The organism is Flavobacterium sp. NRK F10 (assembly GCF_024054235.1).
Classification (GTDB): domain Bacteria; phylum Bacteroidota; class Bacteroidia; order Flavobacteriales; family Flavobacteriaceae; genus Flavobacterium; species Flavobacterium sediminis.
The window spans coordinates 1-57,671 of record NZ_JAMXLC010000001.1 but is presented as its reverse complement, the minus strand read 5'-3'; the positions used below and the strand labels follow the sequence as shown (position 1 = coordinate 57,671).

The 57,671-nt window shown below is 32.2% G+C and carries 35 protein-coding genes and 2 pseudogenes (1 of these 37 running past the window's edge); 17 read left to right on the top strand and 20 right to left on the bottom strand.

Translation table 11 applies throughout. The annotated features are described in order from the left end of the window. The 8 genes from NHF50_RS00180 to NHF50_RS00150 all read left to right on the top strand — a co-directional run. Positions 1-5,667, top strand: partial view of a hypothetical protein gene (locus tag NHF50_RS00180; protein WP_252774621.1) — the 3' portion only. Its footprint begins 114 nt before the window's first position; 5,667 of the gene's 5,781 nt are visible here — the last part of the coding sequence; its start codon lies off the left edge, out of view; the stop codon is at positions 5,665-5,667. A 14-nt stretch (positions 5,668-5,681) separates the two neighbouring features. Continuing rightward, a complete protein-coding gene (locus NHF50_RS00175) occupies positions 5,682-9,722 on the top strand; it encodes a hypothetical protein (RefSeq protein WP_252774620.1) in 4,041 nt (1,346 codons plus the stop codon). A gap of 4 nt (positions 9,723-9,726) precedes the next feature. Next, on the top strand, positions 9,727-10,434 hold the full coding sequence (locus NHF50_RS00170) for a hypothetical protein (RefSeq protein ID WP_109567826.1): 708 nt from the start codon (positions 9,727-9,729) through the stop codon (positions 10,432-10,434). 18 nt (positions 10,435-10,452) lie between these two features. Further along, on the top strand, positions 10,453-22,104 hold the full coding sequence (locus NHF50_RS00165; protein WP_252774619.1) for a thrombospondin type 3 repeat-containing protein: 11,652 nt from the start codon (positions 10,453-10,455) through the stop codon (positions 22,102-22,104). A gap of 3 nt (positions 22,105-22,107) precedes the next feature. Further along, on the top strand, positions 22,108-22,524 hold the full coding sequence (locus tag NHF50_RS00160; RefSeq protein ID WP_252774618.1) for a hypothetical protein: 417 nt from the start codon (positions 22,108-22,110) through the stop codon (positions 22,522-22,524). A 261-nt stretch (positions 22,525-22,785) separates the two neighbouring features. Continuing rightward, positions 22,786-23,238 (top strand): RHS repeat domain-containing protein, encoded by a 453-nt coding sequence (locus NHF50_RS15830; protein WP_374672840.1) that lies wholly within the window; start codon positions 22,786-22,788, stop codon positions 23,236-23,238. Positions 23,239-23,333: 95 nt separating this feature from the next. After that, positions 23,334-23,861 carry a hypothetical protein gene (locus NHF50_RS00155; protein WP_252774617.1) on the top strand — a complete coding sequence of 176 codons (528 nt, stop codon included), beginning with the start codon at positions 23,334-23,336 and terminating at the stop codon, positions 23,859-23,861. Beyond that, a complete protein-coding gene (locus NHF50_RS00150; protein ID WP_252774616.1) occupies positions 23,845-24,627 on the top strand; it encodes a toxin-antitoxin system YwqK family antitoxin in 783 nt (260 codons plus the stop codon). The genes NHF50_RS00155 and NHF50_RS00150 overlap by 17 nt, the downstream gene beginning before the upstream one ends. Positions 24,628-24,995: 368 nt before the next feature. On the opposite strand, the gene NHF50_RS00145 is transcribed toward NHF50_RS00150, so the two are convergent. From NHF50_RS00145 to NHF50_RS00100, 10 genes and pseudogenes are all read right to left on the bottom strand, one after another. Continuing rightward, positions 24,996-25,487, bottom strand: a complete 492-nt coding sequence (locus NHF50_RS00145; RefSeq protein WP_252774615.1) for a hypothetical protein — start codon at positions 25,485-25,487, stop codon at positions 24,996-24,998. A 1-nt stretch (position 25,488) separates the two neighbouring features. After that, on the bottom strand, positions 25,489-26,445 hold the full coding sequence (locus NHF50_RS00140; protein WP_252774614.1) for a hypothetical protein: 957 nt from the start codon (positions 26,443-26,445) through the stop codon (positions 25,489-25,491). Between the two features lie 11 nt (positions 26,446-26,456). Continuing rightward, positions 26,457-26,978 (bottom strand): hypothetical protein, encoded by a 522-nt coding sequence (locus NHF50_RS00135; RefSeq protein ID WP_109570530.1) that lies wholly within the window; start codon positions 26,976-26,978, stop codon positions 26,457-26,459. Then, positions 26,978-28,144: a PilN domain-containing protein gene (locus NHF50_RS00130; RefSeq protein ID WP_252774613.1), complete on the bottom strand. Its 1,167-nt coding sequence runs from the start codon at positions 28,142-28,144 to the stop codon at positions 26,978-26,980. Before NHF50_RS00130 ends, NHF50_RS00135 begins: the two co-directional genes overlap by 1 nt. Positions 28,145-28,155: 11 nt before the next feature. Next, a complete protein-coding gene (locus tag NHF50_RS00125; protein WP_109570528.1) occupies positions 28,156-30,081 on the bottom strand; it encodes a type II secretion system protein GspD in 1,926 nt (641 codons plus the stop codon). 3 nt (positions 30,082-30,084) lie between these two features. Beyond that, positions 30,085-31,488 carry a GspE/PulE family protein gene (locus tag NHF50_RS00120; RefSeq protein ID WP_252774612.1) on the bottom strand — a complete coding sequence of 468 codons (1,404 nt, stop codon included), beginning with the start codon at positions 31,486-31,488 and terminating at the stop codon, positions 30,085-30,087. A 2-nt stretch (positions 31,489-31,490) separates the two neighbouring features. Further along, on the bottom strand, positions 31,491-31,979 hold the full coding sequence (locus tag NHF50_RS00115) for a hypothetical protein (protein ID WP_252774611.1): 489 nt from the start codon (positions 31,977-31,979) through the stop codon (positions 31,491-31,493). After that, positions 31,976-32,413 carry a type IV pilin protein gene (locus NHF50_RS00110; protein ID WP_109570525.1) on the bottom strand — a complete coding sequence of 146 codons (438 nt, stop codon included), beginning with the start codon at positions 32,411-32,413 and terminating at the stop codon, positions 31,976-31,978. The genes NHF50_RS00115 and NHF50_RS00110 overlap by 4 nt, the downstream gene beginning before the upstream one ends. Before the next feature lie 568 nt (positions 32,414-32,981). After that, entirely contained in the window at positions 32,982-33,671 is a 690-nt protein-coding gene (locus tag NHF50_RS00105; RefSeq protein ID WP_252774610.1) for a hypothetical protein, read from the bottom strand. A gap of 3 nt (positions 33,672-33,674) precedes the next feature. Next, positions 33,675-34,646: pseudogene (locus NHF50_RS00100) on the bottom strand (hypothetical protein); the annotation flags it as partial. 209 nt (positions 34,647-34,855) lie between these two features. Between NHF50_RS00100 and NHF50_RS00095 the strand changes: the two are divergent. Genes NHF50_RS00095 through NHF50_RS00065 form a run of 7 tightly spaced genes read left to right on the top strand, consistent with a single transcriptional unit; the run spans position 34,856 to position 40,110 of the window. After that, entirely contained in the window at positions 34,856-35,911 is a 1,056-nt protein-coding gene (locus NHF50_RS00095; RefSeq protein ID WP_109570536.1) for a tyrosine-type recombinase/integrase, read from the top strand. Between the two features lie 57 nt (positions 35,912-35,968). Next, complete coding sequence (locus NHF50_RS00090; protein WP_252774608.1) at positions 35,969-36,688, top strand: toxin-antitoxin system YwqK family antitoxin; 720 nt, start codon at positions 35,969-35,971, stop codon at positions 36,686-36,688. Further along, the gene (locus tag NHF50_RS00085) at positions 36,689-37,906 is read left to right on the top strand and encodes a hypothetical protein (protein WP_252774607.1); all 1,218 of its coding nucleotides are present in this window, start codon (positions 36,689-36,691) and stop codon (positions 37,904-37,906) included. Then, a complete protein-coding gene (locus tag NHF50_RS00080) occupies positions 37,881-38,207 on the top strand; it encodes a hypothetical protein (protein WP_252774606.1) in 327 nt (108 codons plus the stop codon). The genes NHF50_RS00085 and NHF50_RS00080 overlap by 26 nt, the downstream gene beginning before the upstream one ends. Beyond that, positions 38,200-38,685, top strand: coding sequence for a hypothetical protein (locus NHF50_RS00075; RefSeq protein ID WP_252774605.1), 486 nt, complete (start codon positions 38,200-38,202; stop codon positions 38,683-38,685). The genes NHF50_RS00080 and NHF50_RS00075 overlap by 8 nt, the downstream gene beginning before the upstream one ends. Then, positions 38,682-39,806, top strand: coding sequence for a type II secretion system F family protein (locus tag NHF50_RS00070; protein ID WP_252774604.1), 1,125 nt, complete (start codon positions 38,682-38,684; stop codon positions 39,804-39,806). Before NHF50_RS00075 ends, NHF50_RS00070 begins: the two co-directional genes overlap by 4 nt. 34 nt (positions 39,807-39,840) lie before the next feature. Beyond that, on the top strand, positions 39,841-40,110 hold the full coding sequence (locus NHF50_RS00065; protein WP_252774603.1) for a hypothetical protein: 270 nt from the start codon (positions 39,841-39,843) through the stop codon (positions 40,108-40,110). A 79-nt stretch (positions 40,111-40,189) separates the two neighbouring features. Here NHF50_RS00065 and NHF50_RS00060 read toward each other — a convergent pair whose 3' ends face one another. From NHF50_RS00060 to NHF50_RS00020, 9 genes and pseudogenes are all read right to left on the bottom strand, one after another. Beyond that, positions 40,190-41,185, bottom strand: a complete 996-nt coding sequence (locus NHF50_RS00060; protein ID WP_252774602.1) for a hypothetical protein — start codon at positions 41,183-41,185, stop codon at positions 40,190-40,192. Positions 41,186-41,635: 450 nt separating this feature from the next. Further along, entirely contained in the window at positions 41,636-42,037 is a 402-nt protein-coding gene (locus NHF50_RS00055) for a hypothetical protein (protein WP_252774601.1), read from the bottom strand. After that, positions 42,034-43,038 (bottom strand): annotated as a pseudogene (locus NHF50_RS00050) (hypothetical protein); the annotation flags it as partial. The pseudogene NHF50_RS00050 and the gene NHF50_RS00055, both read right to left, overlap by 4 nt. A gap of 499 nt (positions 43,039-43,537) precedes the next feature. Next, positions 43,538-44,047, bottom strand: coding sequence for a GNAT family N-acetyltransferase (locus NHF50_RS00045; protein ID WP_252774600.1), 510 nt, complete (start codon positions 44,045-44,047; stop codon positions 43,538-43,540). Positions 44,048-44,154: 107 nt separating this feature from the next. Next, the gene (locus NHF50_RS00040; protein ID WP_252774599.1) at positions 44,155-45,591 is read right to left on the bottom strand and encodes an amidohydrolase family protein; all 1,437 of its coding nucleotides are present in this window, start codon (positions 45,589-45,591) and stop codon (positions 44,155-44,157) included. Between the two features lie 96 nt (positions 45,592-45,687). Continuing rightward, on the bottom strand, positions 45,688-46,719 hold the full coding sequence (locus NHF50_RS00035) for a S9 family peptidase (protein ID WP_252774598.1): 1,032 nt from the start codon (positions 46,717-46,719) through the stop codon (positions 45,688-45,690). Then, on the bottom strand, positions 46,719-47,903 hold the full coding sequence (locus NHF50_RS00030) for a serine hydrolase (RefSeq protein WP_252774597.1): 1,185 nt from the start codon (positions 47,901-47,903) through the stop codon (positions 46,719-46,721). The genes NHF50_RS00035 and NHF50_RS00030 overlap by 1 nt, the downstream gene beginning before the upstream one ends. Positions 47,904-47,914: 11 nt before the next feature. Then, positions 47,915-48,529 carry a DUF3575 domain-containing protein gene (locus NHF50_RS00025; RefSeq protein WP_252774596.1) on the bottom strand — a complete coding sequence of 205 codons (615 nt, stop codon included), beginning with the start codon at positions 48,527-48,529 and terminating at the stop codon, positions 47,915-47,917. Between the two features lie 182 nt (positions 48,530-48,711). Continuing rightward, positions 48,712-50,514 (bottom strand): helix-turn-helix domain-containing protein, encoded by a 1,803-nt coding sequence (locus NHF50_RS00020; protein WP_252774595.1) that lies wholly within the window; start codon positions 50,512-50,514, stop codon positions 48,712-48,714. A 358-nt stretch (positions 50,515-50,872) separates the two neighbouring features. Here NHF50_RS00020 and NHF50_RS00015 point away from each other — a divergent pair, with 358 nt between their 5' ends. Next, on the top strand, positions 50,873-51,487 hold the full coding sequence (locus tag NHF50_RS00015) for a response regulator transcription factor (RefSeq protein ID WP_252774594.1): 615 nt from the start codon (positions 50,873-50,875) through the stop codon (positions 51,485-51,487). On the opposite strand, the gene NHF50_RS00010 is transcribed toward NHF50_RS00015, so the two are convergent. After that, positions 51,468-54,413 carry an ATP-binding protein gene (locus tag NHF50_RS00010; RefSeq protein ID WP_252774593.1) on the bottom strand — a complete coding sequence of 982 codons (2,946 nt, stop codon included), beginning with the start codon at positions 54,411-54,413 and terminating at the stop codon, positions 51,468-51,470. The genes NHF50_RS00015 and NHF50_RS00010 overlap by 20 nt on opposite strands. A 567-nt stretch (positions 54,414-54,980) precedes the next feature. Between NHF50_RS00010 and NHF50_RS00005 the strand changes: the two genes are divergently transcribed. After that, positions 54,981-57,671, top strand: a 2,691-nt coding sequence (locus tag NHF50_RS00005; protein ID WP_374672833.1) for a beta strand repeat-containing protein, incomplete at its 3' end; no start/stop codon positions are given.

The following is a 57,671-nucleotide window of genomic DNA, read 5'->3' as shown; positions in this document are numbered from 1 at the left end:
TCGCAGCCGGAGTTTAATGCGTTTACTCCTATAGGTACATCAGACATGGTTGATTTGGCAAGTGGAGATTTTAACTATAATATTCCGATAATGGATGTCGGAGGTTATCCGATTAATCTGGCTTATAACTCAGGAATAACAATGGATCAGGAAGCTTCATGGGTAGGATTAGGCTGGAATTTGAATGTCGGACAGATCAACAGACAAATGAGAGGTATTCCCGATGATTTTAACGGAGACCAAATGTTGTATGAGAATAATCTGAAAGATAATATCACTGTGGGGGCTAATTTCGGTGTTAATATAGATTTATTCGGAGGAGGTGAAAGTGGAGAAAAAGGAGGAAACAGTGGAGGAGATTCAAGTACTTCTAGCGGAGGAAGTGGTAGTTCCGGAGGTAGTGAATCAGGGGGGGATTCAAACGGAGCTACACCAATTACAAGTCCAAATCAAGTGGGGAACGTAAGTTTTGGTTTGGGAGTAAAATTTAACAATTATGATGGTGTCGGTTTTTCTGTTACCGGAGGATTAAGTTATGATGTAAGTAATTCATTAAGCGTTGGAATGCAAATGGAATCTTCTGTACAAGATGGTGTATCTGCTTCTCCAACACTTTCATTTAGCAATAAATTAAAAACGAAAAATTCTTCAACGTATAATTTAGGGACGTCTTTGGGAGTTTCTTATAATAGTAGAAAAGGTATAGAATCCATGACATTTTCGCCTAGTATAAAAAAAGGAATACATACTAAGTGGACAGAGGATAGTAAAAAACTTAAAGGAAGTAATAGTGTAGGGATAGGCGCTACATTATCGGTAAATCCGGATGCATCATATACGCCCACAAAAAGAGTAGGGATGAAATCATCAAACTATATGTTTAATATGGATATTGATGGTGCAATTTGGGGAGCTCATACCGGAATAAAGTTTTCTGGTTATAGAGTAAAGCAAGGAATTGATGATGCAGAAAAGATTAAAAACGAAAAAGCTTTTGGTTATCAACATACATATAATGCTTCGGAAAGAGATGTTTTAGATTTTAATAGGGAAAAGGACAGAACGATTAATAAAAACGCGACAGTTCTTCCTATGACAAATTATACGTATGATATATATAGTATACAAGGACAAGGGGTTTCAGGAATGTTCAGACCATACAAAGGCCAAGTAGGTTATGTGTATGATAAGTATATTGAAGATAAAAGTAGTGGAGGAAGTTTAGGAGGAGAATTTGGAGTTGGAACCAGTCAGGAATGGGGTTTTAATGGAAGTGTTACCAGAGCAGATAGTAGAACAAAATTATGGGGTAATACTGCTTTAAGTAGGTTTAAAGAGAAGAAGAATAATGATCCTGATTATGAAAAAATCTTTTTTAAAAATGTAGGAGGAACTCATGTTGACACGGAATTAGATTTGCTAAATGATAAATTAGGTAAATACAGTGCTATAAAACTTTCGTTGGCAGGATCAAAGTTCGGGAGAAATACAACTCAGGATTATTATAAGAAATCTAACGGTGGCAATATGAGCCTGATAGATTTTAAAGGTAAAGTCGTAAGAAGTGAAAGGGTGAATAGAGGTCAACCGATTCAGGTATTGACCCTGTCAGAAGCTAAAAAGTTTGGTTACAGTAGACAATTCAGCCAATATGCTAGAGATCACCATACTGCCGAAATAAGAATTGTGAAAGAAGGAGGAGATCAATATGTTTTTGGTAAAGCATTGTATAATACAATAAAAAAGGAAACTACTTTTGATGTTAGTGGTAGAGAAGTAGATTGCTCAAGTGGTTTGGTAAATTATAATCCGGGAAGTGATAATTCAGTTAACAATAGCAGAAGTGGTGACCAATACTTCAATAGAGTTACTACTCCGTCTTATGCACATACATTTCTTTTAACAGAAATATTATCTTCTGATTATCAGGATATTGATGGAGTTAAAGGACCTTCTGATGGAGATTTAGGTACTTATACAAAATTCGTATATCAAAATTTTTCTGATGATCCGTACAAGTGGAGAGTTCCTTTTGGAGAAAATAAGGCAAATTATGATGAGGGATTAAAGTCTAGTAGTAAAGATGATAAAGGTAATTATATCTACGGAGAAAAAGAATTAGCTTACATAGAAAAAATTGAGACAAAAACTCATATTGCAATTTTTGAGCTTTCAGAAAGAAAAGATGGTTATGGAGTTAAAGGTGAAAACGGAGGATTAGGAACAACTTCTAAATCTTATAAATTAAATGCAATTTATTTGTATTCAAAACCGGAATACGAAGCTCTTGGAAATCAGGCAACGCCTATAAAAGTAGCTCATTTCATGTATGATTATGATCTATGTCAGGGAATTGAAAATAACAATGGAGGAACAACGGATAATTATGAGATGGCGAATCAAGGAGGAAAATTAACACTGAAAAAAGTGTATTTTACTTATAGAGATTCCAGAATGGGACGATATACTCCATATTTCTTCAGCTACCAAAATAATTATGATTATAATATGAAGGCTTATGATGTTTGGGGAAATTATAAACCTGTAGGTTCAAATGTAAGTTGTAAACCGTTTGATGATACAAAAGATATGTCAAATGCTGAATATCCTTTTGTAGATCAAAGTGATAGAGCATCAGCCGATAATTACGCTACGGCTTGGCATTTAAATTCTGTAAAGTTACCTTCCGGAGGAACAATTGAGGTTAATTATGAATCAGATGATTACGCTTATGTTCAGAATAAAGAGGTAATGCAGATGTTTAAAGTAATGGGGATTGGGAACGGACAATTTAATAGCAGTTCTATTTCTAATAATTTGTTTAATTCTGATTACAAATACCTATATGTTAATATCCCCGACGGAGTGACTGCATCCGAATTCAAAGCTAAGTATCTTGGGGATTTAATAGACGAACCGGTTTATTTCAGATTTTTACTGAATATGTTTGATCCAAATCCCTTACCGGGAGCAAGTACAACAGATAAATATGATTATGTTACAGGATATTTAAGACTTGCTAATGAAATGCCTCTTGTAGGTAAACTAAACGGAACCGGTCAAAATCTGGCAGCTATTAAGATTCAAACGGTTAATAAAGGAGACGGTCTAAATAGTAATAAACAAGTAAATCCTATTTCAAAAGCGGGATGGTATTTCGGGCGATCTTATCTGAATAAGCTAGTGTATGGTATTACCAATGAGGAAGATACAAATGATTTGAAAAGTATAGTTATGGAATTGATTGCAACAGTGCCTTCTATACGTCAGATCTTTCAGAGTCCCAATGGACGATTAGAAGATAAAAAGATAGCCAGTAGATTTATACCGAATAAATCATGGATTCGATTAATGCAACCAGACCGTAGAAAAGTAGGTGGCGGTAGCAGGGTAAAAGAAGTTCAGCTACATGATGAGTGGGATGTAATGACAGGAAATACAAATGATCCGGTTTATGCTCAGTTCTATGGGCAACAATATTCTTATGTTACAGAGAACAAAGGGACTTCTGGTGTCGCTACGTATGAACCTTTGGGTTGTAAAGAAAATCCATTTGTAAAACCTTTCTATGACAAAGGAAATCCAGGTTTATTATTAGGTCCTGACGAACAAAATTATGTGGAAGAACCTTTTGGAGAATCTTTCTTTCCCAATCCTAAGATTACATATAGTAGAGTAGAAGTAAGGAATTTGCCTAGAGAGAAAACGGTAACGGAGAATAACGAAACAAAAACGTTAATGGTTAAAAAACATGCTACGGGTAAAGTGGTTACCGAATTCTATACGTCTTTCCAATATCCGACAGTAGTGGATTATACACCTATTTCTTTCCATTATGATAAATCACCTTTAGCAAGTTTGATCCGAATAAATGATAAGCAACATTTAACGATGTCTCAAGGTTTTTCAATTCATACGAACGATATGGATGGAAAAATGAAAAGTCAAAGAGTATATGCCGAAGGACAAACAGGTTTTATATCCGGAGTAGATTATAATTATTATGATAATACAACAACGAGTATTAAAGAAAATGGTTTGTTAAACAATGAAGTAGTAACTATTGATAGAAATGGTAATGTATCAAATAATGTAGTCGGAGTAGATTACGATGTAATTAATGATTTCAGAGAAAATAAATCAGTATCGGAGACAACAGCTATTCGATTTAATACTGAGGGGATACCTTTACCGATTATATACCTTGTTGTTCCGATACCATTACCGAGTTATTCAAGGCATGAAGAGTTATTGAAGACTGCAATAACAACAAAATCAATTCATTCAACAGGTATTTTAAGAGAAACAGTTGCTTATGATGCCGGTTCGGTTGTTTCGACTAATAATTTAGCTTGGGATGCAGAAACAGGACAGGTATTGCTTACAGAAACTGTTAATGAATATGATGACAAATATTATAGTTTCAATTACCCTGCTTACTGGGCAAAGAATTACAACAGTATGGGGCAAGCAGCCAAAAACTTGGATTTACAATGGGGAATAGAGTTAACCGGGAATGGAGAATATTACACATTTGTAAATAACGGTACTAGTGCGGTAAATGCAAGTAATTATCTGATACCCGGAGATGAGTTATGGGTGACACAAAATGATGACAATGGTTTTTCTACCCCGGTATATGGAGATTATCCACGACCTTTTAAAGCTTGGGTCTATGAAGTTAATTCGAATGGAGAAATTCTTTTAATCGATAAAGACGGTCTTCGGGTAGATCAATACAAAGTAACAAACGGAAGGATAAAAGTAGTTCGTTCAGGCTATAGAAATTTACAAACGGCTAGTATGGCCTCAGTAACTTCTATGCACAATCCTTTACCGGTACTTGTTGACGGACAAGGACTTTTAGAGCAAAACTTGTTTGAAACGGACAGTTGGGATGATTATAGGATTGTTAATACGGCAGCGATAGAATATTCTGATTTATGGCCGGGACAATGTGAATGTAATTTGCCTAAAATAGAAATAGCAAACGGAGCATTGACTATTGATTTTCCTTTGATTGATTATAATGATGTATCTGTTGATATTGATGCAATTTATGAAAATTCATACAACCCTTATGTATATAATATTTTAGGAAATTGGAGAGCTAAAAAATCGTATGCCTTCCTTACAGGAAGATATCATTCTGAGCATGTTACGCCTAGGGTTTCCGGTTTTTATAATGATTTTTCTCCTTTTTATATTTTGGATGCCAATCGTGAATGGGTAAGAAATGAAGCCGATCTGGCTCGTTGGACCTTTGCTTCAGAAGTCACTCAGTACAATCCTTATGGACAAGAAGTGGAAAATAGAGATGCTTTGAATCGATATTCATCAGCGTTATATGGTTACAATTATAGATTCCCGTTAGCAGTAGCTTCCAATACGAAGTATACTGAATTAGGCTATGACGGATTTGAAGACTACGATTTTTCAACCTGTGATTCTCTTTCGCATTTTAATTTCGAAGGAAGTTTGGAGTTACACAATATAGAAGTTTCAGAAAGTCATTCGCATACCGGTAGAAGAAGTCTTAGAATTGCGCCTTCGTCTGATGTTGAAGGAAGAAAAGCCTTATTGAGAAAAAAGATTATTACATGTGATGATGCTTCTTCAACTTCAAATAAACAGAGAAAAGCAGTACGAACAACAACTATTAAATAATAAGCTAAGAACAGATGAAAAAAATTAAAACGAATTTTATACTTTCTATATTTTGTTTGTTAGTAACAAATAGTTTGTTTGCTCAGGTTCCGCAAAGTGAGAAAGATGCGCTTATTGCTTTTTACAATTCTACTAATGGTGATAATTGGACAAATACAATTAATCAGAATGGAGCTTGGCCTGTCACTGATCCTTTAGCGGATGTAACATCATGGAATTCATCTTCACAAACGGGATGGTATGGGGTTACTGTTTTGAATGGACATGTTTTTTCAGTTACATTAAATAATAATTCATTAAATGGTAACATTCCAAGTGGATTAAGTGATCTACAAAATTTACAAGGATTGACTTTAATGAATAACAATCAACTAACAGGGAATATTCCAGTTGAATTAGGAGGTTTACAAAATTTACAGTCTTTAAATTTGATGAACAATCAATTAAGTGGTATAGTTCCAACCCAATTAGGAAATTTACAGAATCTATTGTCTTTATATTTAGGTCAAAATCAATTAACAGGTACTATTCCCATAGAATTGGGAAATTTACAGAATTTACAGACGTTAAATTTAGTAGATAATCAGCTAACAGGTACTATTCCAACGGATTTAGGAAATTTGCAAAGTTTGAAAATATTGGGACTATCACATAATCAATTAACAGGGACTATTCCTGTAGAATTAGGTGATTTAAACAATTTGGAACAATTGCTTTTAGCTGATAATCAATTAACAGGTACTATTCCTGTAGAATTAGGTAATTTACTGAATCTGATAAAGATGGATGTTGAGCTTAATCAGTTGACTGGTAATATTCCAATTGAGATAGAAAATTTGCATAGTTTACAATATTTATTTTTAACAAATAATAAATTAAGCGGAGGAATTCCGGTTGAGCTAAAAAATTTGCAAAATTTAGTAGGTTTTAGTGCAGCAAATAATCAATTAAGTGGTTATATTCCTTTAGAATTGAATAATCTTTCAAATATAACAAGTTTTGTTATTCGTGAAAATAAATTTACATTTAACGATATTGAAGATACTTTCAGTTTTTTTAATGCAATAAATAATTATCAGTATGCTCCTCAGGCAAAAGTAGATGCTGTAAGAAATGATATAGTATCAGAAGGAACTTCTTATACTATGACGATGCACGAAGATGGAAATTATTCCGCTAATGAACAATACCAATGGTATAAAGGAGTATATCCGAATGGAGTTGCTATAGCTGGTGCAACAGCAAGGCAATATACTATTAATCCTGTTAGTTCAACAGATAGCGGTAGTTATTATTGTTTATCAGATCATCCAACTATTACAAAGCCGGGTGTGTTATTTAAGGATCTTGTTTTAGAAAGGGAGCAAATTAATTTAACGGTTACAGTTTCTGCAGCTTCTTGTACTGAGACCAATCCTAATTCTGTAACTGTAAATGAATTATTAGTAGATCTGTTAACTCATCTAATTCAAAGAAAATTAGCCGGTGATTCAGATTTGGATATTGAAGGTTCAACTCCTCCTGAATTAATAGCTTTAGCACCTTATGTGACTGATCCGGATCCGGTTGCAATTTATAATTTCAGTTCAATTATTAATACTGATGGGACTGTTGACGCTGTTCAGTTTTCATTTTCTCCAACAGAAACTTATGATATCTTAATCAATAGTGAAGAAGGTAATACCCTTGATAGTTTAAATTCAAATAATTTTCAATTTGATTTATCGAATTATAATAATGCGAATGAGGAATTACTTGATATAGGATACTCATATAATATTTTTGATATAAAAGTAAGTTCTCTGAAACATATTGAATTTTGTCCAAGTCAACTAGTAAGTTGCACAGCTACAAATCCTTATACAGATTACGTTGTAGACTTGTTTTTATCTTTAATAAATGATATGACCTCAATACTTCAAGGTGGAGGAACTATCGATAGTTCTTATAACTCTGTATATTTACAAAACCTTACACCTTATATTACTGTAAGTAATCCCGGAATATATAATTTTAATTACGATAGTAACCAAGGAATTTTTCAGTTTTCTTTTTCAAATACAACTTCTTCTCCAAATTATGACGTGTGGGTATGGAGTACAATGGGAAATAATTTAGATAATTTGGACACTTCAACATATATTAATCCTGATACTTTTTTGGATTATGTTGGAGCATGGAGTAGTTCAGGAAATGATGTAGCTAAATTTTATATCCGCAATATAAATTTTTGTCCGGATGCACTTACGAATTGTGCTATAACAAATCCTCATTCCGCAACTATAAATAAGTTATTAGTAAATCTGTTAAGTCATTTAATACAAAGAAAATTAGCCGGTGATTCAGATCAGGATATTGAAGGTTCAACTCCTTTGGAGTTAATAGCTTTAGCGCCTTATGTTACAGATATGGATCCGGTAGCGATTTATAATTTTGTGTCAACATATAATAGCTATAATCAGTTGACGAGTATTTCATTTTCTTTTTCTATTGATCATTTGTTGGATATAAGTATAGGAGGAGGTAATTTTTATGGAATTAATGGAAATAATTTTCAATTTGATTTGTCTAATTATTCCGATCCAGAGCAAGAAATAATAATAGATGCTTATGCTTATGATAATTTTTTAATTAAAAATGGTATTATAAAACACATTGAGTTTTGTCCGGATGAACTATTTTGTAAACATCATATAGCTATTGTGGTAGATGAATCCGGTTCAATTGATGATAGAGAAGCATTTAAAATCAGAAAGCAGATAAATAGTTTTATTGAAAAGCAAGCAGCTGATAATGATGGTTTAGGGGCTAATATATATGTATCTTTAATAGGATTATCTGATTCTGATACTTTTGATAGAACAGATGATGATCAATTGTTGAATGTTAAAGTAACAGGACAAGGGGCGAACCCTAACATTAATTTATTTAATGATTGGTTGCTTAATTACAGAGGCAGAGATTATACAAGCCCTGGTATATCTCCGAGTTCAGATTATTGGAAAAGCGGTTTAGATGTGGCACTTGCGACAGATGCTGAATTAGTGATCCTCATTACGGATGGTTGTGAAACAGATAATGCTGCTGAACTTAAAGAAACAGTACGAATGTTTAATAATAATTTGGGAGGAACAAATAACACTAATGATCCCATTCCTCACTTGTATGTAATAGGATTGAATGAGGGTTTCTATGTAGATACAGATACTAATCCTTATAGTAAGTCGAGCTTGGCTCATAATGAGGATCCGAATTATAATTCTGAATTAGTAGCATCTGTTTCCTTGACCTCAAGAGTTGCATCTAATCTTCGAACATCTCTGAAGTATTTAATGGAGTATACTGGTACAGATTTTCCGGTTAATGACAAATATAAATTTATATATAGACCTGTAACTGCGGGAGGAGTTTACGAAATGGTAGACTATTACGGAGCAGAGGATTTCCGCTTTTTTACTGACGAAATAAATTATTTATCGAATGGGTTAGTTGATGAAGTTTCTCCGGCAACTTGTGGCGATCTAATTCCGTTAGAGTTGTGTAATAATTGTATCAATTTTAAATTGGACATAGGTCAAAAGTATATAATCAGTGCCTGGGTTAAAGAAGAACAAAGAATTCAGGTTCCTACTTATTCAAATGCTGAGATACAAATCAGTTTTAGAGATGAAAATGATTATCCGATTTCCGGCTCACTTACAGTTTGCGGAACAAGTGGAGATATAATTGATGGATGGCAAAGAATTTTTAAAGAATTTACAGTACCACAAGGTGCTGCCTATATAGATATCGAATTGGTGAACAAAAGCCAAGTTACTCCCTTACCGATTTATTTTGATGATATTAGAATACATCCTAAGGACGGAAGTATGAAATCTTTTGTATACGATCCGGAAACTTTCCGCTTAATGTCGGAACTAGATGAGAATAATTATTCTACCTTTTATGAATACGATAATGAAGGAGGTTTAATAAGGGTTAAGAAAGAAACCTCAAGAGGAGTTAAAACAATACAGGAAACCCGATCAGGTAATTTCATATTTAAAGAGGAGTAAAATAATGAAGAAGTTTTTTTTAATAGTAATAGTTCTGTTTTCCCAACTTTTTGTTGCTCAAACCGTTCAGGAAGTCTTGAATAATGTTAATAAAGAGTATACGAAAGCATTACCGCTCAATTATAGTGTAAAATATAATTTGTACAAGAACAAAGATTCCAAAAAAATCACAGAGAGTTATAGTGGAATTTTTAAGAAGAATGAAAAGAACGAGATCTACCAGAAGATTGATGAAGTTGAATTTATTTGGAATAATAATTTTTGTTTGAAAGTAATTCATCCAGATAAATTAATGACTTTGACTTCCTCCCAACCTATAATTACAGGTGAGATAGATATGAAGAGTCTCGAGCAGTTCTGTAAAGTGAAAACATTTTATAAAAAAGGAGATTCTTGGGAATTGACTTTAGAGCCCAATCAGTTTTCAGGACTACCGTATTCAAAAATGGTTATTTGGATTGATAAAAGGTATTTTATAAAAAAACAGCTATTTTATTACAATACAGGAATAGACTTTTCAAGTGATTATAGGAAGCAAGATATCAGTTTACCTGTTTTAGAGATAATATATTCTGATTTTTCGAGGAATTCTGTTCCTAACGATTTATTTGATGTTAAAAAATACATTGCTGTCACTAAAGATAATATCATAGTTACAGAGAAGTATAAGGAATACTATTTAGAAGATCAAAGAGAAATTACAATTAAATAAGACATAACTTTCAATAGGATGAAAAAAATATTTTCAGTTTTAACGGTACTTTTTTTACTAACTGGTTTTTTCTCTTTCGGTCAAGAGAAAGTCTATATTGAATCGACTATTTTGACAGAAAGTTCCTTGCAGCAAGCGGCAACTTTGTCAGTTGAGGATGATAAATTCAATGATCTTGAGCAAAATTACACTTCTACCTCGCCGGCAGATTTGGGATATGCTTACAAGGATCCTGCAACTTATGTTCATTTTGGTTTTCAGGATGATGCGGCAAATTCAGTGAAATTTGCTTCTGTTTATTCTTGTGAACTTACATTAGATATAACCCGATATAATTTAGATGGAACTTCTTTTGTTGAGGACAATCAAGAGTTAACGATCGTTCATAATAATGTATCAGATGATATTAAGTACAACGATTATGCAAAAGTTAAACTGCCCAATACCCATAAAGCAGAAATTTATATTGAGAGTATAATTTATAAAGATGTTAATGGAAATGTTATCAGTAGTTTTAGTAATACTTTAAACTCAACATATCTCAAATTAACGTTTGAAGCCGATAGATATTACAATATTGGATCAACAGTATTAAATGTTACACATAATTTAATTGAATACGGACCAACAGGTGAAAACAATTTAGGATTTAATACAGTTTCCGGAAATGCAGATGAAGTGGAGATTGTTTGGAATATTGATGGTGCTGGAAATCCTCCTGTAGAATACGAGTTAGAATGGACTTGGATAGACAATTATGATGAGCCATACTATTTTAATAACGGTGCCAATGCAGTATTCTTAACTGAAACAGATTTTCTTAGAAATAGTACTAGAATTCAAACAAAAGAAACAAGTTTTAGAATTCCGCTGATTTATAATAAAGGATTTTTGGTTTACAGAGTAAGACCAATTGGAAGATTTCTGGACGATCTTTCTAAAAATTATTATGGTAGTTGGACTACTTTTCAGCCGGAAACGTACCAAACTGTACAAGATTGGGGAAATTACTTAGAAATAGATCAAGAGCATGAGAACGGAGAATTGAATTGGCAATATCAGGCTTCTTATGCTGAAGACGGCAAGAAAAAAGATGTAGTAAGTTATTTTGACGGTAGTTTAAGAAACAGGCAAACGGTTACTAAAACGAATACTAATAACCAAACTATAGTTGGCGAAGTGATTTATGATAATCAAGGAAGACCTGCTATAGAAGTTTTACCGACACCGGTTGGCGTTACCGGAATTCAACATTTTGATTTGTTGAATAAAAAGCAAGATAATACAACAATTTATACCCATAATGATTTCGATTGGGAAGATCCGAATGAATTAGTCCTATCATGTGATCCTCAATTGGTAGAAGGGATGGGAACTGATTCAGGAGCTAGTAAATATTATTCAGGTAATAATGATTTAGAGAATAATCACCAGGATTTTGTACCGGATGCTCAAAATTATCCTTTTTCACAGATAGAATACACGCCGGATAATACCGGTAGAATCAGAAGAAAGGGAGGAGTAGGATTGACACATCAGATTGGTAACGGTCATGATATGAAATATTTTTATTTGACTCCGGCTCAAGAAGAGTTAAATAGATTATTCGGGTATAAAGTAGGAGATTTTAAACACTATAAGAAAAATATGGTGATCGATCCTAACGGACAAGTTAGTATCAGTTATTTAGATCCTCAGGGGAGAACTATTGCTACTGCACTAGCAGGAGAGACCGCTGGAAGCTTATTGCAATTAGACGGAGTTTTAGACGGAACTTTAGCCACTAATTTATTAGGAAATAATGCAGTTTACGCATCCGGACTTAATGGCGTTCTATACGACGGAATTAGACTAAATTCTCAAATAGGAATTGCTAAAGATGGTAATACTGTTTTTGACTATATTTTTACAAATCAAAATAATGGTTTGTTTACTTCTGATTGTGAAAGTAAGACCTATCCGTTTGTTTATGATTGGAGTGTTAGTTTGATGGATGATTGTGGGAATGAAAGAATGGAAGGAACGTTAAGTGCTCAGATTGGAACCGAAGATATAAGCGGTACAAGTTCAGGAACACCAACTTTTCATCCGACAGATTTAGAAGCAAATGGTTTAACAGTTGGTTCTTATACTTTAAATAAAAATTTAAAGATCAACCAAGATGCCTTGGATACTTATGCAGATGATTACATTGCAAGATTAAGTGAAGAAAACGGCGTATGTTACCCTAACCTTAATTTTGATACCGGAGCAGGTATTGTCGATTGTAATGTGTCTTGTTTGGGGTGTGAGCTTTCTTTAGGTGAAAGGTATTTGAGTAGTGAGGACTATGCTGAATTTGAAACTCTTATCAATATTACCGAATTTAACCAAACACCGGAAGACTTTGCAACGTACGAGGAGTATTTAACGGCATATTATGCCTATTTAAATTCTACTGATTATGCTGAGCAGTTTGTTTTAGGAAATGTTTCAGGTAGAGAAGCTTATGTGAACTTAATGATGCAGCAGTATGTTCTTGAGAATTTGGAAATTTTATTTTCGGATTATGATTTTTCATATAGCGGAACAAATTTAGTAGTCACTCCTTCTGCATCCTCTACTACACAAGCGGAAATAATTGTTGCAGAATCACAATTACAAAATGAGTTTTTAGCCTTGTTAAAAACATGTAGAGATTTATGTGACCAACCTTTAGATGCGTGTAGTGTAAATTACCAATTGCTATTAGCAGATGTAAGCCCGACCGGACAATATGGAGGATTGGATAAATTTTCTGACGGAGGAGAAGAAGCAGATGATGATACAACTGGTGAAGAAGGAACAGCTACTCAAACAGATTATAATAGTTTAAGTGTTTTTGATGAATATAATGGATTAATTTATGAAGGAATTGATGGAACTTCAGGCTATACAACGGCAAGTTGGAGATTTCCTTTAACTCCTTATGCTGACGAATATGGAGTAGAGGCTTATATTGAAGTCGAAGAAACAGATGATGGAGGATATGAGCCGCCTATTCTTCCGGGGGTAGTTGTTGTGGATGGTAAAGTAAAGCCAGAAGAGTTAGCTTATATTGACGATTTTTTAAACAATTATTGGCAACCTTCATGGGCTAATTCATTAGTACCATATCATCCGGAATACCATTATTATAAATATTTCCTGGCGATTTGCGATCAAATATATCCTTTTAGTACAGGAGTTAACTCTGATACTTATGATGAGATACTTAGAAATTATACAACTTTTGCTGATGCTTATGCAAGTAATGAGTTTCATAATCTAGTTTCTTTTGAAGGAGCTTATTCCACTCAAGATCCTTTCTATAATATTCAATATTCTACAGAAGCGTTAGAAGAAAAGACTATCCGTAGAAATTTAATGAAAGAAGCATTACTATATAATTATGATGGTTTTATGCTCGACAATCCAAGTGGTATTTCAAAAAATATGCACATGCTTGGCACCGCTTATTATACAATTATGTTGAGTAATGGTTTGGCACCTAATACAGCTAGTGTATACAGCATTTTGTTTACAGCAACAGGAGAAACAAAAGATCCGGTTACTTTATTAAATGATATTAATAGTTCTTCAACGATAACCGATTATCAGAAGAATAGAATTTGGCAAACTTTCAGAGATAACTATATTTCTCTGAAAGAAAAGACAAAAACAGTTTTTTCACATATTTATGCTATTCAGCATAATGGATATAATGATTGTATTGGAAATACAGAGAATACAGATACTTTTGAGACTTTATTCAGAAAATATAATTCTGTTCTTTCTCCTGATTTTGTTGACACAGTAAATAATTTATATGATAATAATTATGATAGATTATTGAATTTGATTCAGAGTGTTAAATCAGGGGCTACTACGATAACATTGAATAATCCGTTTGAAAGTGATGTATGTCAAAATAGTACATTACAATATTATTTAGAGAAAGAGAAGCGTTTTATACCTGCTGATTATGGATACGATTCAGGTGTGCCGGATGATGTTGCAGCAGCTAATTCAGAATTGGATGCAGATTCATCTTATTTTTTAGAAACCGGAAAATGTCCGTTATTATTTGATATAGAAAATCTTTTAAATGGACTAATTGATACGAATTGGAATAGTTATGGATTAAATTTATCATCTTCATTAACAGATCCTGAGTCTTTACATCTATATGAAATGCCTTATTTGGCAACAGATTTGTATGTTGCCTTGGGAGGGAATACTACGATATTAACAGGTAATGAAGTGATTACCGGTGAGCAAGATTCAGTTGATCCTGAATTATGGAATTTAACAGTGGGAACCGGTCAGGCAATTGTATTAGATATAAAAGAGCCGCAAAATTATTACAACCCTTGTGATCCTTCATTAACTCAGTCTCCGTCATGGAGTGATTATGCAAACGGAGATTTTTATATCACTAAGTTTAAAGAAATTTATTATGTTTCCGGAACGAATTCAACTTTTAGAATAATAGCGGAAATAGAACGAAATAATGTGACTCCTTCTGAAGATTGTCCAACAGAAGAGATTATTATTGAGGGAACAACGATTGCACCTATCGGTGATTGTCAGTTTGATGAAAACGGAGGAGACCTTACAACAAGTTCAGAAACTGATGCAGGAAGCGGGTGTGCTAATAAAACAAGGTTTGAAAGAGGTTTAGTACGTTTAATGAATGAGTTAAATACTGCTGGTTTACTTAGTTCAGCAACAGCTATAAGTTTACTTGATGATTCAGATCCGGCTAACGTAGTTACTTACGGTTATGAGCAAGGGATTTTACCTCAAATTTTAGAAGATGAAGATTTTGTAGCAACTTGGTCTTCAAGTGCTAATAATTATACTATAAATGTAAATGGAATACAAACAGTTTTAAGTCTGAATTCGTCTTTTACAGCACTTGATAAAATAACAAGTATACAGATCAGTAATGATTTAGACGTTTCAAATAATTTCCTAATAACTCTTTATTATTTGAATGACAGTGGAGAAATTATTCCGATTTCAGGAACTTTAAGTAATTTAGATTTCGGTTGTCAATGTACAGAGAGAGTTTATATTAATCAGAAAAATATTGATGATTTTTTACCGGAGTTTACTAATTTCTTAAATGATTTATGGCATTATCAGATTGTAAATAATGGAGTGGTTCCTCAAAATTTCGGAGATAATTATCCTTTTTTAAGTGAAATGTTCCATACGTATGAGGGTATTTTCAATTTCCAAAATTATATTTACGATCCTACATACGATTTAGGAATCCTTTTTTACCTTGACAAGGAGCAAAATTGTCAAATTAAAATTCCGATAAAAGAATATATAAAAGGATGTAAAGTTTACAGTACTTTTCCGGAAAGTATAACACGTTTTTCTCATTTAGAAATTACAAGTATCAATGAGGACGGAACTTTTGAATTTTGTATGTTGGTTGAGCACGAAGCATATAATGAGTGTATCGATTGTAAAGGAGACTGTGAGAAATATCCTAGTGAAGGAGATTATTATCCGGCAGATAAGTTAAAAGTATGTGGCGGTGGCTCATGTTTATTAACAGAGTGTAAATCCTTATATGAAGCGCAAAGTAGTCTAACAGCATTGTTGCAAGAATTGATCAATCTTTCAAATGTAAATGACGGTTATACTTCAGGTAGTTTTAATACATTATCACAATTTTTAACAAATTCTCCGACTGGAATTTATAATTATTATGAGGTAGAAAATGAAAACGGATCTCAAATAGGTTTTACATTCGGTGATGAATCTTCTTGTGAAGTAATATTTAATATTCCTACTTTAAGTTTAAGCCAAGTGGCTAATATGATAGGTTTAGAATTTGACGAATATCTAAACACTTTTACAGTCACTGTAACAGATGGAAAAGAAGACTATATTGGTACAGGTACGATTTCATGCATGGAAATTAACGAATGTTATCAGGACATATTAGTACCTTGTGAAACATGTATCCCAGATCAGATAGAACCGGTAGCATGTTATGAAAAGTGGAATGAGTTCTTAGTTGGGCTTGGGTTAAACAATGGTTCGTTATTGAAAGATGTTGTGGCAAAAAGTTTTACAGGACAAATTAACTTTGATGATTTTGAGATAAGTACTACAGAAGAATTATTGGCTGCAAAGTTCTTTTGTGAAGCCAGATACGGTCATATATCATCAGATTATTTGTATTATTTACATACTTTCGGATTGGATGACGGACAGATAAATGCAACGAATCAGTATGGAAACGGGATTCTAACAGATATAGATAATCCTTTATTCTTAACATTGGGAGAATTCGGAGCTTCTAAGTTGAATTATGGATATTCAGGTACAATTAATGCTATTGATGCATATAAGAATTATATAGACCAACAGATACTTAACCCTACAGGAACAACCTTAACTTGGGTTCAGTTTATAGATCAGATTTACACAAAAGAAAATCAAATATGTCCGCCGGCGCCAATAGTGCCTGATTTTAGTCCGATAGCTTTTGATGTTCTGACGCCTTGTGAAGTTTTTAATCAAAATATACAAGGAACTTATAACTCACAATTGTTAGAGGATTATTTCGAAGAAGCTCGCCAACAATTCAGAACGGATTATATCAATGCTGCTATGGATAATATCCATGAAACCTTTACTAAGAGTGGTTTTGACGGGGAATATCAGTATACGTTATATTATTACGATCAGGCAGGAAATTTAATTCAAACAGTACCTCCTAAAGGAGTTAACAGAATTGATAATAGTACAACGACTTATCCGTCGACTATTGATACGGGAATTAATGACATAAGAGACGATCAGCCATTAGCAGATAGTGCAAGTGACGGAACGACTGTGCCTAGTCATACAATGGAAACGAAATACAAATACAATTCCTTAAATCAGTTAGTATGGCAATCCACTCCGGATGGAGGTGAAACACGTTTTGCGTATGATGCTTTAGGAAGAATTGTTGCTTCTCAAAACGATAAGCAGTCTGAACAAGTTAATTATTCTACTCAATTTACTTTAGGTGAAAAATTAGAACAGAAAGGTAATAATATTGTTGTAAAAAGTAATGCAGGAACCTCTTGGACCACAGATAAATATGCTTATACAGGGGAAGTGGTAGATTCAAACGGAGGATACGTAGAGCGTACTATTTCTGGTGATTTAAGTTCAAATCAATATACAGCTTTAGGTTTTAGCTATAATTCTTTACCAATAATAGGAGGAACTAGTGCAGGAAATAATGTCAGATACGGTCTTTATGTTGTAGGAGGATCTTACAGAATTTATGTTTCTTATTATAATAATAGTAATGGATCAACTGTATTTTGGCAATCTCCGTATACTGCTCAGTTGGAAGATAAGTTAAGAGTAGAGCGTAAAGATGGAAAGTATTACTATTTTGTAAATGATACTCAGATATTGATAAACGGAATAGAAGAATATAAAACAGATTATTTCCCAGCCGAAACAGCAATAGTAAATTGTGCTGCACTACTTTCGGGAGAGGCTTTTTATAATATCAAAATTGTACCATATAATGATATTCAGAATTATAGTTATACCCGTTACGATGGTTTAGGCAGAATTTTTGAAGCAGGAGAGTTCTCAACAGATCAAGATGTTTCTATTGATGATAACGGAAAATTAGTTTATAATAGTAATAGCAATTGGGTTCCTGTGGATGCTGTTGCTGATGATTATCCTCGTAATATTTCAGATGCTTTCAGACAAGTTACTTCAACAAAATATGATGATGAAGCAATTGAGGGAACAAGTGCAGCTTATTTTACCAATTATAGCGGTAATTCACATAAAAGGGTAACAGGTGTATTGTATTACGATAATATGACCGGTACAACAGCTGAAGAAGATTATGATAATGCAATCTTTTATGATTATGATGTACATGGTAATGTTAGAGAATTAGTAAATCGTATAAATAATGCACAATTAACAGATAATCAAAAAATAAAACGGGTACTATATGATTATGATTTGATAAGCGGAAATGTAAATCAGGTAACCTATCAACCTAATACTATTAATGAACAATTTATTCATAAATATGAATATGATGCAGACAACAGAATTACACAGGTTTTAACAAGTAAGGATAATGTTGTTTGGGAGAAAGAAGCTAATTATTTGTATTATGATCACGGACCTTTAGCCAGAACAGTTATCGGGGATAAAGAAGTGCAAGGAGTAGATTATGTATACACACTTCAAGGCTGGTTAAAAGGTGTTAACTCTGAGGAAGTAGGACAAACTACAGATATCGGACAAGATGGATTGAACGTTGCACAAGATGCCTTTGGTTTTGCTTTGAATTATTATAGTGGCGATTATACTTCAAGAACTTCAAATGATACTCCTTTTGTACATTCTAAAGGTAATGGTCTGGAAGGAAACGGAGATTTGTTCAATGGAAATATAAAAGAAATGGTTACATCATTAATCGATGAAAACCAAAATTTATTAACGTCTCAGTATAATTATTATACGTACGACCAATTGAATAGAATAAAGAATATGAATTCTTTAGCAGCCAATGGCTCATCAAGTACTAATTCTTACTCTAGTTCTTATTCTTATGATAAAAATGGAAATCTGACAAATCTGAGAAGAACTCTACAGAATGGAACAGTGATGGATGATTTATCCTATAATTATCCTAATCCTAATGGTAATAACCAATTGGGTAATGTTGATGATAGTGTTTCTGATACTGTTAATACTACTGATATTGATGATCAGGATTACGGAAACTACACTTATGATGAAATAGGACAATTAGTAAGGGATAATGCTGAAGGATTAACTATAGAATGGAGAGTAGACGGTAAGGTAGATCGAATTAGAAAAGATACCGGAGAAGTAATAGAATTTGAATACGATGGATTAGGAAATCGTTTGGCTAAGCGAGTTATAGATAATGGAAATACAACGACTACTTATTACGAAAGAGATGCACAGGGAAATGTTTTAGCTGTTTATCGTTTAGAAAATGATAATAGTTTATTCTTAGAAGAACACCATATATATGGTAGTAACCGTTTAGGTATTGAACAAAATGAGGTTGCTTTAACAAATCAGACGGGTAAAGTTAATCAACAAGTACAAGTAACTAACTTATCTGTTCAAAAACAAGTATCTGTATTGACCATTAATCCGGTTACCATACCTAATCTTGCAGGAATAGAATTTTATTCAAGTGTATATCCGAATTTTGAATCTTTAAAATGGTTGGATCAGAATTCAAAAATTAACTTTTTTGATGAAGCAGGATCAAAAACCGAAAGTATCCATGTTTCTTCTCATTTTAAAATAAATGATGGAATTAATTTTTCAGGAGGATATAGAAATCTTGTGACGCTACATGGAGAAAAATTCAAAGATGTTAATGACGGAAGGTATTACAATAGTATTGTAAAAATTCTGGTACACCAAATGGGAACAGAATATGTTCCGGTCATTTCAATTGAAAAGCATAGTAGAAATTACAATAAATATAAGATTTTTAAATGTAGACGTTGGAGATGTAAAAAGTATACAAGATGGTCATATAGAACTTATTTAAAGACAGATTCGTATGTGTTAAGAAGTGAGAATGCTCTTCCTGAAACTGAATGGGATTTTGATTTAGAGTTAGTGTTGAATGGAAATAAATATGTGCCTAAGCTGACATTAAATGGTAATGTTTTTAATGTAGACGATTTTGTAGGAAATACTAATAATACAATAATTAATGGTGACGAAGATAAGGGTATGAGTTCTAGAATACTACCTAATACTAAGTATTCTACCCTTGGAGATGTAAATGTAGTTTATAGAGATCCTAACACAAGTAATGCATTCTATAGCTTTTTACCGGCTCAAATATGTGATTTCACATATTCAATTGATGAACATTTAAAAGATATTGATGATCCTGCAGCTGAGAATGTATTTACATTTGACGAAACGTATACTTCTCAGAATAATTTAATAACAATGAATTATGTTGGGTTGAATAATTCGACAGAAGGTTTTATCCAATCCTATTGTGGTCCGGAAGCACTTGATAGCGATGGTGATGGTGTGGTAGATGTAGATGATAATTGTCCATATACATTTAATCCGGGGCAAGAAGATGATGATTTTGATGGGGTAGGAAATGTTTGTGATAACTGTATACATATTCCTAATGGTCCAGACAAAGACTTCTATGTAGTTGAAGGTGTGACAATTTATACAGACAATCATCAATTAGATACCGATGGTGATGGAGTAGGAGATGCTTGTGACAACTGTATTACCACTCCAAACTACGACCAAACGGATAATGATGATGATGGAGTAGGAGATGTTTGTGATAATTGCCCAACAATGGCAAATGAAAACCAAACCGATGTCAACCAAAACGGAGTAGGAGATATCTGTGAAGGATTCGATCAAGGTGTTGGAGAAATTGGTCTGGTTGGAACAACATTAGAGAATTATTACCGTTATGTTGGAGATAAGCGTTATGAATTATCGAATCATTTAGGAAATGTATTATCGGTAGTTACGGATAGAAAACTGATAAAAGTTGATGGCAATGGAGACCCATTATCAGCAACAGTTTACCCAGACGTTCTTAGTTATAATGACTACTATCCTTTCGGAAGCCTTATACCGGATAGACACGCATCAAGCGCTGCCTATCGTTACGGATTCCAAGGACAAGAAAAAGACGATGAGATTAAAGGGGAAGGGAATTCATTGAATTATACTTTTAGAATGCATGACCCGAGAATAGGGAGGTTTTTTGCTACTGATCCGCTTGAGAAGAAGTACCCTTGGTACACGCCTTATCAGTTTAGCGGAAATAAACCTATTCAGTTTGTTGAGCTTGAAGGAGCTGAAGAAGGGAGTCCAGGTTATTTTGATATAGATTTAGGGGAATTGGTCGTAACTACATTTATGGATGTTAAGCATAGCTTTAATAATTTAGTTACAAATGGACTTTTGCGTGTCAGTCCAATTGGTTATCAACCTGCATTTGCTAGTCAAGCTTATTGGAAAATATATGCTGAACAATTACGTGATTATGGTTATGCTCCGTCTAATCCTTCTCCTTACGTTCAGTGGAGTTACGAAATTGATCCAAAAACTGGATACTATGATTTAAAAAACTCAAGGGCATATATAATGCCAAAAGGTTCTACTAAAGAAGAGCTTTTAACATTCTTAAGTGATGTCGCTACCGTAGGATTGGCAGCAACATCTTTTAGAGTAGGCGGAATGTCTGGCCCTATGATTTTAGCTGAACGTTCAGGCTTAGGTCAAACTACTTTGATAAAAATATTTAAACGTTTCGGTAAAGAGGTCAGTTTAAAATGGGGTAATGCTAAAAAGGGTATGGAACATATTTTAAGAAGGCACTCTGCAGATGAGTATTTAAATAATCCTGGAGGTAAAGGAGGTTTATTTCCTAAAGGAACTACAGATAGTCAGATAATGAAAGGAATAGAAGAGGTTTATAGTAAAGGAAAAAGAGTTAGTAAAGAAGGAAGTGCTATTCAAACTTTTGAGAAAAGAATAAAAATAAATGGAGAGTCATCACAATATAGATTAATTGTTGATGATGTTAATAAAGAAGTTGTATCTTTTTTTAAAATAACAGAATAAGTAATGGAATATTATTTTGTAAATAAAGAGGAATTAGTAGCAGAAGATTCTTCGTTATCACTAGGTTGGTTTAAAATTAATAAAGTAGAAATAGTAGAAAACACATACTGTATTTTAACCATTTCTTTAAGTGATTTAATAAACGGATTAGTTTCTTTAAATGACAAGAAAAATAATTTTTTTAGATGGTGTCCTTGTGATAGTGGAGAAGTTCTTCTTTTAGAAAAAAAGAACAACGAAGTAGTTATTAAATATAAAGAAAAAGAAATTATTAAGAGTTTTAAAAGTTTATACGAAGAGGTTTTAGAGTTAGGAAGTAATTTATTAATTGAGTTAGAAAAAAAAAGAAAAGAATCAGTTTTAGAAGCTGCCTTTATAGATTTAAATAGAACAATAAGGGAGGCGGGCTCCCTTCCATGAAATCCCCCCCGCTGGTAGTATGGTAAATTGGCACTTTTGTTAAACGAGATATTTTTGTATTTGATTATCAATAAGTTGTAAAAATGATGGGCTTTGTAAAATAGGTTAATTGGGTAACATAGCAACCTAATTCATAAAACAAATTTTAAAAATAAGTTATTAAAAAACAGTGTTTAGTGTAAAACCTAAATGCTGTTTTTTTTAGTATAAAAGTGTTTTAAAAAAGGCAAAAACGAGACAGTAAAATTATTTTAAAATAGACTGTATTTTAGTTTTAGCAATAAAAGCATCCATCAAGGCAAGAATGGTTTTCTTGTCTTCGGAAGCCTTATACCGGATAGAAACGCATCAAGCGCTGCCTATCGTTACGGATTCCAAGGACAAGAAAAAGATGATGAGATTAAAGGGGAAGGAAACTCTTATGACTTTGGAGCGAGGATGTTAGACCCAAGAGTGGGAAGATGGTTTGCAAGAGACCCTCAATCTATAAACTTTCCTTTTGAATCTAATTATGTTTATGTTTCAAACAATCCTTTAATTTATAAAGACCCTACTGGTGAAGCCAAAATACTTACATTAATTTATACAAATGCAAAACAGGTGAAAAGTTCTCATATTCAGTTGTTATTGATGAAGATGAGATTGCCTCTAAAGTTAGTAAGCGTAATGAATATTTTACCCCTACGGAATATACTTGGCATGATATTAATTTAATTCAAGAGATAACAATTAATGAAGATGGCTTTTACACTTATGGTAAAACATCAGAAATTTTATTAGACCCTGTAAAAACAACTACAGAAAGGACAATGTTTTCAAATGGTAATTCTGAGTCTTGGGCAAGAACTAAAGTTGATATTGCTGAAGCATTCGACTATATTGATAGTCCTGGAAAAGGAGAAACATGGAGTGGAGGAGGGATAGACTTTTATAGTAAAAACGGTGAAGGTTCAGGAGTAAAGGCTAAAGATAGAAGCAGATTAGACTATGTTAATGGTGATGACATGATGGCTTTTCTCAAATTAGGGAATTCCTTTTCTAAGGGGCTGAAAGGATTAAAAGAAACTCCTCATCCTGATATATTACCTGTAGAAAAATCTAAATTAGCTAAATACTTAGATAAAGCAAATAAAGGGCTTAGCAAATTTAACAAATATAAAAAACATTTAGAACAAGTGATTCAACCAGTTTTTAAAAAATTAGATGTTCCCGTTGTGTGTGAAAGTTGTGGTGCATGGCGAACCAAACTTACAAAACAGCCAATAGATGAAAAGGATATTACTCCTGAACAAAGAAGAGATGCTGAAAAAATTTCGATAAATGAATTCCATGAATAATTACATATTATTTACTTTGTTTTTATTGATACTTAGTTGCAGTAAAGATGAGTATTATATTATAAAAGAAGATACTTTCAATGAATTAAAAGTTTTAAGTAAGACACATAAGGATTCATTAAATATCAATCATGTTTTAGTTTATGATAAAAATTATATTCTTGAAAAAAAATTTAAAACCATAAATGGTCTTAAGAATGGAAAAGAGATTTCATACTATAAAAACGGAAATAAAAAATATGAAGTAAATTTCATCGATGATACTTTGAATGGTGAGTCGAAATTTTACTACAATAATAAAAAAAACTCTATTGAAGGTATTTATTATTATGAAAAAGGTAAAATAATTGGCAATCAAATAAAATATTATCCAAACGGAAATCCTGAATATCATTTAGGTTTACTTAATAATGGTGATGTTGCATTCAGATTACTATATTCTAAAAGTGGTAAAATTGTCAAAGAAGGGAGATATAAAATAATGGGAGTATTTGATAATTTAAATTTTTCTTCAAAAGAAAAAATCAAATATAAAGTGTATTTTGCAACTCCGATAGGTATAAAATTAAATTACAATTATTCATTAAATAATATTAAATCTCAAGAAAAATGGAAATCTATAGAATTAAAAAATTCTATATTAAATATTGAAATGTCAATTCCTAAAAAAGGTAAATATCTTTTTAAAGAAAGATTAGAAATTTTTGATGTTAAACAAAAAACAAAAGTTACTGAAAATTATGAATTTACTTTTGACATTAAATAATTCGTTAAAATGAAACGCTATATATTTAAAATATTAATATTACTTTGCTTATCTTTTTTTCTATGGTCCCTATTACGCTTTATATCTAATGATTCTTTCAGAATAAGAGATTTTAGGGAAGAAATAGATAGAAAATTAGTTGTTATTAGGATCATTATAGTTACAGTGCCCTTTTTACTTGCAATATTCTTTTTTTATTTAGATAAATTTAAAAATAAATAAACTGTACAATGATCCAAAATATACTTGTTCTATTGTTCCTATGAAAGGAAGAAATTATAATCAAATTGAGTGTATCGGCAAATGATTTATGAAATAGAAATCCTGATGCAAATTAATACATCAGGATTTTTTTGTGATTTTAGATTTTATCCCCTTTTAAAACTTCTGATTTCTTTACCATAAGAAACAATAACGGAGTCTTTATAAATCTCTTTAACTAATAAGCCTTCAATATCACTATTCAATCTAACGCGTTCTAAGCGATTATTTATTTTTAGTAATATCAATTCCTCACTTTTATCTTGTGATTTAATATAGCCAAAATATTTAACGATTGGGAAGGGTTTTGTAACTTTAGGCTCCACACTTCTTTTAGGAATGGAAGATTGCACAATGTTTCTTGGACTGGGATGATCTTCTTTTTTGGTTAGTATCTTACCTAAAAAAGGGTCTCTGATAAGTGGTTGTAAATTGAACGTATCTTTTTTAATTTGAGTGATTACCGGAGCAGAAAACTCCTCAGGAGTATAAGCTATATCATTATTTGCAAAAAAACGATTGACATATTTATACAGTACGGTGCCCCATAATGCTACAACAACTGCTATCAGTACTATATTAATATGTTTCTTCGTCATTTTAGTTTACTGTAAATGTGAAATAACTACTTGGTGTTCCTGTATTTCCGGCTGCGTCTTTTGCTGTAACTCTCCAATAATAATCCCCTGTTGATGTAAAACTTTGTGAAAAAGTTGTACCGCTTACATTAGATGATTGCAAAATATTGGTAAAGGCACTGTCTGAAGCAATTTCAATAACGTATGATATGGCTGACTGGATTGTTCCGGAATCAGCAGGTATGGTCCAACTAAAACTTATGGTCTGATTAACTGTCTGTGTTGAACTGTTGGCCGGTAAACTATTTTGTGGTTGATTCGGGTTCACCGTATCAATTGAGAAAGTTCGTGAAGTATAGGTCGACGTTTCGGAAATGCTATTGATTGCTTTTACTTTCCAAGTATAGCTCCCGTCTTGAGAAATAATCGTATTATTAAGGGTTACACTGGTTGTCGTTATATTATCCTGTTGGTATACAATTGTGCCTCCTGTTGAATTATTTACAATCTCTAATTTGTAATAATCAGCAACGGGTAACTCATCCCAAGCCAATGTAAACGTAGTGGAATTGGTTACAAAATTAGTAACCGGACTTGATAAGATCACTTGTTGGTCAGTTAAGTCAAAAGATTCATTTACTTCAAAATATACAGGAAAAGAATAGGTAGACTCATACGCTGAATTTTCACCTCTTACACGCCATTGGTATCCGCCTTCAGCCATTGGTAAAGAAACATTAACAGCACTTACAAGTGTATCATATATTTTTATTTGATACAGATCGTAGATCTGTACTCTGTAATCATCGGCTCCGTCTAATTCATTCCATTGAAAAGTCACCACGTTACTCTCAATAACATCTCCTTCTGACGGGTAAGTCGTTTGCACTATATCATTTGAGATATCTTCCTCTAATATATCATCACATGATATGAATGATAATAGGCCTAACATTAAAAACAAGTAAGAAGTCTTCATATTTTATTTTTTTATTTTTTCATTTCATAATTCTGAAACAAAACTCTAACATGCAACTGTTCTGTAGTGTTACTCTTTTTTACTTTGTAAAAATGAGTACTGACTACTCTTGATAAGTTAAATTTCGTTTCAAAATCATATACTAATTGCAATAATTTATTAAGATCGCCAGTTACGTCTAACTGATGGGTATACGCTCTGTAATCATCTCCTTCAAAGGTATGGATACTTTGCATACTATTGATTGAAATTCCGTCGTGATGGGTGGCAAAATTAACGATCTCTTGCTGTACTACATCACTGGCAATATTTTGAGTTCCCAAATAATTATCATATTGGGCAATTTCTTTTGATAGCTTTTCTAAACTAACGGATTTTTTCTTGATTTCTTCCGAAAGTGTTGTCAATTCTTTATTCTCTTTATACGTTGTTATTAAATTCTTGAAAGAACGCTTATAAGCAGTTACTCCTAACATTATAAAAATGATAAGTAAAGCTAGTGTTTTCTGTTTATAAGTATACTGTTCAAACATTATTTAACCCAAATAGCAATTGTAAATTGTGTATTATTTCTTTTGTCTTTTTTTAAAGCTTCAATCTCAAATTTTTGTAACCATTCTAATTTTTTAATGGTTCTCAACCAATCATTAAAATCGTCTTCATCAACTGTTACTCCTTTGACTATTATCGTTTTTGCCTCGATTTCAACCTTTTCTTTATTTTTTACTTCTTTTACAACCGGATACACATTAATATCGTTTAACGCTATTGATGAAGGGACTGAGGCTGCTAATTCATAAGAATAAAAGCTTAAAAATTTATCCGATAACAATCCTACATCTCGTATGATTCCTTCTTTATCCTTTTTTTGTTTTTCGAGCTCCAGAATCTGTTGATAAACTTTGTTAGAATAAACATTCTGTATATTCAATTCGGCATTTTTTGAAGAATAATATTGGATCCCGAAATAACTTGCTGTCAAAGCAACCAGAAAACCAACCAACATGGTTATTCCTATAGCTGAAAATATTTTTTTATAGATCTGCTCTTCTCCGGCATTGGTTTCAAATTCCGATTTTGAAATACTTTCAGTATTGATAAAAAATTGAATTCCGACTGCATATAAAGGCAAAAGGTAATTGCTTAACGTGTTATCTCCTAAATGATAATTCTTGTTTTGGGATTCCAATTGCTTTTTAAAACCGATCAATAGATTATTCTCAAATTCCAGTTCAGTTTCATTAGCTAATATTACAGTCTGATTGATCTGTTCAGCAAGTAAAACCGTTGGGAAATTCCCGATATAAAAATCGATCAAGGCAATCTTAGCCGTTTGTAAATAGGAAATCCATTCTTCAACAATATTTTTTCTGCAAAAAGATATGAATAGTGCCTGATCTGTTTTATAACTGGTATGATAAATAGAATTATAATCAATATTTTTCTGCCAGGCCAAATCTGTTTCATTCGAAAAATCGATCTTTTTATTCAGAACCCCTTTTCCGTCAACAACAAGGATCACAGGGAGCTTAGTATCTACGATCGATAGCAATTCGTTTTTTGTTTCCGTTGTTGCCGAATTGACTATTTTTAATTCGTTTTTGTCTTTTTTTAATGATAAAACGGTATACTTCTCCTTGTCGGTATCCTGACAGATTCCCACAATTTGAATACGATCGATCGTTATTATTTTAGACAAAAAAGACAACATTAGTATACGATAGTAGGTTTTATGAAGATGTGTAATTTCGATTTTCCTTTTGATTTCACTTTACTGCTAAAGAACCATTTCAAAACAGGAATTCTTGAAATAAGCGGTACTCCGGTACCGGTATCTTCTTTTTTTAATTCATCTAAACCTCCTAACAATACCATCTCATTATTCTTTACTCTGACTAAGGATTCAAATTTTTGAGATGTTTTCCCCGGCGGTGCATTTTCTCCGGCTCTTGCTAGGAAGGAGCTCTTTTCCACATTAATATTTAGTGTGACATTTTCGTCAGTAGAAACAAACGGTTTTATTTTAACACTTAAATTAGCATCGGTAGATTTCCATGTACCCGATTGTAGTACATCACCACCTGTTCCTACATTACTGGTCAATAGTCGGTTCGTTTGCTCAAAATAATAGCTGGTTTCACCGATAGACAAATTCGCTTCATGTCCACTTAAAGTTGCTATTTTGGGAGTAGATTCTATCTTAATAATGGAATTATTTTCTAACAACTGAAGGTTAAGATAGAACGCATCGGTTACTTTTCCTAATTTGATAAAACCTATTCCGTTAAAGGCATCTATCAGATTATTAACAGATGAGCTGTTTAATGTCATATCTGTTGAAGGAAATAGGACCCCACTTGTTGTAGTTTGATTGATCTTATCCAAGCCGGCCTTTAAACCGGTCTGTATTTCGTATGATTTGTTATACTGAACAATAATCACTTCAATCTGAACTAAGGGAACTACTTTATCAATTTGTTTAAGGTATAATTTCATTTCCTCAATTGCAGTTCTTGAACCGGATACGATCAAAGCATTCAATTCCACAAATTCTTTAATTTCAACTTTTTCAGAAAACACTTTCGGAAGCGATTGCAATACAGATTCAATGGAACGATTCTCTAATTGGATCATTTCTGTTGAACGCAATCCTTGTGTGGATTGTTCTCCAATCAAATAAAAATCATCTTGCTTTCTAAAGGTAAATTTCTTTCCTTTAAAAACGTGTTCTAATAATTCATCAAATGTTATTTTTGAAACCATTAAAGACGTTTTTTCGTCTTTAGGCATATCATAGATAAAGTAATTGATGTTCAGTTTTTCAGCAGCTTCAATTAATAAGCCCGTTGCATCGGCCTGATTTGCTTTAACATCTAAAAAGCCTTTGTCATCAACTGTTATGTCATAAAAGCCTTCTCCATCGGGAGACTCTGATCTTTGTCTTGATCTGGAGTTATTTCTTCCGCCTGAAACAGTCGGATTGCTTTCTTTCGGTTCGGTATTTTTTTCTAAATAATAAAATCCGTTATCGTCTTTAGTTGCAATTAAATCATTTGATTTTGCCATCATTTCTATAACCTGATCGAACGGACGATTTAAAATATAGGAAGATACTTTCAGTGTTTTGATATCCGGTGCCAGAACAATATTTTTTCCGGAACGATCAATAATTGCTTGCGCAACAGAAGGTAATGAATCGTTTTGAAGTTTAACCGATAAAAAATCATTTTGAGGATTATAGCTGACATCAATCGGTTTTGGCTCTTTTTTAACAATGACTTTTACTTCTTTTCGCTTTTTGAAGGTCAAAATATTACTCATAAATCCGACTTCAAGGTCGTATTTTTGAGTTAAGAACAAAAAGGCATCTTTAACCGTTACATCATGAAAAGTATTGACTACAGGGATGTTCAGATCACTATCGACACTTACATTCAATTGATGTTCTTCGGCAATAGCCATGATTAAATCGTAAAGTGACAACCCGGATACATCAATTTTTACCACTTCGTTTATACTAGGCTTGATCTTCGCAAATTCATCAAACTTCTGTCCTAATAAAGTAATATCTTCCTGCGCAAAAATGGCATTGGAGAATAAACAAAGGGCAATGATAGTTGTAAGTTTTTTTAACATTTCTTATACGTTTAGCAGTATTGAGTATATTTCATCTAACGATGTTTCCCCCTTAGTTAGTACATCAAAAGCTTTATCCGGAAGCGATTTATAATTTTCATCTTTTTCGAAATAAGAGGTAATCGTATTATTTTTTATAGCATTAGCAATCGGCAAATTTATAGGAATTACATCATAAATAGCTGTACGGCCTTTATATCCGGTATGATAGCATTCATTACATCCTTTTGACTTATATAAGCTGTCAACTTCATACGGGATTTTAAAACTTTCCGGAAAATCTTTACAATCAAAATGAGTTTCTTCCTTACAATGCTGACAAAGTTTACGAACCAGTCGTTGTGCAACAGACAAATTTAGAGTTTCGGCAATCAGATAAGGAGGTACCCCCATATCAATCAAACGGGATACTGTTCCTACCGCTGAATTCGTATGTATCGTAGACAATACTAAATGCCCGGTCAAGGAAGCTCTGATAGCCATTAATGCGGTTTCTGAATCCCGAATTTCTCCCAGCATGATAACATCCGGATCCTGACGTAAAAATGATCGTAACGCAGCGGCAAAGGTCAATCCGATATCTTCTTTTAGCTGAACCTGATTAATTCCTTTTAAAGTATATTCAATGGGATCTTCAACAGTTACAATATTACTTTTGCTATTATTCAACAAACGTAAAGTAGCATATAAAGTTGTGGTCTTACCGGAACCGGTTGGTCCGCTAATCAAAATAATACCATTAGGTTTTTTAACAGCTTCCAGATATTTTTCTAATTCCTCTTTTTGAAAACCTAAGGAGGTAAGATCAATATTGGATGCGTCCTGACCTAACAAACGCATTACAATCTTTTCACCGTATAATGTCGGTAAAATAGAAACGCGGACATCAAAACTGCCTGTTGTGATCCTTCCGTCTTGCGGCAAGCGCTTTTCGGTAATATTCAACTTTGAGCGTATTTTGATCTTATTGACCAATTCCAGATAATTATCTTGTTCTATTTTGTAACGTTCAATTAATTGACCATCGATCCTAAAACGAATTCGGGCAGAACTTTCATATACTTCGCAATGAATATCACTACTTTTTAGACTCTTAGCCTCTGATAATAAATTTTCCAAGAAATCTCCGGTGGTAACTGATAGTGTCTTATTGGAATTTTCGATTCGTTCTTTTCGGTAATAGATCGATAACGCTTTATTGACCTGCTCTTCAGTAGTTGGCACTAACCGAATATTTTTACCGACTAATAACTCTAATTCTTCCTGAATTTCATGAGTTGCGTTTTGTTCCCAACAAAAGAATGACACTTCACTATCTGTCACAGTTTGAGGAACTATTTTGTAATAGTTAGCCAAATCCGCTGAAATGATGTGTAAATTTTCGCTATGAACAATGATCTCTTCCATTTTTACCAACGAATTAAAGTGATTTTCTGATAAGGGATCATTATATCTTTGATCACAAAGATAAGAAGTAACAATGCTGAAAGTCCGGCTAACGGCACTGAATTATGTTGAATATATTTTCGAAAAATTTTTTGTGCTACGATAGCAAAAATCATTGATAACACAAAAAAAAGAATGTATTGATGTAATAGAAACAACGGTGTAATGGCTATGTAGAATAATAAATCACCCAATCCGAAATAATTAGTAAACGGGTTAAGTAATTGCTTTTTTTTACCACTCATATACAGTACTAAAACACTAAGAGTTACTATCAAAAACAATAAATTAAGAGCTGTTATTTTTAAAATTTTGAAATGCCAACCTGATAAAAAATAAGCACTGATAAAAGTAATAACGGGCAATACGATATGAATATGACGAAACTTTACATCTTGCCAGAAAATAAATAAAAGACTGATCACAAAAGCGATAAAAAGAAAAGGCATCATTCTTTTACGACTTCTTTTAATGCTTTTTTATCGTTTATTTCCCAAGTATTATAGGCACCGTCTCCGTCTAGGTCTGAAACAGAAGTTGCACGAGCTAAAAAGGAGTTGTTAGTCGCTTCAACGATCTCAATGCGGTATACTGCCTGACCACCGTCTTCAACGGTAAGTTCTTGTTCAAAACCTATTTCTTCTAAGTTGTTAGAATATTTTGAAAAACGATAAAAATAACTTTTCTCTAAACCATATACCTGATTTAACATGGCTTGGGCTTCAATTGCTTTAGCCTGACTGATTACTGAAGTTTGGTTAGGCAATACCATTAATAATAGTATTCCGATAATACATAACACAATTAAGATCTCTGTCAAAGAGTAAGCTTTTACATAAGCTTTTTTGGATCGCTTATATAAAGTGCGTAAATATTTAAACTTCATAAGTAATTTTGTTTTGGTACCGCAACAAAAATACAAACTTTAAGGAAATACATATAAAAAATAATACAGATTTTTAACAAATGTATTTTTATTGATTTTTCTATATTTTTTATACTTAATTACTAAACTTATTCCTGCAAATTATCAATATAATAAATTATTAATTTAAAGCATTTAGTTTTTATATTAAATGCTGTTTTTGAAATGCTTAAATTTCAAAATTTGTTTTATGTCTTGGTTTATACTACATTATTTTATTATTGTAATTTAATATCAATAGTTAATATAGTAAACGAAATCTATTTTGACTAATCAAAAACAGAATACCATTTTTTGGTACTCTGTTTATTGCTTTATTTATAACTCATAATCTTTTTTGATAAAAATAAAGATTAAAACCTTTTAAAATGTTATACGCTTGATTTACAATACTTGTTCCAACTTTGGAACACTTTTGTCGCGGTTCTCGCGAGTTGTAACACACACTACTGTTTATCAAATACTTAATCCTTAAAATTAATTTATGACCTAGTTTACTACATTACCCGTTCGAACCAGCAGGGGGAGATTATTGAATATACATCCTACTTAAATTTGCATCAAAATTAATTTTAACATCTTTTTTATTTTGATTTGCAATTAATTTAAGATTGTAATCATATGTAGTTATATACATTGAGCCTAGTTGAACGTTATCCTTATTATTCAATTTCAATTCTGTAACAATTATTTTTCCTTGATTATCTATAAAAACATCTTTTTGAGCCGTTATATCGTACTCTCCTTTAGAACCTGCTAAAAATAGCTCCCCTAAATACTTATACTCTGAACTATACAACGTCATAACAAAACCAACATAATCTTCATCCGTTCTATAGTAAACTAAGCCTATACTCTTATTTGGAAATAGTATTTTATAACCATAGTAGAATTGTTTTATACCACCATCAGATTGCAGAATTTTAGACTCATCGTTATTTAATAGATATTTCAAAACATTAACTTTATCAATCTCTATAAGTTCTTCATCAGAATTAAAATCAAACCAGTTAACATCTTTATATTTTATTTCAAGAGGTAAATTAATATCTTTAAAATTTTTTATGAAATCTAAAAAATCACCAGATTGATTGCTTTCATCTTTAAATATTTTTTCTTTTTTATTTTCAAACTCTTTACTTTCTGTATTGATAACCGATTTTTTTTCTTTACTACAGCTAACATTAAGCATAAATGCTATTAAAATTATTATTTTCATTTTTTATTTTTTTGTTTTATTTTTTCTTACTTCAACAACGGTAAATTTTCTCTTACCAGCATAATTTGTACCTTTAATAGAGTTGTCTTTTTGAACATACAGCCTGTTTTTATCGCTTTTCCCTTTTTCTTCATGAGAAGTACCAACCTCATAAAAAGTGAAATATGTTTGCTTTTTGGAGGTATCATAACCTCTGCCAGTTATCACAACATAGTGATCTGATGCTGTTCCGTCACTTTGACCTTTACCTAAAGTATGATCAACGCCTACCATAACAGGGTTACCAGACTCTAACTGTTGGTTAATATAATCTACACCGTCTTTAGCGTTGTTTGTTACATCTAATTTAGTATGATTTAGATTTTCTTTTGCGGTAATAATTCTATCAGATTTTAAGCCTGAATTATCTAAACCAAAATCTTTTAAAGTTTTTTGTGATGCTCTACAACATGCAACGTTAGGTCTCTCCAAACTAAACTGACTTACAAAAGGTACTTTATCATTTAAATCGATTGCTATTTTACTTTTTGATATTGCATTATTATCAACTAATCCTATGACAAGTCTATATCCATATTTTTTTGATAATTTATTTAATTCTTCTTTATAATATTTTGGCATTACACTTAAATTATTATCAATAGACCAAGCTAATTGTTTCGTTAAATAATTATATCTTTTAAAATCCTGTTGTGTCATAGGTCCATATATTGGAGGATTATATTGAGAGAATTCTAATCCTTCTAATTCAACTCCGTCCATAACCCTATTTTCACTAAAAGCATAAGGACTATTATGAGGATATTCTCTAGTCAACGGGTCAACTGCAAAAAACCTTCCCACTCTCGGGTCGTGCATTCTAAAGGTATAATTCAATGAATTCCCTTCCCCTTTAACTTCATCATCTTTTTCTTGTCCTTGGAATCCGTAACGATAGGCAGCGCTTGATGCGTGTCTATCCGGTATAAGGCTTCCGAAAGGATAGTAGTCAAAATACTTTTATAAGCAGTAAAAACTGAGGTTTTAAAACTTTGTTTAAGTTTAAAAAATGCACAATTTGGCAATTTTCGTCTTTTTTTGAAGCTAAAAACCGGACTTTTTTTAGGATTTTTTAAGAACGTTTTGTCGTTCAAATCTACGAAAAAATAACAATAAAAAATGTATTTTTGGCGAAACTTGAATACATGAAAAAAACACAACCTTTTATCCCTTTGTTTAAGCAATTTATTCGAGATTCTGAAACGGGTAAGCGGTTAAAGAAAAATGGTGAGCGTATAACTTCCAGAAGCATTGAAAATTATAGCTATGTTCTTAAAAATTTAATTCGGTTCTCAACAGATACTAATTTTGAACTTCGCGTTTGCAGTATTTTACGGTTAACCAAAAGAGAATTACAATCTGAAAAGAATTATTGGAAAAAATTTTATAAGAACTTTACCGAATACATGTATAAAAAAGGCTGCTTTGACAATTATGTTGGAGCCAATATAAAAGTTATTCGGGTCTTTTTTAATTATTTAAAAGAAGAAAAAGATATTTATACAGGAGATTTTCACAAACAATTTTATGTCAGAAAAGAACAGATCGACATTTTAGTTTTGTCCCCCGAACAATTGAAGTTCTTAATTCATGATAAAGCGTTTGATCGTAAGCTGGTTTCTACACAAAGAAAGATAAAAGATATTTTTGTTTTTGGGTGTACCACCGGATTACGGTTCTCAGACATCTTTTTACTTAAAAATAAAAATTTTGAAAAAAATGACGGAGAGTGGTATTTGAAATTAAAGTCTAAAAAGACAAAAACCTATAGTTACATCAAATTGCCGGGGTATGCTGTCGATATTTACAAAAAATATCGCCCAACAAGTGAAAGAATTACAATATTCGGAGAAAAGAATTTGTCTAACTTTAACCGTTCTCTAAAACGAATAGGTGAAATGGCAGGTTTTACAGATACTGTTGAAGTTTCCAGAGAAAAACAAGGAAAAGCAAAAAAAGTAACAGCTAAGAAAGATAAAGAACGTTTTTGTGATAATATGAGTTCTCATATGATGCGTAGAACTGCGATTACAACCTTATTAATTTTAGGAATGCCTGAGCATTTAGTTCGTAAAATCAGCGGACACAGCCATGCCAGTAGTTCTTTTAATCGTTATGTTCATTACGCACAGGCTTATATTGATAAGGAAATAACTAAAGTTCACAATAAACTGGAAGTTTACGAACAAAATATCTCATAATTATCAGTTCTGTTTTACAAAAAAAGTTAACTTGCACATGTTTTCAATCTGTTTACAATGAAAAAAATATTTTCTATTTGCTTACTGGGGATCTTCTTATTTTCATTCACGGATCCTTATACTATTAAGAGAATATCTGATCAATATTTTCGTTATGAGTTTTATACTACTGATAAAGAGGTTAATATTAAACATAACAGGGATTATTATTGGTTTAAAGGAGGGTTGATCCATAAAGCAGAAGGAGGAACTTCAGGACAATTATTGGATGGCGAATTCAAAAAATATTACCATAGTAACCAATTGGCCGAACAAGGATTTTTTAAAAGAGGTTTAAAAATAGGACTATGGAAAACCTGGTTTGAAGACGGTACAACTGAAAGTACTCAGGAATATAACAGCGGACAAAGAGACGGACAATATTATAGCTATAGTTCCACTGGGAAAATGCTTGAAAAAGGATATTATGTTTCCGGAAAAAAGCATGGTAGTTGGATCAATTATATAACTCAGGACACTGTTCAGTATAAAAAAGGAGAAATCTTTATTCCAAAACCGAAATTAACAAAAGAAGAAAAGGCTGCTGCTAAAGAGCAAAAGAAAAAAGAGCGAGAACTCAAAAAGCAGAAAAAAGAAACCAAGAACGCTTCAAAAACTAAAATAACGCCAAAAGAAACAAAAAAAGCAAAATCAAAAAAGGAACCAAAAGGTAAGGATACTTCTGAAAAACAAAGTTTCTTTAAAAGAATTTTTAGTAAAAAAGACAAAAAAGAATAAATGGTCAAAGCCCATAGTCTATTATATGCGGTTTATGTTTGTTTACTCGTTGGGCTTCTCATAGGAGGATTGTTGATTTTGTCTAATTTATACAACCAACTGAATTTATTTTACGAAACGCGGGAAGGTTTGTATATCAACAATCAGTCTACTATTAACTTTGCTTTGGGAAACCAGTTAGCAACAGACGAAGAAATACTTTCCGAAGAGGGAACCGGAATACGATCTACTTTTCGTACTAAAAAACACGGTTTACAAACAGTTTTATTGACAGAATCTTTTCTTCAAAATGATACCATACAATCGGCTCACCTGATAGGGCAAAAGCTTCAGAATAATATCGCTTTATATGTTGCCAATTTTACACAATCATTGAGTGTTTCCGGAAAAGTAACCGTTAAAGGGAATTTGTTTTTACCAAACGAACGTTTAAAAGAAACTTACATAGAGAACAAACCGAATATCATATCTGTACAAGGGCGAAAAAATATTTCTGAAGTACAATTGCCCAAACTCTCAGAAGATTGTAAAAAAATATTTGAAGATCGAAATACAGTCAAAGTTTCTTTTAACCAATTAGAAGCCCAAAACGATTCTTTATATTTCAATTCTTTTTTTAACGAAACCATTGAGATTCAAATCGCTAATTCTTATCTTGACGATAAAATTATAAAAGGGAATTTTATCCTTAGCTCTCATGATTCCATTGTCATCCGAAATACGAATACTCTGGAAGACGTTATTGTGATGGCACCCAAAGTATCCATCGAAGAAGGTTTCAAAGGAAATATTCAGGTTCTGGCAAAAGAAAAAATTTATGTGGGTAAAAAGGCGGAGTTGACCTATCCGTCTGTTTTGTGCCTATATAATGAAACCGATAAAAAGGCAACTGTTTTTATTGATGAAGAAACAAAAATATCCGGTTTGGTATTAGCTTTCGGAAATGATGTGTTGCATCTTGAGAATAATTGGATCGAGACCAGTGATTTTGATACTATAACCGGAACAGTGTATAGTACCGGAAAATTGACCCTAAAAGGACAACTTTTCGGCTCGGCTTATGCTTCGCGAATGGTTCATACCACTAAAACTTCTAATTATTCAAACTGTATGGCAGATGTCACTATTGATTTGACTCACAAGCCAAAAGTATTTATAGATTTACCGATATTTGACAATCAAAAACAACGCTATGGGATTCTTAAAAAAGTATTATAAAGCCAATTCTATTATTGAATCGGTTATGGCGTTGACCATTATTTCGATCTGTATTTACATTGCAATTTTAGTGTATGCCAATGTCTTTACTCCTAAAACGTCAATGGCGCATTATAGCAAGCAAAATATTTTGAGCCGACAATTTTATGAACTACAGTTACAGGAAGAACTCCCAAATACAGCTATCATTTCAGTAGAAGAGAATTGGCTGAATACTAATTTAAAAGAAGTTACCGTTCAATATAAAGACAGTATCGATAAATCGGTTCAAAAACAATTTTACATTTATATTGATGAATAAAAAGTACTCCATACCTGCATTTTCCATCGTAGAAGTTATGGTCAGTATGGCAATAACCGCTATCATTATCGGTTTGATTTTTGGGATATTTTCTATAGTTTCCGAGCAAATACTATTATTCAAAGAACAAAATCAATATACAGCCGATTTCAACCGATTGTCTTACAGCATTAGCAAGGCAATCTTTGAAAGCGAAAAAATGCAGTTACAGGAAAATAGGTTATATTTTCAAACGTATGACGGGAAAACGTTAATTTATAACCAACAAGACGATTTCTTAATTCGAAAAGCAGCGCAATTTACAGATACGTTTCAGTTACAATTTCAACAAATACGTTTAGATACCGTTTACAATCCTAGTAAAAGCAAAGTTTTTCAGAAGTTAGAATTACAACTGGAAGCTAACAAGCAGCCTTATACCTTACAATTTTATAAACCGGTTTATGCTAATGCTATTATCAATTTTTCAGCACCATGAGTTTAGATCTTTCTACCTATAAAAAAGCAAAACAAGATTCAAAACAAGATTTCAAACTGAATCTGGACGGCTTTAAGTTTTCCAAAACTTTTTCCGATAAAGAAAAAGAAATTTTCTATCGTGAATTAGGTATGTTGCTAAAATCGGGAGTTGACTTTAAAAAGGCTTTGGAAATTGTAAGCCAACAGGTTACCAAAAAGAAAGAAAAAGAACTTATTTTAACCTTAAAAGATAAAATTGTACACGGAAAAAGTATTTACGAATCCATGATGGAATCGAAACAGTTTTCGCCTTATGAATATTACAGTGTGCAAATAGGGGAAGAAACCCGAAAACTGGAAGAAGTATTAACGGAACTTCAAAAATATTTTAACCGGAAAATACAAATGCGCCGTCAGATTGTTTCCGTATTGACTTATCCGACTATCGTTATGTTAGTAACGGTTTTGGTCTTATATTTTATGCTGAATAAAGTAGTGCCTATGTTCAGTTCGGTATTTAAACAATTTGGAAGTGAATTGCCTAAAAGTACTCAGTATATCATTAAATTATCAAACCATTCCGGAACAGTATTCGGTGTTTTTTTCCTCATTGTTATCGGATTGGTCGTTATGCACTACTTTTTAAAAGATAAAGAAAAATACCGCAAGTTTACGACTAATTTAATACTGCGTATTCCTTATTTCGGGAAACTGATCCGAAAAATTTATATTTCCCGTTTTTGCCAGTCGATGAATTTATTGATCACTTCCCGAACTACTTTATTGACTTCTTTAGGGCTGACTTCAAAAATGATCGGATTTTATCCTATCGAAAAGTCTATTGAGCAAATAAAGGAAGATATTACCCGGGGAAGTTCATTGCATGAAAGTTTACGAAAACACAGCATATATGAGAACAAACTGGTCTCTATGGTAGAAGTAGCGGAACAGATCAACCAACTGGATACCATGTTTGAACGTCTCACGGAACAATACAACGAAGAGATCAATCACCAAACTAAAATGATTGGCGTTATTTTAGAACCGATGATCATTATTGTAATCGGGGTTATTGTTGGAGTAATTATGGTCTCTATGTATGCTCCGATGTTTGATTTGAGTAAGATTATTAAGCATTAAAAACTTCTCTATAAAAACAAAACCAACTTTTCAGTTGGCTTCGCTATTATTTTTACTCTTTACCACACGAAAGATTCGTGCGGGATTGGGGTTTTTCTCTTTTCTTTATCTTAAAAACAAAGTTGATAATAAAAAGAGTATGATAAAAAATGATACAGGAAATATTTTACTTAATTTATTCCCTTTTATCGAAAAGATTATTAATAAAACAACACATCCTATTATTGTTAAAAACAAAATCCACATTAATAAGCCTCCATTAAATTCGCCAGATCCATTTGCAGGAAAATTTATTGACATTTGAATAAAAAAAACTGAAGATAGAATTATCCATAAAACATAAATAATGCTAAATATAACGTATGTTATTTTCTTAATCATAATTAACCTCCTTTATTCTCTGTTTTTTTATCCTCATTCCCTTCTGGTTTATCATTTATTATTACTTCGTAAGTTTTGTACGTATGAGATCTACCTCTCTTCTTAGTTTCATGAGTTGTTGCTATTACTTTATAACTTACATTTATTTTATCGAGATAACCTGTCCATAACTTCATTTGTTTTTGATTTGCTAAAGTAAACTCAGAAGAATTATACATGGTTGATTTAATATATTTTCCTTTCCATTCTGCATAATTTTTAAATAGTAATATATTATTTTCTTTTGTGACTCCGTTTTGTTGAACATAATCATGGATTGAACTATCAAAACCAATCTCAAGTTTATATAATGAACTTATAGCATTATCCAAACTTTTCAAATATCCATCATATGCGTCTTTTCTTTCATGTATATTATCAACTACATTTAATCCATATGTTAAATTTGCTCCTTTTATTACACTTGCATGTTGGGTCGTAAATCCAGTAGAAGCTCCATAATTCATTCTAACTCCATCTTCATTAACATAACTATGTGCCCATGAATCTCCTAAAGTGTGTAATGCAACTAAATTACCTGTTAAAAGCTGTTCAGTTGCAAATTGGTTTGAAATAGATTGTTCTTCACCTGTTAATGCATGTCCGAATTGTTGAGTACCTCCAGACATATGGTTACACCCTCCATCAGCCCAAGTTCCAAACCCAAAAACCCTTGCAAAAGTTGACTTGCCATCTGTTTGAACCATCTTATAATTACTATGAACTTTATGATCTAAGCTTTCAGCTCCTTTAGCAAGAACAAAAGCAGTTTCATAATTCAAACCTTTTGCTAAACCATAAGCTAATACAGTCCAAAAGTGCCCATCCTCTTCCCAATTACCGTCAGCATCCTTGTATCTTAAGGGATTGTCAAAGCCAAATCTATAAGGGGACCATTCAGGTGCTTTCACTCTCATTTTATCAACAGCAAACCATCTACCAACTCTCGGGTCTAACATCCTCGCTCCAAAATCATAACTATTCCCAATACCTTTTACTTCATCATCTTTTTACATTCCATTAAACCCGTAACGATAGGCAGCGCTTGATGCGTGTCTATCCGGTATAAGGCTTCCGAAAGGAGTAGTCATTTACACTTAAAATTATTTGTAAGAACGTGTTGTAAATATACTACTAAAATTAAAAACAGAACACCATTATGATGCTCTGTTTTAATACTTTATCTATAAATCAACAACCTTTTTTATTTCAATATAGGTTAAAATTTTTTAAAAATTAATAACTACCTGATTTACAATACTTGTTCCAACTTTGGAACACTTTTGTCGTGATTATTGTGCGTTGTAACGTATTTTGTTGACATGGCAAAAATTTATTCAAATATAAACAAAGACTGCTTATGTTGCAGTCTTTGTTCTTGATTTTACTTATTAGTTCTTAGGCACGGATTACAAATCCGCGCTATCGGGTTCATTACATTTTACTACGAAAGAATCAACACCTAATTTAATAATTATCTCTTTTTCTCCTATTTCAAAAGCTAATTTATTCAACTCCTCCCAATCACTATAAAAAGATTTTATTTTTTTAAATAATGATGGCGTGTCAATTAGAGGTAAAATTTTATATGTTAAATTACATCTTCTGATATTTTCTACTAATTCATCCTTATTTATAAAAGCAATACTTTCTCCTGATGAATCAACTTCAATAGCAAAAGATTTAAAATCAAAATCAAAGAAAATATAATCTATTAATTCATCACCTTCAACATTACTAATGTATAAATCTATACTGTTTACAATAGAAATTCCTTCAACCTCTCTTAATTTCTCTAAAAATCTAATCATTCCAATCCAAATTTTTTCATTTGATTTGAGTTTAAAACTACAGTGGAAGCTATTTCTCCCTGATACTTACCTTCTGCATATACATAGGTTGCTATATCTTGTCCATCTACTTTTTTGTAAAAACCTTTAACTTTTGTTCCCCCTAAAACATTGTCAAAAGTTTTAGTTGCACTATCTAAAATATCAGCATTAAATTTAGACCATAATTCTTTAGTTGTGTTATTCCATGTTTTTCCTGCAAATTGTTTAATATCTTTAGCATGTTTAAATGCATGTTGAAGTCTTGATGTACTTTTTAACGCGTATTCAATACCTTCCTTTCCTAATTTGATTGCGTATTTAGACCCTGTCGCTCCCCAACCAAGAAAAGGAACACATGCAGCTGTTGAAAATCCTGCATTTATATAATCTCCTTCGGCCATATAAAATAGTGCATTAGTACCATCTGCTAATTCTCCAACTACAGGAATTAAACCAATTCCATCAAGTGAAGTATGTACTACAGTTGAAAGCATTTCTGTGAAAATATTAACTTTATCCGTAATATCTTGAAATAAAACTTTTCTCTGTTCTTCTGATTTAGCTTCTCTGTATAATAATACAATAACCCGAGCATATAAATCTTGTTGAGATTGGAGTTGTTTCCTTAGTTCCTTTTTTAGACTAGTATCATTTGCTACTTTAATTTGTGCTTTTTTAAGTGCAATAGCTTCTCCAAATGCCGTGGCTATTAGTTTTAAATCATGTATTTTTCTACTTTCGAGACCTTCTAATTCAACTGCATCAATAACCCTATTTTCACTAAAAGCATAAGGAGAATTCCAAGGGAATGATTTAGCTAACGGGTCAACCGCAAAAAATCTTCCCACCCTCGGGTCATGCATTCTAAACGTATAGTTAAGAGAGTTCCCTTCCCCTTTAACTTCATCATCTTTTTCTTGTCCTTGGAATCCGTAACGATAGGTAGCGCTTGATGCGTGTCTATCCGGTATAAGGCTTCCGAAAGGATAGTAGTCAAAATACTTTTATAAGCAGTAAAAACTGAGGTTTTAAAACTTTGTTTAAGTTTAAAAAATGCACAATTTGGCAATTTTCGTCTTTTTTTGAAGCTAAAAACCGGACTTTTTTTAGGATTTTTAAGAACGTTTTGTCGCTCAAATTTATAAATAAATTATTTCAAAATTTTATAATGTTGAATTTTTTTGAGTATTTAGGTTGTAAGATGAATAGTATTTTTAAAACTTTTATTCAAAACTCCATTTTCTTCTGAGAAAGATATGGACTTATTCCCATATATGAATGTTATAATGCATATGATTGAGTACTTTGGAAACTTAAGTTGATTATATTAAAATATAGTAAAAATATGATAGAATAGTAAATAAATTACGGAATGATCGTTTTTGGAACAGACTAAAGAAGATTATTTCATTATAATAGGTATGGAGCAGACTCTTTTTTGCAGAAGAAATGAATTAGAAGATGCTATAAAATAGCAATTTAGCTTAAGTTTTTTTCATAGAGGAGTTTAGCATCAGAATCTTTTTTCAGTTTAAAGCCCATTTTGTTTATAAAATGAATAGCACTTGTATTGTAAACGGAAGTTTCACTCATTAATGTTTGAAAATGATTTTGTTTCAGAAGGTTAATTACTAAGGAAAAGGTTTCTTTCATGTAGCCTCTTCCTTTGTAATCAGAATGTATTGTTCCTCCGATAAAGATTTTACTCTGCTCTTTGTTACATTGATGCAGTGCGCAATCACCGATTAGGATATTTGGTTTTTCTTTTAATTTAATTACGTATACGATATGGCATAAAGACAAGATTCTTTGGGTGAACTCTTCATGGTTTTCATGGAATAAAAATACAGATTCCTCAAAAATCTGATGTTCTATTCTGTTTTTATATAGTTCGAAATAATCATCTGAATTTTCCAGTCTTAATTTTTCCAATATAACTTTTGTTCCTTCAACAGTTGTAGGAAAGTCGTTGAGTTTAGTTTTTTTCATTTTTTCCTTTCTATCATGTTTAAACATTACCGGAAATTACAAAGAGAACAGTAACCCATTCTGATTATCTTTTTTAAAAGGTATAATTTTGAGGAATACCAAACGTTTTACATATAGTTTTCGATTAAACTTTCAGCAAAGCGCAACAAGGTTACCAATCCCGTTTTTCTGTTTTTTGCTTTTTCTTTGAACTCATTAAGCCTATCAGCTTCTAAATATCTTCCTTTTATAAAAACGGCTTTCGGGTTTTTCAATATTGAAATATTGTCTAAAGGATTGGAATCGGTTAGAATTAAATTGGCAATTTTACCTTTTTCAACAGTTCCCGATTCATTGAATAGTTTTATTTCTGTTGAAGGATTTACGGTAGCTGTCTTAAGGGCTTCGTAAGGAGATAATCCGGCTTCAATAAAATATCCTAATTCCTCATGTATTGCAAATCCCGGTTGATTGAATACGATTCCGGCATCTGTTCCGCACAATAATTTTACTCCGGAGTCATGAAGCTGTTTTACGATGTATAAATGAAACCGGTGTTGCTTTTTAATATTTGCTAAGGTTTCGGGGTTATAGTATTGTTCGCTTGTCCATCGGTTATAGTCATTAACAGAACCTAAACTCATCAGTGTCGGATTCATATATTCACCGCCTTTTGTAGTTTTGATTAATTCTTCGTTTTCAATAATATCTATTATATTCTGATAAATTGTCAGTGTAGGCGTATGTGCCATTTTTGCATCAACATAATCCTGAACGACTTTTTGTAATGCCAGACTATCCAATTTGTATTGCAAAGCATTCTGGACAATATCTTCGGTATGTTCAATACTTTGTATGGCTTGTTTAAAATGGTATTCGTAAGGGACTTCAAAACTAGGATGGGCTACAACCGGCATATCGTTTTTTTCTGATTCCCGAAGAATAGCATCAAAAATGTCTTCAGGAACACCTGCATAAGTTTTAACCAAATCATAGCCTTGCTCATGAAAATGGTGTAAGAGTTCTTCAGCATGTTTGGCATTTTTTACACCTAATTGATCAAATTCGGCATTTTGAGAACCGGTTAATTTTGGTGTTGTTGTGATGAATAGGGGAGCCAATAATTTATCATGATTAGTATCTTTCTTGAAACGTAAATGAAAAGGCATACCCCACGCATTTCTTACAGCAGTAACTCCATTAGCCAGATACAAGCCAAATTCCTGCTTATCCCAAACATGGACATGCGCGTCTATCAGTCCGGGAGACAAGAACTTTCCTTTTCCTTCAATTACGGTAACGTCAATTTCAGGAATGTCCCCTGAGATCGATTCAATTTTACCATCTCGTATCAGTACGTTTTGGTGTAGTACTACCGTATCTTTTGTCATAGGAATAACGTTAACATCTTTGATCAGGTAGCTGTTTTCTGTGAGAAGATTTTCGTCAGTAATATTTAAATAACGGGTTTGGTATGAATCGACTACAAAAGCGATGATGCAGGTGAGAAGCAGGATTAAAATTAGTCCTGCTATTGTTCTAAAAAAATATTTTATATATTTCATAATCATGTATTTAATTGCTTTAAAAACTAAAAAAGCATAGTCATTTGCAAAACTATAGTTTTATAAATTATTTTCGGGTTAAGTTTAAATTATCATTTATAGTTTTTGTTGCATAAGAATATCTTTTATTACGTTTTGCATTTTTTGAGGTTCATACATCGGTATTTGATGTCCGATGCCTTCAAACCAATACAATTCTTTTTCAGGGGCTTTAAGTTTGTTGTAAAATTTTTCGGTGAATTCAAAGCTTGTTGTAAGGTCTTGGTTACCAATAAAAATATAGGTCGGACAATGTAAGACGGGCAATTGTTTCAATAGCTTTATTTGATAAAGTTCTTTGTACAGAGGCATCCATTTTTGTCCCCAATCTTTGAAATAACTATAATAACTTTGAAAGTCTTCGTCAGACATTTTTTCTCCTTTAAAATCAGTAATCCATTTGAATTGAATCGCCATATCTTCAATGCTTTCATAAGGAATACTAACCGATTTAAGTTCGTTAATAGCTGTTATGTTGCCTTTCTTTTTATAAGAGTTCAGAAGTTTTCTTTGTACCAGTTTTTGACTTTTGTTAAGATCTACTAAAGGGCTTATGGCTATTAGTGCCTGAATCTTGTCCGGGTAAGTTTCAGCCAAGTGAAAACCTAATACCGTTCCCCATGAATTAGCGACTATTAGTATGTTTTTTTTATCAAATTCTTTCAAGAGAAACATTAAAACCTCTTCTGCATCTTGTTTCATGATCGAAAGAGTAGGCAATGTGTCAGAACTGTTTAATTTTCGGGTGTTCCCGGATTCTCTCTGATCCCAGTGAACAACAAGATAATCTTGCTCTAATAGGTTAGTGATCTGATCTCTGTGTCGGGAAGAAGCGGCTCCGGGGCCGCCATGTAGGTATAGTAAGATAGGGTTGTTTTTGTTTCCTTTTATATTGACAGATTGCTTTATTTTTCCGATTTCGATTACTTGTATCGTGTCAATTTTTTGACTATATAAGTTTAGACTAACCGATAGAAATACAAGAAAAAGGATCAGTTTCTTTTTTACCGAACTTTTAGTGTATGAAGTATCTGAAGTCGTTTTTGCTAATGTGTTAGCGGTTTTATACTTTTTTAAAAATGAAGTCATTATAAATTTAAAAATTGATTTAGTTTACCTTCCACATTCTGGATAAAATTTTGAAATACAGCCTGATGTTCTGCTGTTGAAACATCGTAATTAGTTAAAATAAAATAGCCCTGGTTTTTAATTTTATCAAAAGCCAAATTACAACTTATTCCCGGGTCTCCGCCGGAATGTTCTATCGTATTACCGTTAAGTATCCAGAAAATACTATGATTAAAGGCGGTTTCAGTAAAAAGCATTTGATAATAATTGGGGGCAAATAAGGTGTTTGAAATTCCCATATTTCCTTTTATCATATCTTCTAAAAACTTTGATAAATCATCATTATTAGTTTTTATAAAACCATCAGGATATGAATCACAACTGTAGAACGGAAACGGAATATTTTTTTCAAAGTACACATTTGAATACGCATAACCCGGATCCCCAAGATGATATTCAAAGCCGGTTTGATCCATTGCTAAAGGTTCTAAAATATATGTTTGTACAAATTCACTGTACGGCATTTGTGCTCTAAGTTCAATCAGATAGGCTGTTAAAGAGGAGGCTATATTCGAATAAGAATAAGCGGTTCCCGGAGGATTTGAGGTAAAATTATTCAGTTGGTATAAATTTCCGGAGGGATAGTAATAATCCTCAATTAAGGCTTGTAATGTTCTGGGACTTCGGACTTCAAATTGAGCGTCTAATAATAACTGAGCACCTTCAGTGCTCAAATCCTGATTCGGTAGTAGGTAATATGTAGATAGAATAGTATTCGGGTTATCTACTAATCCTGATGAGTGTTGTACTAAATGTTTGATCCGGATCTCTGAATTAGTGTTCAGAGGATTATTTATCGGTTGAGGAAGAATATCGTTTATTGGTGTTTCTAAATCAAAAAGACCTAATTCAATACATTTTACAACAGCAACAGCAATAAAAGTTTTACTGATCGAACCGATGGATTGAAGCGTTTGGTTAGTATAAGGCAATTCCAGTTCTTCATTTCTGTTTCCAAAGCTATTTTGGTAGGTTATACTACCGTTTTTCACTGTTGCAACAGTAAACCCCGGGATCGGAGTATGAACAGAAAGCGCTTCTAATGCTGTTGTAAGATCATTTGCAGTAGTGATTGTAGTTGGAGTATCGTCTTTTTCACAACCTAAAAAAAGAATCCCTGTGACTATTAAAAATAGATTTTTCATGTTTTTTTATTTTAAAAAGAATAACCGATCGAAAACTCACCTAAAAACGGGTTGATAAAATCATAACTGTCTTCCCATGAATCAACAGCCGTGTTTACAGCCATATTGTTTAAGGATGTTTTTTTATCTTTAAAGGAAATACCGTAACCGAAAGCAAGATTTAGGTTGAATCCGCTTTTCCAAACCCATCTTTTTCCGATATTTAATCCTATGGTCACTTCCGGTATTTTAAAGTCAAATTTCTGAGCATTGATTTCACCTTCTCCTTTGTATAAACGATATCTCGTGTAAGCCCCTGCATAAAAAGAGTTCATTTCTCCTGAAAAATGCCTTCTGTAATTTAAAATAAAGGCCTTACCGTTAGATTCAATCGTTGCGGCAGTATAGGTTTTTGGGATGGCTTCATAATCCAATCGAACAACAATGCCGTTTTTGGGCGTAATTAAGTACTCATAGTTAGCCGAAAAGATCCCGAAAGCCATTCCGGCAGGGCAAAAGTTGATAGCGTGTCGCTTAAATGGTTTCTTTGGTTCTTCATGTTCCTGAGCTTGTGTAGTATTTGGTCCGAGAGCGAACAAAAGAAAGAATGCGAATTTTAATAATTGATTTTTTGTTGATGATGACATTGTTCTTTATTTTTTATAAATAGTATGAATGATCTCTTAAAGAAGAGATTGAATTTTTTCGCTGCAAATTTGCGATGCAATAGTATGGGAATCGTCCTGAATTATAATTCGGGACGTATTTAAACTATCATACTATTTTATAAATAGGAGAGAGGTCAGAAAGACGTTTTTAGAAGAAAAGATTACCTTTTGTTGGCTTTTAGCCAAGAGCTGGGAGTGGTCTTCTCATTTTTTTTAAAGAAATTATTAAAAACACTTTTAGAGTTAAAACCACTGTCATACGCTAAACCTAATAATGTAATGTTTTCATTTTCAGGTAAAAGTGCAATAGATTTAAAGTGTGTTAATCGTTTCTTATTGACAAACTCGTTAAAGTTCATTCCCATAACTTCATTGATCAGATAAGATAATTTATTTGGAGAAGTATGTAAGGCTTCAGCAACAGTATTTAAGCTTAGTTGCGGATCTAAAAAAGGCTTGTCATGATCAAAATAAGAAAGTAATTCTTCTTTAAGTTGGGATTGTTCCTGTTCGTTGAGAATTACTTTCGACGTTTCTTTACCGGAAACAGGAAGTGTAATATCATCATACGATAAATTGCTGACATTGAGTGTAAAAAACTCCTTGTTAGTCTGTAGCGGTTTTAATAAAGGTTCAAATTTATAATTTAAGATCTGTCCGCGTTTCTGGTCGATATACGATCTTAAGATGTCAAATGCTAAGGCTGTATACCGAGTATTGGCAAGAATGAAAAGTTCAAAGAGCGTTATTTGATTTCTTTCCAAAGGCTTGTCTGTAAAATTTGCTAAAACGTCCTGCGGTAATTCATTACGACCACTGTTGACACAATCAAAAAGCAAATGGATCTTTTCCCATAAAGCGTTGTTCTTAAAAGTATTTGTAAGTTCTTCTTTTCTGTTTAATGAAATTAAACAAAGTGCTTTTTTGTGATAGGCTAAGTCAAAATCCGGACGTAAGTTTATGGCTCTTGAAATGTGGTGTAAAGCCGTTTCAAAATCTCCTTTGTAATAGTGTATGTTTGCGTATGTATAGTGGTTATTAGCCGATAAAGGATCTACTTCAAGTAATTTGTCTGCATATACTAAAGCTTCTTTAAAAAAACCATGCGCTAGGAATAATTCGGCCATAGCCTCTAAGCCATCTATATGATTGGGGTTAATAGCCAAAACTTCATTAATGTAATGATAAGCAGATTTAAAATCCCATTCGCCCCAAAAGCTTCTGCCTACAAACGATAACGGATATTCGGGCAATTGAGTGTCTAATGCTTTAGCTTTCAGGAAATTTGTAATTGCCTTCTCCATTCCTTCTTCTTGCGGCATATAGCCCCAAGTAACGAGCAAACCATAGCATTGTAAATTGGCATAATAAGCTTTAGCGTAATTAATGTCTTTTGAAATAGCTTTATCGTAATATGTAATTGCTTTTTTCAGAGATTCGGGCGTCCATTGCAATTGAAGTGAACGACCTTTTAAGAACAGTTCGTAGGCATCTACATTGGTAGTACTGTTTTTAACCAAGTGTTCTTGAATCTCAAAATACCCGAAATTGTTTCGGATCTCATTAGCAATCAATAAACTGACTTCATCCTGTAATTCAAAAATATCGTTTAATTGGCTGTCAAAGTTTTTAGACCAAAAATGAGTACCGTCAACAGTATCGATCAGCTGAGCTGTAATACGCACTTTATTAACGGACTTTCTGACGCTTCCTTCTAAAATTATTGCAACGCCTAATTGTTTTCCTATTTCTCTGACATCAATATTCTTGCCTTTAAGCGCAAAGGAAGAGGTTCGGGCTATAACTTTCAGTCCATTGATCTTTGTTAGGGCATTAATTATTTCTTCGGTAATTCCGTCGCTGAAATATTCGTTTTCAATATCATTACTCATATTAACAAACGGAAGAACCGCTATGGATGTTTTAGCCGTTTGTGTGTCGTTATGTGTAGCAGTGTCTGGCAATTATTATTTTGTAAGAAATGGTTTGAGTAGCAAAAATAATGTATTCTGTTTATATATGAAGAAATAATCTTATTTGAAGTCTATAGATTAATGAATTATCATATAAAAATATTGAAATCAATATATTGTATTTTTATTTGGCTAATGGAAGAGGTTTCGAACTTTTTTTTTATAGAATTTGAAATTATTTAAACATTTTGAAAGAAAAGAAAGAGGTCGTTAGAAAAGAGTTAAATGATTTTAAATTCCTTTTGTTTTTATTCAATTAATTATAATAGACTATTTTTACACTCGCAATTTTAATTAAAACAGTTTTGTGTGTTTTTATTGAATGAATAATAATTAAAGCAATTTTTCGATGCAAAAAAAAATTTTAATTGTTGATGATCATGTAGTTGTTAGGTTGGGAGTAGAGATTCTTTTGAAAGATGAAATAAACAATTTTGAAATATATGAGGCTGAAAATTTTTCTCAATGCTTGGATAAAATAAGTAAAGATAAATTTGATTTAGTTATTTTGGATATACATCTTCCGGATGGAAAAAGGACAGAAATGATTAAGGATATAAAATCTATTCAAGATATTAAAGTATTAATTTTTTCTGCGCATGAAGAGGTTAATGTCGCCTCAAATTTTTTAAAGGCCGGAGCTAACGGATTTGTTTCAAAATTTGTTGATGAAAAGAAATTATTATCAGCTATTCATGCTATTTTATCAGGTGAAAACTTTTTTGATGCAGATGTTATAAAATATTCTAATTCTCATGGTTTTGATTCTTTTGAAGAAATATTATCATCAAGAGAATTAGAAGTCGCAAATTTATTAGTTCAAGGTTTTGGTAATCTTGAGATTTCTAATGAGCTAAATATTAAAATGTCAACAGTAAGTACTTATAAAACAAGAATTTTTGAAAAATTAAAGGTTTTGAATACAATTGAATTAGCCTCCTTATTTAAGACATATCAGTTCTAGAATCTATTACAAAAGAGATTATTGTTCCATGCGGATGGTTATTCTCAATTTTAAAGTCTCCATCTAAAAGATGTATAATTTCGATAAGCATATACAATCCTAAACTATTTTCCTGAAAAGAAAATCTTGATTTATTAGGGAATTTAAAAAGATTCATGTAAAAATCCTTTGTTTTTTGGGATATCCCTGCCCCGGTATCACTTATTGTAAAATAAATTTTATTAGATTTTAATTTTAAAGTAATTTCAATCTTTCCATTTAAAGTGTTTTTAATTGCATTGTCAAGTAAATTACTGATCATAATTTTAGTCAATTTTTCATTTACTAAAATAGGAGTATTACTCTTATTGGTGTATATAAGTTCAATGTTCTTAGAATTTGCAATTTCTGTGTAAAGAGATATGATTTCATGTAATATATCATCTGCATTTTTAAAGTCGGTTGAGATAATGGAGTTATCAAGGACAATTTTTGAATATTCAATTAAATTATCTACAAAATTTAATAAACTGACAGAAGACTTTTTTAGAGATTTAGATATTTTTTCTAAATCATCATTGTTGTTATTCTCAATATCTATAGCTATTTTATTAATACCGATTGTCAGAAATTTTAATGGACTTTTGATATCATGACTAATTGTTCCGATTAATTTTTTTTGTAATTCTATTTTATCATCTAAATTTTTTTTAGCTAAAATTAGATTTTCTATTGATAAATGTAATTCTTTAGTTCTTTTATTAACAATTTTTTCTAATTCAATGTTTTTATTTTTAATAAAATTATATCTCAACCTGATTAGAAAAAATAATACTAAACTTATTATTATTATAACAAAAAGTTTAAACCATAATTTTTCATAAAAATAATAAGGTACTACAATTAATATCTTCTTAATGTTATTTTCAGACGTGTAACCATTTATATTTTTGACATATAATGTATGGTTACCGGGGGGAAGATTAGTGTAATTTAATTTTCGATCATTCGGAAGGTTTAACCATTTTGAATTTTCTTCCTCATCGTTTAATACAAGTTTAGTTTCAAAATCAACATTTTTATGATTACCCAGATAAGCAAAATCAATTTGAAAACTTATTCTGTTTATGGTTCTGTCTATTGTTATTGTGTTATTGAAAGAATAATTTTCTCCATCTAAATTAGCCTCATTTATATAAAAATTGTTTAAAGGCATTAATCTTTTGGTATATAAAGAATTAAAGCTAATGATACCATTTAAACTTGGAAAAACTATAAAACCATTTTCAAATTTTATTGAGTTTGGTTGACATCCGCCATTGAATTCATTCGTAAGCAATCCATCACTTTTGTCATAATGATAAAAATATATTTCTTTTTTTGTTTTTAAATAATTTAATATATCGGACTCTTTAACTTGAATTAGTCCATTATTAGTGGGGATCCAAAAGTAACCATAAGAGTCTTCTTGAATAGAATGACTTGAAATTAGAAATAATTCTTTATCTATTGGTATTTTGTAAAAGGAGTTGTTCTCAAATAGACTAAAACCATTATTATATGTACACACCCATATTCTATTATCTTTACTGACATAAGTACTTCTTATCTCATTTTCTAAGGTTTCTATTCTTTTAATTTTGTTTGTTTTTTTAGAGTAAAAAAACAGAGATTTACTAGAATTAAGTAAGAGGTTTTCCTTGAATTCGTTTATGAAATTTATTTCTTCATTTATTTGGTTTATAAAAACAGGCGCTATTGTTTCTTTATCGGGATTTATAGATGCAATATACTTTTTATGAGCATTTTCTTTTAAACCTACCCAAATGGTATTGCTATTTTTTGAATAATAAATAGTCGAAATATTAATATCAAAATCATAGTATTGATGTTGCTTATAATTATACTTTTTTAAAAATTTTATTAATAAGGTTGAAGATTTAAGCCAAATATCTTTATTATGGTCTATTGCAATTGTTTGTTGATCCCTTGTCGGATTAAGTTTTAAGTCCGTTATAAATTTAGTAACAGAGAATAGTTCACCTCGAGCTGTTAAAAAAGTATTATTATCGATTTGTTCAAGTGCATAATAGTTAGTATCAAATCCATCTGGATTTGACAAGATATTAAAGTTTTTTTTACTTAAAATACAAAGACCTTTATTCGTGGTACCTACGAATAATTTTCTACTTTCTTCTTCATAATATAACGAAAAAATTGAAAAGTCAAATTTTGTTTTTGAAGTATATAAAACAGATTTCCGTATTTGGTTGTTTCTAAATTCTAAAATTGAAATCTCATTTTCAGAGTAGATAAAAACTTGCTTGTTAATTGGGTTTACATGAATTCCTGTATTTTTATCTAAGGTAATTTTACCCTTTATTTCTTTTTTATAATTGAAAATACTGTAATTACCTGTTTCATCTAAATAGACTAGGTTGTTCTCCTGAAAAAAATAATAGTTTTCCGGACTAAAATTATGCTCAAACTTTTTTAGTAATACATTTTTTTTTGAAAATAAATAAATTTGATTCTCTTCAATAAGATAAAAATCGCCTTTTTCATTAAACAGCTTAGTATGCTCAATTTGAAGTTCACCTGCTTTATTTAAATTTTTAAAGTAGGAACAAGTAAAAAGTTCTTGATTTTTAATATTGACACTATCACTACTGATTTTTATAAGATCTCTTCTATTTATTAATAAAAAATCGTCTATATCATCAGTCATTGCAAAAATTGAATCAGTTGAGATAAAACCAAAAAAATTAAAAATTCTACTGGAGTTCGTTTTTACTTTTTTAGAATTGAAAGTTTTAAAATTATAGCCATCATATCTTACAATCCCATTTTCTGTGGCTATCCAAATAAATCCATATTGATCTTTAAAAATATTTTTAACACTATTTTGTGGTAGATGTTCGGAGTCTGCCGAATACCATTTTTCCACAAAATTGTTTTGTGAATACGATTTTATACTAAAAACGAATATTAGCAAAAACTTAAGACAGTACTTTTTTTTAGTAAAAAACGATGAAGTGTAAAAAAACATAGATAAAAGGTATGTGTAGAAATAATTCTACAAGAAATTTTTATACATCTGTGAATATCTTAAAAAACTCTTATATAATTTTGCCGGCGAAAAAAAAAAAATCTTGTTTGCAGTTATAAGATGCTAATTTAGAACAAAAAAATGAAGATTTAAAAGCAATTATTCATTTTAATTCTACATTCTGAGGTTCTGAAGTTTTAAATCAATTTAGTTGTCAAATAAGAAAATTTAATTATTAACCTTAAAAAAGATTGTTTGTAACAGCAAAAAGAATTTTTATAGCACTTACAGTAAAGCCTTCTGTTTTTCTGATATGTTATAGAAATACAATTTAAACACTAAATTATGAAAAAATCATTACTCAGGAAATTTTATGGTTTAAGAAAGGGGAAAAAAAATAAGTTATTAAATATATTTATTTTTCTACTTTTTAATCAGTTTATTTTTAGTCAAAATATATCTGGTGTGATAAATTCCTATACTTCAGTTACAAGTATATCAACCCCGGCTTGTCTACCATGTGATGCCAATTGTATCCATACAATTACAGTTACTGATGTATCTTCTTTTTCTGTTGGAGATAAAGCTCTGATTATTCAAATGAAAGGGGCTTCAATCGCAACAACTAATAATGCGAGTGGAGGATCTATTACGTCAATAAATGAAGCAGGGAATTATGAGTTTTTTGAAATAGGTGCAATTGCGGGAAATGTAATAACACCAAGATACGCATTGATAAGAAATTACAATGTAGCAGGTAAAGTTCAAATTGTAAGAATTCCAGAATTAAATAATGCTAATATTAGTGCAACTCTAACAGCTAGTCCTTGGAATGATGCGACAGGCACTGGTGGAGTTGTTGCAATTTCAGCAAATACTTTAACTTTTAATGCAGATATAGATGTTCAAGGATTGGGCTTTACAGGTGTTGGTATGCCGTTTAACGGATCGCCGGATAATTGTAGCATAAATCCCAGTGCCCAAATGGTACTGCCGAATACAAATAATAGTTCTTATACAAGAGGAGAAGGTATCTCATTATTTGATCCTTTAACAGACAGAGGACGCGCACCTAGGGCAAATGGAGGAGGTTCCGGGGTGTCGGGAGATTCTGGAGGCGGAGGCGGATCCAATTATGGAGCTGGTGGAGAGGGTGGAAAACGTTGGTGCGATGTAAGTGGCTTGAATGCAGGTGGTGTTGGTGGTTTTTCAATGGCACCGTATTTGGCTTTGGATAAAGTTTTTTTAGGAGGTGCCGGAGGTCCTGGTTTTGTTACAACAAGTAACCCTTCTTCTGCAGCAAATGGTGGAGGAATTGTAATAATTTTTGCCAATGATATAATTGGAAATGGTTTTAGAATTAATGCAAGTGGATTATCACCTGTAGCAGTTAATCCGGTTGGTGCACCAGACGGAGGTGGAGGTGGAGGTGCCGGAGGAAGTATTGTTATTAAATCGCCTTCTTTTACAACTAATTTAAATATCGATATCAATGGTGGAGATGGTCAAGATTTAAATACAGCAACTCACCATGGTCCAGGTGGCGGTGGCGGTGGCGGTGTGTTCTTGTATTCCTTGGCAAGTTTACCAACTAATGTGACATTAAATGCTAACGGTGGTATTGGAGGAGAACATACAGATAATTTTAGAAATGATTCTCAGAATGGTCAAGTTGGAGGTAGCATTTCTTTATATATACCAATTGAGAATCCAAATTATTCTGGGAATCCAGATGATGATGGTGTTTCCACTGATTGTGATTTAGACGATGATAATGATGGAATCCTTGATACAGAAGAATATGCAGCCGGTTTACCGTATCCTTTGGCTGATGCAGACGGGGATGGTGTTCTTAATTTCTTAGATCCGGATTTATCTGGTTTTATAGATGTCAATTCAGATGGAATAAATGATAATTATGATGCAGACTTAGATGGAGTGTTAAATCAGTTCGATATTGATTCTGATAATGATGGTTGTTATGATGTTTTAGAAGCTGGTTTTTCAGATCCGGATAATAATGGGACATTAGGTTCTCTACCAGATACAGTAGATTCAAATGGACAGATTACTGGTGAAGGAGGCTATACAGGGACAAATGCTAATGTTACAACTCCAGGTTCAGCAAGTACAATAAGTTCAGCACCGGCAAATCAAACAACATCTCATGGAGCAAATGCTACCTTTACTGTTGTAGCTTCTGGCGGTAGTGGAATAACTAGTTATCAATGGCAAGAAAGCACAGATAATGGGACTACTTGGACAAATATTGTCAATAGCGGAATTTACAGTGGAGCAAATACAAATACTTTAACTTTAACAGGTGTTTCAACCTCAATGAATGGTTACGATTATCAAGTAATTATTACAGAGACTAATTTTGTATGTGCTAATGTGGTTTCAAGTTCAGCAAATCTCTCAATTACGAGTGTAATAGCAGCCATAGACGATTCAGGAACAGTAACATCCGGAGCATCCGGAGGACAAGCGGTTTCGGATGTATTGACAAACGATACCTTAAACGGAACCCCGGCTACATTAGCAACGATAACTTTAACACAAGTATCGACAACGAATGCTAATGTAACATTAAATCCTGCGACAGGCAGTGTAGATGTGGCAGCAGGCACTCCTGCAGGTACATATACGGTAGTTTATCAGATCTGCGAACAATTAAACCCTACAAATTGCGACACGGCAAGTGTAAGTGTAACGATAGGTTCGTCAGTAATAGCAGCCATAGACGATTCAGGAACAGTAACATCCGGAGCATCCGGAGGACAAGCGGTTGCGGATGTATTGACAAATGATACCTTAAACGGAACCCCGGCTACATTAGCAACGATAACTTTAACACAAGTATCGACAACGAATCCTAATGTAACATTAAATCCTGCGACAGGCAGTGTAGATGTGGCAGCAGGCACTCCTGCAGGTACATATACGGTAGTTTATCAGATCTGCGAACAATTAAACCCTACAAATTGCGACACGGCAAGTGTAAGTGTAACGGTAGGTTCGTCAGTAATAGCAGCCATAGACGATTCAGGAACAGTAACATCCGGAGCATCCGGAGGACAAGCGGTTGCGGATGTATTGACAAATGATACCTTAAACGGAACCCCGGCTACATTAGCAACGATAACTTTAACACAA

What these genes read in the sequence shown, in the direction of transcription:
- NHF50_RS00035 (WP_252774598.1), bottom strand. Translation starts at nt 46,719, where the DNA reads ATGACTTCATTTTTAAAAAAGTATAAAACCGCTAACACATTAGCAAAA.
- NHF50_RS00095 (WP_109570536.1), top strand. Translation starts at nt 34,856, where the DNA reads ATGAAAAAAACACAACCTTTTATCCCTTTGTTTAAGCAATTTATTCGA.
- NHF50_RS00140 (WP_252774614.1), bottom strand. Translation starts at nt 26,445, where the DNA reads ATGAAGACTTCTTACTTGTTTTTAATGTTAGGCCTATTATCATTCATA.
- NHF50_RS00165 (WP_252774619.1), top strand. Translation starts at nt 10,453, where the DNA reads ATGAAAAAAATATTTTCAGTTTTAACGGTACTTTTTTTACTAACTGGT.
- NHF50_RS00120 (WP_252774612.1), bottom strand. Translation starts at nt 31,488, where the DNA reads ATGGAAGAGATCATTGTTCATAGCGAAAATTTACACATCATTTCAGCG.
- NHF50_RS00015 (WP_252774594.1), top strand. Translation starts at nt 50,873, where the DNA reads ATGCAAAAAAAAATTTTAATTGTTGATGATCATGTAGTTGTTAGGTTG.
- NHF50_RS00085 (WP_252774607.1), top strand. Translation starts at nt 36,689, where the DNA reads ATGGTCAAAGCCCATAGTCTATTATATGCGGTTTATGTTTGTTTACTC.
- NHF50_RS00155 (WP_252774617.1), top strand. Translation starts at nt 23,334, where the DNA reads ATGTTTTCAAATGGTAATTCTGAGTCTTGGGCAAGAACTAAAGTTGAT.
- NHF50_RS00025 (WP_252774596.1), bottom strand. Translation starts at nt 48,529, where the DNA reads ATGTCATCATCAACAAAAAATCAATTATTAAAATTCGCATTCTTTCTT.
- NHF50_RS00150 (WP_252774616.1), top strand. Translation starts at nt 23,845, where the DNA reads ATGAATTCCATGAATAATTACATATTATTTACTTTGTTTTTATTGATA.
- NHF50_RS00045 (WP_252774600.1), bottom strand. Translation starts at nt 44,047, where the DNA reads ATGAAAAAAACTAAACTCAACGACTTTCCTACAACTGTTGAAGGAACA.
- NHF50_RS00175 (WP_252774620.1), top strand. Translation starts at nt 5,682, where the DNA reads ATGAAAAAAATTAAAACGAATTTTATACTTTCTATATTTTGTTTGTTA.
- NHF50_RS00105 (WP_252774610.1), bottom strand. Translation starts at nt 33,671, where the DNA reads ATGAAAATAATAATTTTAATAGCATTTATGCTTAATGTTAGCTGTAGT.
- NHF50_RS00070 (WP_252774604.1), top strand. Translation starts at nt 38,682, where the DNA reads ATGAGTTTAGATCTTTCTACCTATAAAAAAGCAAAACAAGATTCAAAA.
- NHF50_RS00030 (WP_252774597.1), bottom strand. Translation starts at nt 47,903, where the DNA reads ATGAAAAATCTATTTTTAATAGTCACAGGGATTCTTTTTTTAGGTTGT.
- NHF50_RS00115 (WP_252774611.1), bottom strand. Translation starts at nt 31,979, where the DNA reads ATGATGCCTTTTCTTTTTATCGCTTTTGTGATCAGTCTTTTATTTATT.
- NHF50_RS00090 (WP_252774608.1), top strand. Translation starts at nt 35,969, where the DNA reads ATGAAAAAAATATTTTCTATTTGCTTACTGGGGATCTTCTTATTTTCA.
- NHF50_RS00170 (WP_109567826.1), top strand. Translation starts at nt 9,727, where the DNA reads ATGAAGAAGTTTTTTTTAATAGTAATAGTTCTGTTTTCCCAACTTTTT.
- NHF50_RS00135 (WP_109570530.1), bottom strand. Translation starts at nt 26,978, where the DNA reads ATGTTTGAACAGTATACTTATAAACAGAAAACACTAGCTTTACTTATC.
- NHF50_RS00080 (WP_252774606.1), top strand. Translation starts at nt 37,881, where the DNA reads ATGGGATTCTTAAAAAAGTATTATAAAGCCAATTCTATTATTGAATCG.
- NHF50_RS00145 (WP_252774615.1), bottom strand. Translation starts at nt 25,487, where the DNA reads ATGACGAAGAAACATATTAATATAGTACTGATAGCAGTTGTTGTAGCA.
- NHF50_RS00125 (WP_109570528.1), bottom strand. Translation starts at nt 30,081, where the DNA reads ATGTTAAAAAAACTTACAACTATCATTGCCCTTTGTTTATTCTCCAAT.
- NHF50_RS00160 (WP_252774618.1), top strand. Translation starts at nt 22,108, where the DNA reads ATGGAATATTATTTTGTAAATAAAGAGGAATTAGTAGCAGAAGATTCT.
- NHF50_RS00040 (WP_252774599.1), bottom strand. Translation starts at nt 45,591, where the DNA reads ATGAAATATATAAAATATTTTTTTAGAACAATAGCAGGACTAATTTTA.
- NHF50_RS00055 (WP_252774601.1), bottom strand. Translation starts at nt 42,037, where the DNA reads ATGATTAGATTTTTAGAGAAATTAAGAGAGGTTGAAGGAATTTCTATT.
- NHF50_RS00075 (WP_252774605.1), top strand. Translation starts at nt 38,200, where the DNA reads ATGAATAAAAAGTACTCCATACCTGCATTTTCCATCGTAGAAGTTATG.
- NHF50_RS00060 (WP_252774602.1), bottom strand. Translation starts at nt 41,185, where the DNA reads ATGTTAGACCCGAGAGTTGGTAGATGGTTTGCTGTTGATAAAATGAGA.
- NHF50_RS00110 (WP_109570525.1), bottom strand. Translation starts at nt 32,413, where the DNA reads ATGAAGTTTAAATATTTACGCACTTTATATAAGCGATCCAAAAAAGCT.